Annotated in this window: 57 protein-coding genes and 4 pseudogenes (1 of these 61 only partly in view); 31 read left to right on the top strand and 30 right to left on the bottom strand. The window is 70.9% G+C overall.

Annotated features, from left to right (window positions below; translation table 11 throughout):
• The 4 genes and pseudogenes from SM577_RS31380 to SM577_RS31365 all read right to left on the bottom strand — a co-directional run.
• A protein-coding gene (locus SM577_RS31380) for a TlrC/CarA/OleB/SrmB family ABC-F type ribosomal protection protein (RefSeq protein WP_474588678.1) crosses the window boundary here: on the bottom strand, positions 1-808 show its 5' end (the start). The gene continues 827 nt to the left of window position 1, outside the view; only the first 808 of its 1635 coding nucleotides appear in the window; the start codon lies at positions 806-808; its stop codon lies beyond the left edge, outside the window.
• Between the two features lie 49 nt (positions 809-857).
• Positions 858-1140 (bottom strand): annotated as a pseudogene (locus tag SM577_RS31375) (ATP-binding cassette domain-containing protein); the annotation flags it as partial.
• Between the two features lie 4 nt (positions 1141-1144).
• Positions 1145-1315: a hypothetical protein gene (locus tag SM577_RS31370; RefSeq protein WP_474588677.1), complete on the bottom strand. Its 171-nt coding sequence runs from the start codon at positions 1313-1315 to the stop codon at positions 1145-1147.
• A 479-nt stretch (positions 1316-1794) separates the two neighbouring features.
• Positions 1795-2595, bottom strand: a complete 801-nt coding sequence (locus SM577_RS31365; RefSeq protein WP_474588676.1) for a GNAT family N-acetyltransferase — start codon at positions 2593-2595, stop codon at positions 1795-1797.
• A 190-nt stretch (positions 2596-2785) separates the two neighbouring features.
• Here SM577_RS31365 and SM577_RS31360 point away from each other — a divergent pair, with 190 nt between their 5' ends.
• The 6 genes and pseudogenes from SM577_RS31360 to SM577_RS31335 all read left to right on the top strand — a co-directional run bounded on the left by SM577_RS31360 (position 2786) and on the right by SM577_RS31335 (position 8032).
• Positions 2786-3673: a LysR family transcriptional regulator gene (locus SM577_RS31360; RefSeq protein ID WP_302917413.1), complete on the top strand. Its 888-nt coding sequence runs from the start codon at positions 2786-2788 to the stop codon at positions 3671-3673.
• A gap of 507 nt (positions 3674-4180) precedes the next feature.
• Positions 4181-4572, top strand: a pseudogene (locus SM577_RS31355) (transposase); the annotation flags it as partial.
• A 296-nt stretch (positions 4573-4868) separates the two neighbouring features.
• Complete coding sequence (locus SM577_RS31350; RefSeq protein WP_474588675.1) at positions 4869-6386, top strand: LPXTG cell wall anchor domain-containing protein; 1518 nt, start codon at positions 4869-4871, stop codon at positions 6384-6386.
• Positions 6387-6826: 440 nt separating this feature from the next.
• Positions 6827-7444 (top strand): PIN domain-containing protein, encoded by a 618-nt coding sequence (locus tag SM577_RS31345; RefSeq protein ID WP_474588674.1) that lies wholly within the window; start codon positions 6827-6829, stop codon positions 7442-7444.
• Between the two features lie 51 nt (positions 7445-7495).
• On the top strand, positions 7496-7621 hold the full coding sequence (locus SM577_RS31340; protein WP_474582950.1) for a hypothetical protein: 126 nt from the start codon (positions 7496-7498) through the stop codon (positions 7619-7621).
• A 12-nt stretch (positions 7622-7633) separates the two neighbouring features.
• Complete coding sequence (locus tag SM577_RS31335; protein WP_474588673.1) at positions 7634-8032, top strand: hypothetical protein; 399 nt, start codon at positions 7634-7636, stop codon at positions 8030-8032.
• Between the two features lie 1002 nt (positions 8033-9034).
• On the opposite strand, the gene SM577_RS31330 is transcribed toward SM577_RS31335, so the two are convergent.
• On the bottom strand, positions 9035-9610 hold the full coding sequence (locus SM577_RS31330; protein WP_302917409.1) for a hypothetical protein: 576 nt from the start codon (positions 9608-9610) through the stop codon (positions 9035-9037).
• 340 nt (positions 9611-9950) lie between these two features.
• On the opposite strand from SM577_RS31330, the gene SM577_RS31325 reads away from it, so the two are divergent.
• Positions 9951-10208, top strand: coding sequence for a hypothetical protein (locus SM577_RS31325; protein ID WP_088995185.1), 258 nt, complete (start codon positions 9951-9953; stop codon positions 10206-10208).
• 847 nt (positions 10209-11055) lie between these two features.
• On the opposite strand, the gene SM577_RS31320 is transcribed toward SM577_RS31325, so the two are convergent.
• Together SM577_RS31320 and SM577_RS31315 are read right to left on the bottom strand one after the other, a co-directional pair.
• Positions 11056-11637: an HD domain-containing protein gene (locus tag SM577_RS31320; RefSeq protein ID WP_302917408.1), complete on the bottom strand. Its 582-nt coding sequence runs from the start codon at positions 11635-11637 to the stop codon at positions 11056-11058.
• Entirely contained in the window at positions 11634-12761 is a 1128-nt protein-coding gene (locus SM577_RS31315) for a helix-turn-helix domain-containing protein (RefSeq protein ID WP_474588672.1), read from the bottom strand. Before SM577_RS31315 ends, SM577_RS31320 begins: the two co-directional genes overlap by 4 nt.
• 581 nt (positions 12762-13342) lie before the next feature.
• Between SM577_RS31315 and SM577_RS31310 the strand changes: the two genes are divergently transcribed.
• Positions 13343-13561: a hypothetical protein gene (locus tag SM577_RS31310; RefSeq protein WP_302917406.1), complete on the top strand. Its 219-nt coding sequence runs from the start codon at positions 13343-13345 to the stop codon at positions 13559-13561.
• Entirely contained in the window at positions 13558-13731 is a 174-nt protein-coding gene (locus SM577_RS31305; RefSeq protein ID WP_302917405.1) for a hypothetical protein, read from the top strand. Before SM577_RS31310 ends, SM577_RS31305 begins: the two co-directional genes overlap by 4 nt.
• Positions 13732-14002: 271 nt before the next feature.
• Here the strand turns inward: SM577_RS31305 and SM577_RS31300 are convergent, their stop codons facing one another.
• Positions 14003-15226 (bottom strand): MFS transporter, encoded by a 1224-nt coding sequence (locus tag SM577_RS31300; RefSeq protein ID WP_474588671.1) that lies wholly within the window; start codon positions 15224-15226, stop codon positions 14003-14005.
• 115 nt (positions 15227-15341) lie between these two features.
• Here SM577_RS31300 and SM577_RS31295 point away from each other — a divergent pair, with 115 nt between their 5' ends.
• On the top strand, positions 15342-16217 hold the full coding sequence (locus tag SM577_RS31295) for a LysR family transcriptional regulator (protein WP_302917403.1): 876 nt from the start codon (positions 15342-15344) through the stop codon (positions 16215-16217).
• A gap of 144 nt (positions 16218-16361) precedes the next feature.
• Here SM577_RS31295 and SM577_RS31290 read toward each other — a convergent pair whose 3' ends face one another.
• Positions 16362-16787: a winged helix-turn-helix transcriptional regulator gene (locus SM577_RS31290; protein WP_474588670.1), complete on the bottom strand. Its 426-nt coding sequence runs from the start codon at positions 16785-16787 to the stop codon at positions 16362-16364.
• A gap of 139 nt (positions 16788-16926) precedes the next feature.
• Between SM577_RS31290 and SM577_RS31285 the strand changes: the two genes are divergently transcribed.
• Both SM577_RS31285 and SM577_RS31280 read left to right on the top strand, forming a co-directional pair.
• Positions 16927-17415, top strand: a complete 489-nt coding sequence (locus tag SM577_RS31285) for an SRPBCC domain-containing protein (protein ID WP_474588669.1) — start codon at positions 16927-16929, stop codon at positions 17413-17415.
• Positions 17416-17502: 87 nt separating this feature from the next.
• Positions 17503-18066 carry an NADPH-dependent FMN reductase gene (locus SM577_RS31280; protein ID WP_474588668.1) on the top strand — a complete coding sequence of 188 codons (564 nt, stop codon included), beginning with the start codon at positions 17503-17505 and terminating at the stop codon, positions 18064-18066.
• Positions 18067-18188: 122 nt separating this feature from the next.
• Here SM577_RS31280 and SM577_RS31275 read toward each other — a convergent pair whose 3' ends face one another.
• On the bottom strand, positions 18189-18371 hold the full coding sequence (locus SM577_RS31275; protein ID WP_474588667.1) for a hypothetical protein: 183 nt from the start codon (positions 18369-18371) through the stop codon (positions 18189-18191).
• A 174-nt stretch (positions 18372-18545) separates the two neighbouring features.
• On the opposite strand from SM577_RS31275, the gene SM577_RS31270 reads away from it, so the two are divergent.
• Together SM577_RS31270 and SM577_RS31265 are read left to right on the top strand one after the other, a co-directional pair.
• A complete protein-coding gene (locus SM577_RS31270; RefSeq protein WP_302917399.1) occupies positions 18546-19352 on the top strand; it encodes an SDR family NAD(P)-dependent oxidoreductase in 807 nt (268 codons plus the stop codon).
• Between the two features lie 228 nt (positions 19353-19580).
• Positions 19581-20395 (top strand): annotated as a pseudogene (locus SM577_RS31265) (FAD-dependent monooxygenase).
• Here SM577_RS31265 and SM577_RS31260 read toward each other — a convergent pair.
• The 3 genes from SM577_RS31260 to SM577_RS31250 all read right to left on the bottom strand — a co-directional run bounded on the left by SM577_RS31260 (position 20364) and on the right by SM577_RS31250 (position 22270).
• Entirely contained in the window at positions 20364-20942 is a 579-nt protein-coding gene (locus tag SM577_RS31260) for a hypothetical protein (RefSeq protein WP_474588666.1), read from the bottom strand. The pseudogene SM577_RS31265 and the gene SM577_RS31260 sit on opposite strands and share 32 nt — an antisense overlap.
• Positions 20943-21026: 84 nt before the next feature.
• Positions 21027-21752: a 2OG-Fe(II) oxygenase gene (locus tag SM577_RS31255; protein ID WP_474588665.1), complete on the bottom strand. Its 726-nt coding sequence runs from the start codon at positions 21750-21752 to the stop codon at positions 21027-21029.
• Between the two features lie 14 nt (positions 21753-21766).
• The gene (locus SM577_RS31250; RefSeq protein WP_302917395.1) at positions 21767-22270 is read right to left on the bottom strand and encodes a methylated-DNA--[protein]-cysteine S-methyltransferase; all 504 of its coding nucleotides are present in this window, start codon (positions 22268-22270) and stop codon (positions 21767-21769) included.
• A 215-nt stretch (positions 22271-22485) separates the two neighbouring features.
• On the opposite strand from SM577_RS31250, the gene SM577_RS31245 reads away from it, so the two are divergent.
• The 3 genes from SM577_RS31245 to SM577_RS31235 all read left to right on the top strand — a co-directional run bounded on the left by SM577_RS31245 (position 22486) and on the right by SM577_RS31235 (position 24538).
• Positions 22486-23067, top strand: coding sequence for an RNA polymerase sigma factor (locus SM577_RS31245; protein WP_302917394.1), 582 nt, complete (start codon positions 22486-22488; stop codon positions 23065-23067).
• A complete protein-coding gene (locus tag SM577_RS31240; protein WP_302917393.1) occupies positions 23064-23885 on the top strand; it encodes an MGMT family protein in 822 nt (273 codons plus the stop codon). The genes SM577_RS31245 and SM577_RS31240 overlap by 4 nt, the downstream gene beginning before the upstream one ends.
• A gap of 95 nt (positions 23886-23980) precedes the next feature.
• Positions 23981-24538 (top strand): hypothetical protein, encoded by a 558-nt coding sequence (locus SM577_RS31235; RefSeq protein ID WP_474588664.1) that lies wholly within the window; start codon positions 23981-23983, stop codon positions 24536-24538.
• A gap of 186 nt (positions 24539-24724) precedes the next feature.
• On the opposite strand, the gene SM577_RS31230 is transcribed toward SM577_RS31235, so the two are convergent.
• The 5 genes and pseudogenes from SM577_RS31230 to SM577_RS31210 all read right to left on the bottom strand — a co-directional run bounded on the left by SM577_RS31230 (position 24725) and on the right by SM577_RS31210 (position 27831).
• On the bottom strand, positions 24725-25033 hold the full coding sequence (locus tag SM577_RS31230; RefSeq protein WP_474588663.1) for a hypothetical protein: 309 nt from the start codon (positions 25031-25033) through the stop codon (positions 24725-24727).
• A gap of 96 nt (positions 25034-25129) precedes the next feature.
• Positions 25130-25687, bottom strand: coding sequence for an ABC transporter permease (locus SM577_RS31225; protein WP_474588662.1), 558 nt, complete (start codon positions 25685-25687; stop codon positions 25130-25132).
• A 59-nt stretch (positions 25688-25746) separates the two neighbouring features.
• On the bottom strand, positions 25747-26196 hold the full coding sequence (locus SM577_RS31220; protein ID WP_474588679.1) for a DinB family protein: 450 nt from the start codon (positions 26194-26196) through the stop codon (positions 25747-25749).
• 138 nt (positions 26197-26334) lie between these two features.
• A pseudogene (locus SM577_RS31215) lies at positions 26335-26730 on the bottom strand (DUF2000 domain-containing protein); the annotation flags it as partial.
• A 36-nt stretch (positions 26731-26766) separates the two neighbouring features.
• The gene (locus SM577_RS31210; RefSeq protein ID WP_474588661.1) at positions 26767-27831 is read right to left on the bottom strand and encodes a Glu/Leu/Phe/Val dehydrogenase dimerization domain-containing protein; all 1065 of its coding nucleotides are present in this window, start codon (positions 27829-27831) and stop codon (positions 26767-26769) included.
• Between the two features lie 109 nt (positions 27832-27940).
• Here SM577_RS31210 and SM577_RS31205 point away from each other — a divergent pair, with 109 nt between their 5' ends.
• Positions 27941-28399 (top strand): Lrp/AsnC family transcriptional regulator, encoded by a 459-nt coding sequence (locus SM577_RS31205; RefSeq protein ID WP_302917382.1) that lies wholly within the window; start codon positions 27941-27943, stop codon positions 28397-28399.
• A gap of 31 nt (positions 28400-28430) precedes the next feature.
• Positions 28431-28589, top strand: a complete 159-nt coding sequence (locus SM577_RS31200; protein ID WP_302917381.1) for a hypothetical protein — start codon at positions 28431-28433, stop codon at positions 28587-28589.
• Positions 28590-28598: 9 nt separating this feature from the next.
• Here the strand turns inward: SM577_RS31200 and SM577_RS31195 are convergent, their stop codons facing one another.
• On the bottom strand, positions 28599-29912 hold the full coding sequence (locus tag SM577_RS31195; protein ID WP_474588660.1) for an MFS transporter: 1314 nt from the start codon (positions 29910-29912) through the stop codon (positions 28599-28601).
• 119 nt (positions 29913-30031) lie between these two features.
• Between SM577_RS31195 and SM577_RS31190 the strand changes: the two genes are divergently transcribed.
• On the top strand, positions 30032-31123 hold the full coding sequence (locus SM577_RS31190) for an ArsR/SmtB family transcription factor (protein ID WP_474582911.1): 1092 nt from the start codon (positions 30032-30034) through the stop codon (positions 31121-31123).
• A gap of 101 nt (positions 31124-31224) precedes the next feature.
• Positions 31225-32073 carry an RCC1 domain-containing protein gene (locus tag SM577_RS31185; RefSeq protein ID WP_474582912.1) on the top strand — a complete coding sequence of 283 codons (849 nt, stop codon included), beginning with the start codon at positions 31225-31227 and terminating at the stop codon, positions 32071-32073.
• Here the strand turns inward: SM577_RS31185 and SM577_RS31180 are convergent.
• The 6 genes from SM577_RS31180 to SM577_RS31155 all read right to left on the bottom strand — a co-directional run bounded on the left by SM577_RS31180 (position 31981) and on the right by SM577_RS31155 (position 37093).
• Positions 31981-32874 carry a hypothetical protein gene (locus tag SM577_RS31180; RefSeq protein ID WP_474588659.1) on the bottom strand — a complete coding sequence of 298 codons (894 nt, stop codon included), beginning with the start codon at positions 32872-32874 and terminating at the stop codon, positions 31981-31983. The two genes, SM577_RS31185 and SM577_RS31180, sit on opposite strands and share 93 nt — an antisense overlap.
• A gap of 76 nt (positions 32875-32950) precedes the next feature.
• Positions 32951-33655 carry a hypothetical protein gene (locus SM577_RS31175; protein WP_474588658.1) on the bottom strand — a complete coding sequence of 235 codons (705 nt, stop codon included), beginning with the start codon at positions 33653-33655 and terminating at the stop codon, positions 32951-32953.
• Between the two features lie 13 nt (positions 33656-33668).
• On the bottom strand, positions 33669-34454 hold the full coding sequence (locus SM577_RS31170; protein WP_302917376.1) for a hypothetical protein: 786 nt from the start codon (positions 34452-34454) through the stop codon (positions 33669-33671).
• On the bottom strand, positions 34451-35203 hold the full coding sequence (locus SM577_RS31165; RefSeq protein ID WP_302917375.1) for an ABC transporter ATP-binding protein: 753 nt from the start codon (positions 35201-35203) through the stop codon (positions 34451-34453). The genes SM577_RS31170 and SM577_RS31165 overlap by 4 nt, the downstream gene beginning before the upstream one ends.
• 41 nt (positions 35204-35244) lie before the next feature.
• Positions 35245-35952: a response regulator transcription factor gene (locus SM577_RS31160; RefSeq protein WP_302917374.1), complete on the bottom strand. Its 708-nt coding sequence runs from the start codon at positions 35950-35952 to the stop codon at positions 35245-35247.
• Positions 35945-37093, bottom strand: coding sequence for a sensor histidine kinase (locus tag SM577_RS31155; protein ID WP_302917373.1), 1149 nt, complete (start codon positions 37091-37093; stop codon positions 35945-35947). The genes SM577_RS31160 and SM577_RS31155 overlap by 8 nt, the downstream gene beginning before the upstream one ends.
• 214 nt (positions 37094-37307) lie before the next feature.
• Here SM577_RS31155 and SM577_RS31150 point away from each other — a divergent pair, with 214 nt between their 5' ends.
• Both SM577_RS31150 and SM577_RS31145 read left to right on the top strand, forming a co-directional pair.
• Positions 37308-37670 (top strand): metalloregulator ArsR/SmtB family transcription factor, encoded by a 363-nt coding sequence (locus SM577_RS31150; RefSeq protein WP_302917372.1) that lies wholly within the window; start codon positions 37308-37310, stop codon positions 37668-37670.
• A complete protein-coding gene (locus SM577_RS31145) occupies positions 37667-38176 on the top strand; it encodes an SRPBCC family protein (protein WP_474588657.1) in 510 nt (169 codons plus the stop codon). The genes SM577_RS31150 and SM577_RS31145 overlap by 4 nt, the downstream gene beginning before the upstream one ends.
• 96 nt (positions 38177-38272) lie before the next feature.
• Here the strand turns inward: SM577_RS31145 and SM577_RS31140 are convergent, their stop codons facing one another.
• Positions 38273-39259: an ArsR/SmtB family transcription factor gene (locus SM577_RS31140; protein ID WP_474582918.1), complete on the bottom strand. Its 987-nt coding sequence runs from the start codon at positions 39257-39259 to the stop codon at positions 38273-38275.
• Between the two features lie 56 nt (positions 39260-39315).
• Between SM577_RS31140 and SM577_RS31135 the strand changes: the two genes are divergently transcribed.
• Genes SM577_RS31135 through SM577_RS31125 form a run of 3 tightly spaced genes read left to right on the top strand, consistent with a single transcriptional unit; the run spans position 39316 to position 42294 of the window.
• Positions 39316-40101, top strand: coding sequence for an SDR family NAD(P)-dependent oxidoreductase (locus SM577_RS31135; RefSeq protein ID WP_302917369.1), 786 nt, complete (start codon positions 39316-39318; stop codon positions 40099-40101).
• 33 nt (positions 40102-40134) lie between these two features.
• On the top strand, positions 40135-41334 hold the full coding sequence (locus tag SM577_RS31130) for an MFS transporter (protein ID WP_302917368.1): 1200 nt from the start codon (positions 40135-40137) through the stop codon (positions 41332-41334).
• 60 nt (positions 41335-41394) lie between these two features.
• Positions 41395-42294 carry an aminoglycoside phosphotransferase family protein gene (locus SM577_RS31125; protein WP_302917367.1) on the top strand — a complete coding sequence of 300 codons (900 nt, stop codon included), beginning with the start codon at positions 41395-41397 and terminating at the stop codon, positions 42292-42294.
• A gap of 109 nt (positions 42295-42403) precedes the next feature.
• On the opposite strand, the gene SM577_RS31120 is transcribed toward SM577_RS31125, so the two are convergent.
• Both SM577_RS31120 and SM577_RS31115 read right to left on the bottom strand, forming a co-directional pair.
• Positions 42404-43447, bottom strand: coding sequence for a DMT family transporter (locus SM577_RS31120; RefSeq protein WP_302917366.1), 1044 nt, complete (start codon positions 43445-43447; stop codon positions 42404-42406).
• Positions 43444-44262: an SDR family NAD(P)-dependent oxidoreductase gene (locus tag SM577_RS31115; RefSeq protein WP_474588656.1), complete on the bottom strand. Its 819-nt coding sequence runs from the start codon at positions 44260-44262 to the stop codon at positions 43444-43446. The genes SM577_RS31120 and SM577_RS31115 overlap by 4 nt, the downstream gene beginning before the upstream one ends.
• A 138-nt stretch (positions 44263-44400) precedes the next feature.
• Between SM577_RS31115 and SM577_RS31110 the strand changes: the two genes are divergently transcribed.
• Positions 44401-44976, top strand: a complete 576-nt coding sequence (locus SM577_RS31110; protein WP_474582921.1) for a TetR/AcrR family transcriptional regulator — start codon at positions 44401-44403, stop codon at positions 44974-44976.
• A gap of 77 nt (positions 44977-45053) precedes the next feature.
• On the opposite strand, the gene SM577_RS31105 is transcribed toward SM577_RS31110, so the two are convergent.
• Entirely contained in the window at positions 45054-45962 is a 909-nt protein-coding gene (locus tag SM577_RS31105) for a LysR family transcriptional regulator (RefSeq protein ID WP_302917363.1), read from the bottom strand.
• 121 nt (positions 45963-46083) lie between these two features.
• Here SM577_RS31105 and SM577_RS31100 point away from each other — a divergent pair, with 121 nt between their 5' ends.
• From SM577_RS31100 to SM577_RS31090, 3 genes are all read left to right on the top strand, one after another.
• Positions 46084-46854: an ABC transporter ATP-binding protein gene (locus SM577_RS31100; RefSeq protein WP_474588655.1), complete on the top strand. Its 771-nt coding sequence runs from the start codon at positions 46084-46086 to the stop codon at positions 46852-46854.
• Entirely contained in the window at positions 46839-48605 is a 1767-nt protein-coding gene (locus SM577_RS31095) for a hypothetical protein (protein WP_474588654.1), read from the top strand. Before SM577_RS31100 ends, SM577_RS31095 begins: the two co-directional genes overlap by 16 nt.
• Positions 48606-48735: 130 nt before the next feature.
• On the top strand, positions 48736-49401 hold the full coding sequence (locus SM577_RS31090; protein ID WP_302917361.1) for a 2-phosphosulfolactate phosphatase: 666 nt from the start codon (positions 48736-48738) through the stop codon (positions 49399-49401).
• Positions 49402-49558: 157 nt separating this feature from the next.
• Here the strand turns inward: SM577_RS31090 and SM577_RS31085 are convergent, their stop codons facing one another.
• The gene (locus tag SM577_RS31085; RefSeq protein ID WP_474588653.1) at positions 49559-52375 is read right to left on the bottom strand and encodes an AfsR/SARP family transcriptional regulator; all 2817 of its coding nucleotides are present in this window, start codon (positions 52373-52375) and stop codon (positions 49559-49561) included.
• 159 nt (positions 52376-52534) lie between these two features.
• Here SM577_RS31085 and SM577_RS31080 point away from each other — a divergent pair, with 159 nt between their 5' ends.
• Positions 52535-55129 (top strand): M4 family metallopeptidase, encoded by a 2595-nt coding sequence (locus tag SM577_RS31080; protein WP_474588652.1) that lies wholly within the window; start codon positions 52535-52537, stop codon positions 55127-55129.
• Positions 55130-55281: the final 152 nt, after the last annotated feature.

Raw genomic sequence — 55281 nt, 5'->3', positions numbered from 1 at the left:
GATGGCGCCAGTCTTCGTACTCCTGTAGCCGACGGCGGCGTTCGGCGGCCGTGGCGGTCAGGTACCCGTCGTAGCCGTCGCCGTGGCGTGTCACCGTGCCCTGACCGACGTCCAGGATTGTGTCGGTGACCCGGCTGAGGAACTCCCGGTCATGGGTGACCGCGAGCAGTGTGCCGCGGTGCTGCCGCAGGCGCGCCTCCAGCCAGCCCACGGCCTGATCATCGAGGTCGTTGGTCGGCTCGTCGAGCAGGAGCAGTTCCGGCTGGGAGGCCAGCGTGGCGGCCAGCGCCAGCCGGGACCGCTCCCCACCGGACAGGGTGCCGAGCGCCCGCGTACGGTCCAGATTCGGCAGGCCGAGCCGGTGCAACGCCTTCTCGACCCGGGTGTCCGCCCCGTACCCGCCCCGTGCTTCGTAACGGGAAACCAGCCCGGCGTAGTGCTCCAGGCCCGCGACGAGTTCAGCCCTCGACAGACCGTTCAGTCCGGCTTCGGTGTGCATGATCAGCGACTCGAGCTCGCGGAGGTCGGCCAGAGAGAGGTCGATCGCGTCCTGGACCGAGGCATGTGGCGGCAGCGGCAGCGATTGGGCCAGGTAGCCGACACCGCCGGGGGCAATCACCGTCAGTTCCCCATTGTCGGGTCGGTCCACCCCGGCGATCAGGCGTAACAGGGTCGACTTCCCGGCGCCGTTGTCGCCGATGATGCCGACCTTCTCGCCCGGTTTGACGCTGAAGGACACGCCGGCCAGCACGGTGCGCTCGTCGTAGCGGCGGATGATGTGATGCAGCGAAAGTTGCGACGTGAGCAAGACGGCCCCCGATCTGACGGATTGACAAGGACATGCCGGTGACGGCCGTTCGGCAGCAGCTCGTCGACGGCCGCGAACTGGCCGGTGACGCCGATGGCCGCGCGGACCGCCTTGGCGTCGGTGGCAAGGTCGTGGCCGGCGACTCGGACCGCGCCGCCGTCGGCCTGCACCAGCGTGGTCAGCACGTTCACCGTCGTCGTCTTGCCCGCGCCGTTGGGGCCGAGCAGACAGAACACCGTGCCGGCGTGGACGTCGAAGTCGACGCCGTCGAGGACGGTCTTGTCCTTGTACGCCTTGCGCAGGCCTGAGACCGAGATCGCCGGGGTCGTCACGTGGTCACCTCCGGGGGGCCTCGGCGGCGTCGAGCGCCGCGATGATCTTTTTGGTCATGTCGGCGACGGTGGGACCGGGTGCGCCCTGCCGGCTAGGGACGGCCGCGTCGAGGGCGACGACGGTGCGGCGGAAGTTGTCGGCCTCGGCCGGAGCCTGCTCGGCGAGCAGGCGCATCGCCTCGGTCAGGGCGGGCAGAACACGGTCGGCGATCTCGGCCGGCGACCTGCCGCCCAGGTCACTACCCGTGGACTTCTCCGCGAGTGCCCGACCAGGCCGGTTGCCGAGGCCAGGGCGATGGACCCTCCGGTGGCGATCTTGTGGGGTGAGCCGCCGGCGGCTCCGGCGGCCGACAGCAGCGTGACCGCACCGTACGCGGCCGTGCGAAGCGTGAGTTTGTCCTGGGTGGAAGGTTGACGGACACGGTGGTGAGCTCCTTGACGTTGACGTTGACGTTGACGTTGACGTTGACGTTGACGTTGACGTTGACGTGGGCAGGTGGCGACCGCCGGGTGGCGGCCCGGGATCACCGGGCGGGTCTCGGCTCTCGCCCGGGGCGGCGCACATCCAGGGGCGGATAGCATCTTTCATGACAAACCTCCCTCCAGCGGGGACGCGTCGGCCCGGTGCTGCTGGACCGGAGTCAGGGCCGCCGGTTACGGCAGGGTGAGTTCGTAGCGGATACGCCGCCCGAGAGGGCGGAAGCCCAGGTGTCGATGCAGGGCGACCAGGTCGGAGTCCTCTTCGGCGGTGCGAGTCTCGATCTCCTCGACGTGTGGGTGGATCTCGCGCAGTCGCGTGAGCAGAGCGGCGTTGACCCACAGCCCCAGCCGCCGTCCGCGATGACCGACGAGCACGGCAGGGCCGTACTGGCGGGCGCGACGCTGCGACGGTGCACCCGTCATCGCCAAGACATAGGCGACCACGCCGCCGTCCGCCTCGGCGGTGCTCACCACCGCATTACCCGGTCGGCTCGGATACCGGAGTAGTTGCTCGACGCTGTTCGCGCCAGTCGGGTCCCCGGTCCAGTGACGCAGTCGGTATCCGGGGTGCTCGACGTCGACCAACTCACCCAGCCAGGCATGGTGAATATCGCGGTAGGCGAGCAGGTCATGGATCCTGGATCCGGTGCGCCGAAATCCGTGCCGCTCGCAGAACGACTGCGCGGCGGAATCCGGGGCGGTCTCCACGATCAGCCGCCGTCCCACGGCGTATGCACCGACGGCGGCCAGCAGCCGCGATCCGATCCCTCGTCGACGCCACTGCGGCCGCACATACAGGTTCAGATGAAAGATGCCCGGCTGCAGGGCGGTCGGCGGTGGCAGTTCGTACTCGAACGGCATGACCGGACGTAGATCGGCGACTCCGGCCACCGAACCGGGCGACGTCATAGCGTGCCAGCGTGGGGTCCCGAGATGATCCGGCGTCGCCACGATGTCGATCACGCTTTCGCTCATGCGTCCACCATCGCCCGGCCGCCCCGGCCGAACAACGCAGAAGATCGCATCGCCGCATTAGCCAGCGGTGATCGATCGACGACGGACCCCGCGACGGCCGGGGGTCCGAGCCACGCTCATGCCGCCCGTTCTCGTCGTGGCCGTAGACTGCCCAATTCCAGGCCGCAATGATCGAAGGTAGGGCCGTCTGGTGGAACTGCGCGACATCGAGATCTTCCTGACGCTGGCCGAAGAGCTTCACTTCGGTCGCACGGCCGAGCGTTTGCACGTGTCCCAATCGCGGGTCAGTCAGTCGATCAAACAGCAGGAACGCCGGATCGGCGGGGGCCTGTTCGAGCGTACGAGCCGCGCCGTTCGACTCACCCCGCTCGGCGAACGGTTACGCGACCGCCTCCGCGCCGGCTACAGCGAGATCATCTCCGGCATCGAGGAGGCCGCCGCCACCGCACGCGGCCAGGCCGGCACGCTGACCGTCGGCACCATGGCCACCCACTACCAGTCGGTCGAGGCCGTCCTCGACCTGTTCCGGCAGCGGCACCCGCAGTGCGAGCTGCGCCTGCGCGAAATCCTGCCGGCCGACCCGCTCGGGCCGCTGCGGGCCGGTTCGGTCGACATCGGCATTCTCTGGCTGCCCATCCGCGAGCCCGACCTCACGGTCGGGCCGGTCCTGCATCGCGAGGAGCTGGTGCTGGCGGTGGCCGCCGGTCATCCGTTGGCCGGCCGGGGCAGCGTCGAGCTGGAGGATCTCGGCGATCATCCGGTGGTCTACCCCGAGGGACCCATTCCCGACTACGTGTGGGAGGCGCACACCCCGTCCACCACCCCGGCCGGCCGGCCCGTCCGGCGCGGACTGGGCACCGTCACCCTCGAGGAGGCCTTCCGAGCGATCGCCGGCGGCAACGTCGTGTCCCCGATCGGATCGGACGTGGCAGCCACCCGGCAACGGCGGGACATCACCTTCCTGCCCATCACCGACGGACCGGTGCTGCACTACGCACCGGTGTGGCGCAAAGGCGGAGAGAAGGCCCTGGTACACGCCTTCGTTCAAATCGTCACGAAGGCGCAGCAAACGACGTAGCCGGGCCTGGCGCCGCCCTTCCCACCGGCAGACCGTGACTGCGGCTCAACAAGCTTCCGACTGCCGCGCGCCAGAGATTGGCCGGTGCGGGAGAACCCGCATGCCCGGGCATACGATCGTTTACCGAGCGGGACGAGCAGCTACGGGAGTTTCACGCAGGCGGCTGGCGGCCGGTGGATCTGCAGCGGGTCACCGGATACAGCCGGGAATCGACCGGCGCGTCTTCGCCGACGCCCTCGGTAAGCCACTCAGCTCGATCCCGACGACTTCGCCCAGTACGGCATCACCGGCCCAGGGCTAGACCCGCAAGGCCAACAACGTTTCACCTGATCTTCGGCAAGCGATCGCAGCGAGCCTGCGAAGCGACCGGCACGCAACGGGGGACGATAAGAAAGCCGCAGGTCATCAGCCTGCGGCCACCGGCGGAGCGTCGTCTTAGAGACCGTTTCAATTTGAGTTCGGCGTGTCACTTGTGGACGGTCGAGGCTGTCGGTAGATCGATAGGCTGTGCGTGAGAGGGAGATCGTTGACGGGTTGTGGGAGCGGCTCGGGCCGTTGATCCCGGCTCGTACCCGCCGGTTCCGCTCCCCGGGACGGTTGGCCCGTGACGACCGGGCTGCCCTGGCAGGGATCTTGTTCGTGCTGCGGACCGGGATCCCGTGGCAGCAGTTGCCGACCTCGGCGTTCGGGGTGTCGGGCTCGACGTGCTGGCGGCGGCTGGCGCGCTGGCAGGAGCAGGGCGTGTGGCAGCGTCTGCACGAGGTGCTCCTGGCCGAGCTGCGTGCCGTCTGAGCGCTCGACCTGGCCTACGCGGTGGTTGACGCCTCCCACCTGCGCGCCCTCAAAGGGGGGACCACGTCGGGCCGAGCCCGGTCGATCGCGGCCGGCCCGGCAGCAAACGCTTCACCACGTTCGCCGAGTTCGAGGTCGACCTGCTGCAGATCCGGGCCCGGAGGGCATGGCCATTGCCCGGGCAAGGGCAAGCTCAAGGGCCGGGCGCCGAACGGGGCCGACGGCGATCAGGCGAGGTCGTCTGCCCCAGCCGATGGGGCAGCACTTCTGGTGGTCGCCAGGTTAGAGTGCGGCGCCCATTGCTACTGCTGGAGAGAAAATGAAGCACATAACGGGGACGCGGTCCCGCCTCGCGGCAGCTACGGCGGTTATGGCGACCGCGGCGCTGATCGGCGTCCCGACCGTGGCCCATGCCGCAGAGCCACTGCCCGACCTGTTCGTCTCGTTCCACCGCGACCCGGTTGCCGAGGTCGACAACAGCGGAACCACCGTCGGCATGTACGTCTACAACTACGGCGAGGCCACCGCCACCGCGGTGACCGTGACCCTGGACCTGAGCAAGGTCGCCGACTCGGTCACCGCGTCCGTGCCGGACTGGACCGAGAACTGCAAGCTCGCCGATGCCAAGGTCACCTGCACCATGGGCGTGCTCCAGGCCGGCCAGGTCGAGACCCTGATGCCGCTGTCGCTGGCCAGCCGCCAGGGCGCCACCCCCGGCGACGCGGGGTCGGTCACCGTCACCATCGACGGCGCGGAAGACGACATGCGGCCGGTCGACGACACTGCCACATTCCCGGTCACCGTGATCCCGTCCGGACCCGACCTGGTCGCCGCCGCCGCGGACCTGAACAGCGAGGACAAGCCGGTCGGCCCCGGCGACGTCGTTCCGCTCTACGCCGGCGTCGCCAACGAAGGCGACACGGCCACCACCAACTTCACCATCAAACTCGTCGTGCCCACCGCCGCCACGTTCGTCGAGCGGTATAACGACTGCACCTACACCGACTACTGGCCGGACGACGCCGGCGCCCCGTACGTCTACGGGCCCGGGCAGGTCACCTGCACCGTGCCGGTGACCCTCGAACCCGGCGACGGTCTGCTGCTGTTCGACGATCAGACCGGCAAGTCGCTGTTCAACGTCACCTTCGGCCGCAATCTGCCCGGCCCGTACCGAAGCCTCGGCATGATCGAGGTCGCGCTCTCCGGGGAGGCACGCGCGCCGAAGAACACCGTCCGGGCCAAGGGCACCGGGCCGTCGTTCGCCGATGCGGTACGTAAGCAGCAGGCGAAGGCTCGGAACACCGGCCTCGACGCGCAGCGCGAGCTCGATGAGTCGGACAACTACGCCGACTTCAGCTTCTGGAGCAAGAAGAACACCCTCGACATCGCGGTCACCGCACCTGCCGTCAAGGGCGCCGTCGGGCAGACCGTCGACCTCACCTACGAGGTCGTCAACAACGGCCCGTCCGACGGTGGTGGCCCGTCCGTCGTCATCACCGCGCCGACCGGTGCCGTGCTCCTGCCCTCCCCCGAGTGGTGCTGGACCGACGGCACTGACTATGAGACGCGACCGGAGTCGAAGAAGCTGCGCTGCAACTTCGAGAGCGAGTTCCCCACCGTTGCCTCCGGCTACGGCAGGATCAAGGCGACCGTCCAGCTGAAGATCAAGTCGACTCCGGGCGAGGACGGCACGATCGAAGCCCGCAGTGTCGTCACCGGATCCGAAGAGGCCAAGCCGGAGAACAACACCGCCCGCATCGTCATCACCTCGGACAGCGGCGGCTCCGGCGGCGGCCTGCCGATTACCGGCGCCCGCGCCGGTGTCCTGGCGGCCGCGGGCGCCGGGGTGCTCGCGCTCGGCGCGGTGCTGCTCGTGCTGTTCCGCCGTCGCCGGGTTGTGCTGCAGGTGCCGCGCGACTGACCCGGCGCAACGGGACAACGGCAGGTGGTGAACCCGGCCCCGGGTTCACCACCTGCCGTTTCACATGATCTCGGATCGGCGAGCGCCGAGGGCAGAGCCGAGGACCAGGACGCCCCGGTCGCGGACGTTGGCGAGCTTGGTGGGTCCAGGGTGTCCACCATGGTCCCAAGGGTGGTGACGACGAGCGGCTTGGCGCGGCGGGTGGTACGGCCGGCGTCGGCGGAGTCGCGCCGGTAGGTGCGGAGGATGTCCCGGGCGGCTTCGGTGGCGAGCCGGCCGGCGCCGGCGGACCGGTGGGCGACGGCGACGGTCGGTCGGGCACGGTCACGCGACGGCCTTCGTCGCGGCGGCCGGGCGCGCTCCAACACCCGGTACACCGTCTGCCGCGACACCTCGAACAGCTCGGCCAGGGTCGACAACGACGGGTGCTCCCCGGCGGCGTGCAGCTTGAGCAGATGCGCCTGCCGGATGGCCGACAGCTGCCCGGCGTCGACCGAAATAACCTGCACGCATCCCTCGCCAGCTTGCTCAACACCGCCACGATCATTCGCGGTGGAACCAGTCGTCCGATGATGCGTCCCGTGTTCTCCTACCTCGATTGGGCCAACGAGGTACGCCGTCAGCTCCGAAATCAGGGCAGCGCTGCCGACCTCGACCGCCTTGCACCGGCGGACCGGTACCAGCTACTCCTGTCCACCGCGGCCTCCCTGCAGGGGGACCGACTGGACGCCGAGAGGGTCCTCGACGGTCTCCTCGCAATGGAGCTGGACGAACGAATGAGTGCCTTCACGGAGGCCATTGCCGGGGTCAAGTCGCAGGTGAAGCAGTTCGAGAGGGCCGGGCGTCCCGTCGTGCTCGACAGCAACGTCCACCTGCACCATCCGCAGAAGCTGGAGGAGCTAGACCTCGCCTCGGCGCTCGGAACGCGCTACGACCCGATCCACATCCTCGTGCCGATGATCGTGGTGGACGAACTCGCTCTGAAGCAGCACAGCAAGGCTCACAACGGTGGCGCATTATGGTGCGCGACGAAAAACCGCATTACCGGCATTCGGTAAGGCGGTTCGCGCGTCTTATGGGTCCGCGGTTTGTGGGTGCGGTGCCGAGATTTGTGGACCCTCGCGGCGGCCCAGCTCGGCGACCTCTCCGAGGCCGACCAGGCCGCGCTGAAGCACCTCCAGTGGTTCTACGAGAACAAGTTCTCCTTCAAGGGGTGGCGCCCGGCTGAAATTTGAGATCATGTCGCGATGGTTGTCATCGTGCAGCTACCGGACCCTAAGACTTGGCTGGGTGCCATCGGCTACAGCAGCCTGCTGTACGCGGCTCTCGACATCGCCACTCCGCTGGTGTTCCTGGTTCTGGAACCATCCGCGCTCTGGTGGTACCCACTGCCATACCTGGTCATCGGCTGGCTAGCCGGTAGCGTGCTGACCTTCATCCTTCGGACAACGGACTCATGGCGCACGACATGGCGGCCTCGCGTCGCGAAACTCGTCCTCGCGGCATGCGCCGCCCTGCTCGGACTGCTCCGGCACACGCTCGGCGGAGCGACCCCGAATGGCGACTTCGATCCGCTGTTCTACTTCCTACCGCTGCCGGCGATGGTGGTCTGCATTGCGCTGACCGGCTGGTACCTCAGTCGGTAACCCGGCCGCATGCAGCCTGTCAATGGGCTGGTCCGCAACAGCCAGCCATGTGCATCGAGCACCGCCGTCTTGCGGGTTGGCGGGTTCCACACGATCCGGTCGGTGTTTCCGCGCGGCCTACCTCAGGGGTGCCGGCGTCAGCCCTCGGTTCCTCGGGCGCCCGCGCGCGGGAGACGACTCCAGAAACCTGGTGGTGTTCGTCGTGTCTCCTGGCACCGCCGGGAGGGCGGGTGACGCCGGAGGGCGGAGTCGTGGTGGTGCCACGTTCCGCCGATGGGCCATGTCCTTCGCGCTCATGGACCTGATGAGTGGGACGGCACGGGTGGGGAGTCTGGAATGCCGGCATCCGGTGGGTTGCCGCAGGCTGCCCCACCGTGGAGGTGGGCGAATCCAGGCCATCGCGGACGGCAGGGAGGGCCGTACTGGGCCGCTCAGCGGATTCAGAGGACCGGCACAGCGGCCGGTGCGATCGACAGCCGGCGGGACGTGGCCCGCATCAGCGGCAGGAAGGCCCGCTCGGCATCTCCGACGTCGAGTCCAGCGATTCGGCAGGAAGGCCGCGCCTAGCGTGCTCGACGAGCGGCAGAGTAGCACCGGGTGCGGACACGTCAACCCGTCGTGACCCCGCAGCCCAGGGCGGACCGGCCGGCTGCCGGTGTGGGAGGACTTTCTGTACATCTATTCAAGGTGGCCCTTGACGGGCCGCACGCGCCGCCGCTTGGGCGCGCGCCCCGCGACCGGGTAAGCCGAGCAGACCACCGCCCGACCCGCCAGCGTCCGTACGGACGTCAAGGCCCGCTTGACGTGGCGGGCCGGGCGGCGGCCAGCTCCCCAGGAGGGCGGGTCGACGGCAGACGGGATAGCGGCGAACTCGCGGGCTCGGTGCGCCTCGCAGTCCTTGCCTTGTCAGGTGGGCGTGGTGAGTCCGGATCCTGACTGGCTAGAGTCCCTATTGCCTTCTCGCTGCCTCAAACAGCTCGTTAACCCGGAACTCGCGGTACGTCATTGGGTCACGGCACGGAAATACACGTTCGCCCCGGGCCGGAACATGGACACCATCGCGGCGCCGACCGCGCCGAGGTGCACGATCCGGCTCGTCGCGAACAGCAGCTCCATCAGGGTGACGTCCGCGAAGGCTGAGCTGAGTTCGTTGCCGTCGAGCAGCCACTGGATCGGGTCGATCAGCAGGGAGAGTGAGCCGAACACGCCCAGCAGCAGAGCAAGCGCCAAGCGAGCCCAGTTCCTTCCCTGAGATAGCCGTACGGCGAGGTAGCCGGCTACGACGAAGACGACGAGCCGCACGCCAACCCCGACAACGATCTCGGCCGGCGAGACCGGCCCCTCAGCGAACAGACCGACGACGGCCAGCACCGTCTCGAAGACGCCGGCCGCAATGGCGATCATCCACAGGACAGACGCGGTCCGTACAGAAGCAGGAGCGTCGGCGGTGGCAGGAGACGGGGCGACGATGGCGGTGGGCGTCGCGGTGGTGGCTGAACCGTGGGTGGGCATGGCCGGTCCCTCTCTGAGCAGAAGATTTGTCGGCTCCATGATCTTGGGCGGGAGTAGCTCGCGCACGCCAGCACGCCCCCAGATTTGCGGTAGGGACGCCCTCACCCCACCACGGGGTCTCTCCTACCCAGCGGCCCGGACGCTCTACGAGCTTCGGCTGGCAGAGTCCCCTTGTCGCTGAGCCACCCGACAGAATCGAAGATCATGGGCCATTGCCCAACTGGGTGACAAGGTGAGTGACTACGGGTGCGAACAGTGGTGGACGGTCCCGGACGTCGAAGGACGGTTTTCGCAGCTCGGCGCCCATATAGTGGCAGGTCGCCAAGGAATGATCGTTCTTTCACACCGAAGAGGTCTGGGCAGGGCCCGACTATCTGGCCAGTCGGTCATTGGGCATGATGAGTTCGTGGACGACGTGACGCTAACAAACTTGCCCAACGTCCTACTGCGTGAGGGCTTCAACCCCGACAGCTATCGGGTGTACGGCGGCCTCGGAGCTAACGAACGCTACGTGCTTGACGTCGGCCCGGCGGGTTGGGAGGTTTACTACTGTGATTTACGCGGGATGAAGGACGGCCTCCGAGTCTTCCAGACAGAGGGCGAGGCTTGCGCCTACTTCCTCGAACTCTTGCGGCGCGACCCCACAACGCGGCGGCAACAGTAGGCCTGCACCTCACGGTTGGCCGTCGCGTGCCCGACACGTGCCCGTTCAGTCGGTCAGCAGGGGGCAACAAGAACTAGGGCCTGGGTGACTAGCGAGTGGCGACCGGCAAGCACACGGGCGGACAACCACGGACGCCGGTCGACGATTTCCTCAGCCCACCGCCCATCTCGACGCTGGCCCCGCTAGCCAGGTAGTTCCTTCGCACCGAAGCGGTCGGCGTGGCTGTCGCTGCCGACCTGGTGCCCAGCCGCTCGAAGGACATAGCCTGGCTCTACGTCAGATACCGCCATGTCAGGCAGTACGAGAGACGTGGTATCGGGACGCGAGTGCAGCTCAACGTAGGCGCGGGTCGTGGCCACCACGGTGCCGTCACACAGAACCTCTACCATGTCGCCTTGGCGCAGCTCGGTCGGGCTACAACACCCGGACACGATCACTGGACGGCCGTGAATGTTGAAGACATGGGAGATCACCATCGGCTAGCGCCGCGAGCACGACCGCGAAGACCAGACCGAACGCTGAGAACACCCGCAGGAAGTTTCGGCTCGGCCGTCGACGATCCATGGCCGGACTCTAGAACAGGTCTACAACGACCTGGCGCGGTCGGACCTAGCGCGCGCGGGGGTAGCGGCGGTGAGGGCCGACGGCAGCGGCGACCTGACATCAGCCGTTGACATCAACGAGGGCGGCCGAGGCCGGACCAGCGCGGACGGATGTCGCCTCCGGGCCAATACCGTTGAACGTCAGCGGACGCCACGGCTCCCGGCGGATGCGCCTTGGAAGCGAGGGGTCAAGGCCGGTAAGGGCCATGAGCCCTTGACGGTAGATCTAGGGATGTTCCATCGGCTTACTCCGGCAGCGGGGGAGGGGTGAGCCAGGCGAGGGGTTGTCCGCTGAGAGCGGCGTCGGCGAGGCGGTGGGCGCTCGCGGTCTTGAGCGCGGCTCGTGAGCTGTCGATCCAGCGCTGGACGTTGTCGATGCCCTGATGGCGGTACTCGACGGCTTGGACGAGGCATTCGAGCTTGTCGGCGTCGCGGGCGACGACGGCTTCGAGCGTCTCGCCGGCTTCGTATTCGGCGACGGCGGCGATGATGACGTCGGCGACTGCGGGTGGACAGGTGGCGACTTGGTCGGCGGTGACGGCGGTGTTGGGTGCGGCGGTGAGGTAGCGCTTGGCGATGTGCGGGATGTCGGTGATCCGGGTTTCCTGGGTGTCGTGCAGGACGCAGAGCATGGACACCCGGGCCGGATCCGCGCCTTCCATGGCGGCGAGCACCATTCCGATGAGCGCGGTCCGGAACGAGTGTTCGGCGATCGACTCGGGGTGCTTGACGCCGGCGAACCACCAGCCGGTGCGGGCGGCGCGTTTGAGGACACCGGCTTCGAATATGAAGCTCATCGCTCCAGCGGCGTCGTGGTCGTCGGTCATCTGCCCGTCCCTGTGCCGGTGAGTCCGTCCGCCCGCAGGCTGTAGACGATAGAGGTTAGTTCCTGCCGGGACTGCGCGGAGATCCGGTCACTGTCCAGGAGCGGGACACTGCGGTCGAGGAGTGCCCGGGTCGCGGCGGGGTTGTCGACGGTGAGACCGCGTCGTGCGGCCAGCAGAGCCCAGGTGTTGTGGATGTTGAGGTCGACGAAGGGGTGCCCAGGTTCCAGGCGTTGGACCAGGTGCCGAAGAAGGATTGAGCCATGCCAGTCAGCGAGCGCTTCGGGCATGAAGGAGTCGTCGCGGTGGCGGTACGGGATCTCGCCCACCCAGTAGGCCGAGTAGTTGAGGGCTGCTCGCTCGCAGGCGTCGTCCGGGTGTGCGCGGGCGATGAAGTCCCGCAGAGGTTCCGGGTCGCCCTGGTTGGCCAGGGACGTGACGACGGAGCGTGCGTCCGGCCACAGCGGTGACCAGGTGCGGAAGGTGGTCACCCGGCGGGCGCGGGCGGTGGTCTGGGCGAGCCATCCTGCCGCTGACCTGGTGGGGTCCATGCCGGAGAGGAAGCAGGCTTGCCGGTGCAGCAGCACGTTTCGATCCTGTCCGGCTGCGGCGCGTTCGGCGAGCACGTGAAGGTGAGCGAAGAACGCGCGTTGCTCGTCGACGGGCAAGGTCGGCCCGGACGCGACCGGACCCCGCCGGGGATGGGCGACGGGTAGCCCTCTGGCGAAGGTCGGTGTTCGCCCGAGGACGGCCCAGAGGATCAGATCGGTCAGGCGGTGGGTGAGTACTGACCAACCCAGCGGCTGTTCGGCGATGTCGCAGCGGTCCACTTTCTCGTCGAGGACTGCGGCGAGGATGAAGTCTGCCTCGGCGGCGTCGTCGAGTGCGGCGAGCAGGACTGCGTTCGCGCCGAGCCGTCTGAGCCGGTGCCGAACGGTGATCGCTTGCCCGAGCGGCACCGCGGTGAATGACCGCCGCCCGGATTCCCAGCTCTGCACGGTCACGCGGTCGACGCCCAGGCCCACGGCGAGCTGCTCCTGCGTCAGCGGGATGGACTCCCGGATCAGCTTGAACAGGTAGCCGGTCACCCCGCCACGCTGTAGTGCCGATCGTCCGCGACCTGCCATCCGTCATCCCTACATTGACCGGTGGTCGACGTTCCCGCCGTGAAACCAATGCTGCGGCAGGACATATGGCCTGCTCACCCGTACTACGGGTGAGTCCAACCGCCGTCGCCGTGATCGTAGCGTCGCAGTTACCGAACGTTCCAGAGCCGGTCCCGTGGTTCGGGGTCGGTCATGGAGCGCTGCCCGGCGGAGGGAGGCAGTGATGCGGCACAGAACACCACCGTGGCGACGAGTGTCCTACGACCAGTACCTGATCGCCGTCGCGATGACCCTGGCGCGGCGACACCGCCCGGCATGGTCGTGGCGCAGGTGGGCGTGGGTCTGTCGCTGTGGGGTCGACCTGCCCTGCCGTAACCGACACCGCATCCCGATCAACCGGAAGCACTGGCCCGCCCAGGGGGAGCAGTGAGCAACGAGGCGGAGCAGCGGATCCTGGTCGTACATCTGCCGGGGACGGACGGCCTGTGTAGCGGTTGTCGGTCGTGGTGGTCGCGGCTCACGCCGTACCCGTGCTGGCAGGTGGACTGGGCGACCAGCCGGCAGGCGCGGTCCCTGACAGCGGCGGTGCTCGGAGGCCGCGCATGACCACCCACGGTCCGGTGCTGCCGATCTGGAGCTGTGGCGGCTGCGACGCGCCGTGGCCCTGCCGTACCCGGCAGCGAGAGCTGCGCGCGGAGTTCGACGGCGCTCCGATTTCCCTGGCTCTCTACCTGGGGGCTCAACTGGTGCGCGCCTCCGAAGACCTGAGCTGGGTGCCGGCGGGGGTGCTGCACCAACGCTTCCTCGGCTGGCTGCGGTGAGCATCCTGCGGCCCGGCGACGAGAAGTTCCACTACAGCGATGGCTCCCACAAGTGGATCCCGCCAAACCCGGACTACGACCAGGAGGTCTGGAACGAGCAGGTCCGCCAGCACAAGCAAGGCCACCTGCGGAACGAGCGCCCCAAGGTCCGCGTCCAGCGGCTGATTTGATGCCAGCAGTACAGCAGCGAGGTACAGCAACGGTGCCAGCCGAACTGGGCCGAGAAGCGCCTCAGCAGTCCCATTGACCTCGCATTAAGCCCGACCCGACCCGCTCGCCGAGAGTTCACACCGAAGAGGTCACTGGTTCGATCCCAGTATCATCCACTGCAAATATCTGCAGGCAATGAGCCCGTCACCGGAACCACCGGTAACGGGCTCTCGCGCTGTTGCCCCTTCAGTTGGGAGCAGGGCGTGCCCGCCTTCGGTCGGCCTGGCTTCCCTATGGCTGCGCCTCAGCGGGAACCGTTGGGCGGTCCAAGCCATGCGCGCGGCGGGACCGGGCCCCGGTGGCCAGTACGGCGAGCCCGATCAGCACCAGTCCACCGCCGACCATCGCTGCGGCGGCCGGGCCGGCCGCATCAACGACCCGACCGCCGAGTAGCGCCCCGCCGGCGATGGCCAGGTTGAACGCGGCCACGAAAAGCGCCGTCACCGGCTCCGCGGCCCCCGGCGCCGCCCGCAGCAGCCAGTTCTGACCGGTGACGGAGACTCCGCCGTACGCGATTCCCCAGGCCAGCATGGCCGTGACGGCGCCGGGCAGCCCTGCGGCCGCGAGCAGCGGCGCCGCGAGCATGGCGGTGCTGAGCGCCGCTACGACGGCCAGCATCGTGCGGTGCGGGGCGCGGCCGGCGAACGCGCCGCTGACGAAGGTGCCGACCACCCCCGCGAGGCCGTACGTGAGCAACAGCGCGCCGACGAGCCCGGCCGGGACGCCGCCGAGCCGCTCGAGCACCGGCCGGACGTACGTGTAGGCAGCGAAGTGCCCGACGATCACAGCCGTGACAGCGACCAGCCCGGTACGCACCAGGCGGTCACCGAGCAGTGCCCGCATCGCCCGCAGGCGCGCCGGTTCCTGTACTGGCATTGGCGGCAGCGCGGTGGCCAGCAGCCAGGTCACCGCCAGCGACAGTCCGCCTGCGGCCAGGAACGCCGCCCGCCAGCCGACGAGATCGCCGAGCAGGGCCCCGGACGGCACGCCGAGCACCGACGCAACGGCGACGCCGCTGAAGATGATCGACGTGGCGGTGCCGACCGAGCGGGCCGGCACCAGGCGGACGGCGAGCCCGCCGGCCACCGACCAGATACCCCCTATGCAGACGCCCACGAGGAGACGGAACGCCACCAGCGGCGCGATGTGGTCGACCGTCGCCGAGGCGATGTTCGCGGCGGCGAGCAGCACGCCGAGCGCGACCAGCAGTCGCCGACGGTCCATCGCCCCGGCCACCAGCGGCACCAGTGGCGCCACGGCCGCCGCGACCAGGCCGGGTACCGTCATGGTCAATCCGACCATGCCGGCGCTGCTGTCCAGGCTGGCACCGATCGTGGTGAGCAGCCCGACCGGCAGCATCTCCGTGGTCACCACGGCGAAGACGGCGCCGGCCACCGCGCCGACCCCCGTCCACCGGGGCCGAGTGGCCGTCGCCACATGGTTGATCTTGGTCATGCTCTTTAGCCTGGTCTGGCCGAGGCGAGGGAACAACGGCGAAGCGTTCGTCGGACGATGAGCGGGGCTTATCGATCGACACAGCGGGTCGGGGCTCTTCGGGAAGGGGTACGGCATGGCCAGCCAACCGGAGCTGCGCGAGCTGGAGTGCTTCCTGGTGCTCGCCGAGGAGTTGCACTTCGGGCGCACCGGCGAGCGATTGCGGGTCTCGCAGAGCCGCGTCAGCCAGCTCCTCGCCACTCTGGAACGGCGGATCGGCGGCCGGCTCATCGACCGCACCAGCCGTCGGGTGGCGCTCACCCCGCTGGGCGAGCAACTGCTGGCCGGGGTGCGGCCCGCGTACGCGGCCGTGCGACAAGCGGTCGAGGAAGCCCGGGACGCCGCCCGCGGCGTCCACGACGTGCTGCGCCTCGGATTCCAGGGGCACGTGGACGCGGGTATCGCCGCCGCCGTCAACGCCTACCAGGCACCCGGCCGGCGGGTGGACCTGACCGAGCTGCCGCTGAGCGACCCATTCGGCGCACTGCACCGCAGCGAGGTCGACGCGGCCATCGTGTTGCTGCCGGTGCGGGAACCGGAACTGACGCTGGCACGGGTCTTCTCCCGGCAGCAGCAAACCGTCGCCGTGTCCGTGCGGCACCCATTCGCCGAGCGTGCCGCAGTGGACGTCGCGCAGTTGGTGGAGCTGCCGCTGATCGGGCCGGCTGCGCCGGCGCCGGAGTACTGGCGGGCGGCGCAGGCGCCCGTCGTCACGCCCGCCGGCCGGCCAATCCCCGCCGGGCCGACGGTCACCACCCTCCAAGAGGGCATCGCGCTCGTCGCAGCGGGCCGGGGCGGGATGCTGGTGTGCCGGCGCACCGCCGGGTTGCAGGTCCGCCCGGACGTCGCATTCGTGCCGGTCACCGGGCTGCCAGAGTCGGCGCTCGGCCTTGTCGTCCGGGTACCGGGCTGCGGCACGCTGGCCTTCGCCGAGGCCCTCCCCGCCACCTGAGCCCGCAGCCTTGACCGGCCCTTGGCCTGTGACCGCTTCGACGGTGTCGACTCGTGGGCCCACTCATCCGGTCTCGGCGCACTGTCATGTGTGGATCTCGGCTGGAGTTCGCGATGCGGCAGCCACGAGGGAACCGTGGCGCGGTTACGCGTGGGGCGGGGTCGCCGTGTTCGCGGTGGGTGCCTGGTCGAACTCGTCACGGTTGCGGACGAGTTCGCTCTGGTGGCCACGGACCCAGTGCACGAGTCCGTCCACGGCCTCGCTCAGCGAACGGCCGAGCGGCGTCAGGGCATATTCAACCCTCGGGGGTACTTCCGGGAATGCGGTCCTGGTCACCAATCCGTCGCGGGTGAGGGCGCGCAGGGTCTGGCTAAGCATCCGCTGGGAGATGCCGGCGACCTGTTCGTGCAGCGCGGTGAAGCGCAGCGGGCCGGAGGCCAGGACCGTGATGGTCAGCAGCGTCCATTTGTCACCCACCCGCGCCAGCACATCGCGGACGAGCTCGATCGCCCGGACGCAGTCCGGCGCGACCCCGCGCTGCGCGAGTTCGGTAGCAAGGGAGCTCGTCATGGCTTTGTTCCTCATGCGTCAGTAGCTGACTTCAAAGTGCGTATGGGAGAGCCGGACTAAATCCGGTGGGCGCACGTTTCTTACTGATCGTAACTGACGTGCGGCCACCACTTCGTGGCCGTGACAGCGGGAGGACGGCATGGTCCGGCACGACACGTTCACGATCTCGCGGCACCTCGACGTGCCACCGGGCGAGGTCTTCACGGCGTTCGCCGACACCGCGATCAGGCGGCGGTGGTTCCGGCTTCCCGGCAGCGAGGTTTCCTACGAGCACGACTTCCGGGTGGGCGGAGGCGAGACGGCGCGCAGCACCTACACCACGCCGGACGCCGCGCCCGAGCGGCTGGAGTTCCGGTCGCGGTACATCGACATCGCGGGCCCCTACCGGATCGTCTACGGCTACGAAGCCGCGGTCGACAGCGAACTGCGGTGGACCTCGCTGGTCACCGTCCGGCTCGACGCCGAGACCGACGGAACCCGCCTGGAATGGACCGAGCAGGTGACATTTCTCCGATACACGGATGACGGCCGTGTGGACCTGGCGCACCTGCGCGGCGCAAGCGTGCTGCGGCTGAACGGCCTCGACGCGGCATTGCAATCCGGACATCGGCGTCAGCGACGGCGGTGAAAGTGCGTGTCGCACGCAGGTTCCGATCCGCCCGGCACAACGTTTCCGGCCATCCGTAACCATCAGATCAGCAGAAATGGAATACGCATGACGAACATCGGGATCATCCTCGGCAGTACCCGCCCCGGGCGGGTCGGTCACCAGGTGGCCGAGTGGGTCGCCAAGCTGGGCAACCAGCATGACGGCATTGACGTCGAGGTGGTGGACGTCGAGGACTACCGTCTGCCGATCTTCGACGAGCCGCAGTCACCGCTGCTCGGGTCCTACGCCCACGACCACACACGGAAGTGGAGCAAAAAGATCGCCGAGTTCGACGGATACGTCTTCGTCACGCCGGAGTACAACCGATCGATCCCCTCGGCGTTGAAGAACGCCATCGACTACCTCTACGGCGAGTGGAACAACAAGGCGGCGGGCTTCGTCTCCTACGGAAGTAACGTCGGCGGCGCCCGCGCGGTTGAACACCTGCGCCTCATCACGGCAGGTCTCCAGCTGGCCGGCGTGCGTACCCAGGTCAGTCTGTCACTCGCCACCGACTTCGCAGCGTTCACCACGTTTACCCCCGGTGATCGCCACAACACCACGCTCCGCCAACTCTTCACCGAGGTGACCGCCTGGGCCGACGCGCTCGCACCACTGCGTCAACCCTGACCACACCCGGACCGCTCGCGGTGACAGTCAGGCCGCCGCCCAGGCGGTGGCCTGCCCCGTCGCGACGGGCCGGGCCGTCCCCCTGCCACCACCACGCCGCTGCGCATCTTCGGGTGCCACGGTCAGCCGACGAGGAGCACGTACACATTGGTCAGCCGGTGCGCCTCGGTCAGGCTCACGGACAGCTCGCGCTGAATGTCCGGCAGGGCGAGGACGACAGTCCCGCATCCCGCGTTGACCAACAGCGGGGCGAGACAGACCAGCGGCAGCAGGAATTTGCGCGGCCGGGTCACGGCGGTGGACATGCGGAGCTGGGAGAAGGCGGGATGCGTTGCCGTTGAGAACCCCCCGCTCCGATGGCCGGTTGCAGCCGAGCGCCCGTGCAACCCGTTCGCAACCGTCGGGGTTCAACCACCGACAGCGCACCCCAAGGCTCCACCCTGTTCCCCGGGGGAGGGCCTCGACCCAGAAGGACAATGATGGATCTCAACCTCTCCGGTCGCGTGGCCGTGGTGACCGGCGCCTCCAAGGGCATCGGCTTGGCCGTGACCCGCTCACTGCTCGAAGAGGGTGCCAAGGTCGTCGCGGTCTCCCGCAAGACCACGCCGGAGCTGGAGCAGCTGGCCGGCCCGAACCTGCTGCACGTGTCGGCAGACCTGATGGACCCCGACGCCCCCGGGCAGGTTGTGGCGCGCGCGGTCGAGCACTTCGGCGGACTGGATGTCCTGGTGAACAACGCGGGTGGCCCGCCGCCGGGCGTCACCATGCCTCGCACCGGCTTCTTCGACAGCAGCGACGAGCAGTGGCGCTCGATCTTCGAGTTCAACCTGCTCTCCGCGGTCCGCGCGATCCGCGCGGCCATCCCTCAGATGATCGAGCGCGGCGGTGGCTCCATCATCAACATCTCCACCGGCATGGCACGTCAGCCGGCACCGGTCAACATCGAGTACGGCGCCGCGAAAGCGGCCCTGTCCAACCTGACCAAGGCCCTGTCGGAGGAGTTCGGCGCCAAGGGAATCCGCGTCAACACCGTCTCCCCAGGCGCCGTGCGCACCGCCTGGTGGACCGAGGAGGGCGGCGCGGCCGACGTCATCGCTGCGATGGCGGGTGCCGACCGCGACAGCGTCATGGACAGCATCGCGCCTCAGATGATGGGCCAGGTCACTGGCCGCCTCATCGACCCGCAGGAGGTCGCCGACGCGGTACTGCTGCTGGCGTCCCCCCGTTCGGCGAGTACCACCGGCTCGGACTACGCGGTCGACGCCGGCTTCCACAAGAGCGTCTGATCGGGGGAGCGCGGGGCCGGGCCCGGCCGTGACCGGGGGTTCCTGCGCGCCCACCAAGACCGATCGCATGGCGGTACCGGACCCCGGCGGCTCACCGCGCCGCCGGGGTCCTTCCGGTCCGCCCGGGCCCCATGCCGATTGTCTGAGGCGTACCGGCCATCGAGGAGAAAAACCGAGCATGCCAGCTCTCAGCCGCCGGCCGGCGGCAGCGTCGACACCGGCGTCGCGGTGGTGGGCGGGGGTCCGGTCGGCACCCTCGTCGCACGCGAGCTCGCCCTGCTGGGCATCGATGTGACCATCCTCGAGAAGCTGCCGAGCCGGACGGGATCTCCAAGGCGAGCACGCTGCACGCGCGCACCGCGCAGGCCCTCGACCGTCGTGGGCTGCTGGAGGCGGCGCAGCCGGGCCGGTACGCCGCGTCCCGCGACACCCGCGGGCCGGTGCGCTTCCATCTCGCCTCGATCTTCGAACTCGACCTGTCCCGGGTCGTCGAGGAGGGCCCGGTGCTCGTCGGCAGCCCGCAGGCCTACGCCCAGGAGGTTTTCGCCGCGGCCGCCGTTCGGCTGGGCGGACGGTTGCGGCGTGGCGCGGAAGTGGTCGGCCTGGTGGAGAACGACGAGCATGTCCGACTACACCTGCGGGCCGTTTCGGGCGTCGAGACGACGCTGACGGCCCGCTGGGTGGTGGGCGCCGACGGTGCGCGCAACGCCGTACGCAAGCTGGCCGGCATCAGGTTCCTGGGGCGACGGACCGACTGCCGCCGCGCTCCTGGGCGAGGTGAGGCTGCTGGAGCCCGCCGCCGCACCCGGCGGGTGGCGACGCACCCCGCGCGGCTGGACCCTGCTGTGGGTCGACCCGTACGGGTTGAGCCGCGTGTGTACCTACGACTACCGCAGGGCCGTATCCGGACCGGCACTCCCGTCCGACGCTGGAGGAGTTGCGGGGTGAGGTGGAGCGCATCGCCGGCCGCCCCGTATGCCAGCGGTGACACGGCCGCCCTGCACGCCGCCCTCACCCGCTGGTTCGAGCCGCGAACGTGGTGACGCCGCGGCCACGGACCTCCCACGTGCCACCGTCCGCGCTCGCGCCGCGCAGGCCGTCCAGGACACCGGGACCGGCGAGCGCCGGCAGGCGCGAGTCGCACAGTGAACCGAAGGCGTAGGTACGGGACGGCGCCCAGAGGGTGCTGGTCAGAAGCCGTCGGGCGAGTGGAACGAAGCCGGTCAGGGCGGCGGCCACGACCCAGGCGTCGGGGGTCTCCGCGGTCATCCGACGAGCGGACCGCAGCCATGACGCTGCGGTCTCGGGCCAGTCGACGACCGCGAGTACCACCCCGCCGCGTGCCTCCCACACCGCGGTGAAGGCCGCCGCGGACGTCGTGGCGGCGGCATCCCGGCTGTGACCGATCACTACGGTCGTGATGCCGGACCGGGGCACCGTCAGCAACCCGGTGAGTGCGGCCAGTTCGGCCGCCGTGTGCGGGACGGGCCACGGCAACCGCCCGAGTGCCCTCGACACGGCCGGATCGACGAGCGGGGAACGGCCGGCCTCGTCCCCGACATCGGTCCGGTGGCGGTCGAGAGGTCGCATGGGTCTGCCTCTCGTGTCTGGATCTCCAAAACGGCCCCTCGCCCAACCGGGACGGCCGACGGGAGATGATCGGGGACGCGGTGGCTATGCGTCGTGGAAGACCAGGCCGAGGGCGTGCCGCCGGCCGGAGTGGACCATGCTGACCCCGTGTCGGACGGCGCCGGCGGACCAGCCGCGCCTGGTGCGTACCGGCCGGTCGCGGGTCGTGAAGACGAGGCCGTGCCCTTGGGGCAGGGCGACGGTGGTGCCGCGTGACTGGGCCCGAGGGCGTTGTTCGACGAGCAGGAACTCGCCCCCGGTGTAGTCGGCGCCGTACGTGTCCAGACCGATCACGACCTGGAGCGGGAAGACCAGGTCGCCGAAGACGTCACGGTGCAGGGCGTTCCAGCCGCCCTCCTGATAGCGCAGCAGGATCTGCGCGGAGCGGTCCTGTCCCGCCTCGTGGCACATCGCCAGCCACTCGCGCAGGTCGTCGGGCCAGGGTGCCGGGCGTCCCAGCCGCTCGGCCCAGTCACGGGCGACGGCCAGCAGACGCGGGTAGAGCGCCTCTCGCAGCTCCGCGATCGCGGGAGGCAGCTCGCGGGTGAAGTAGCGGTACGTTCCGGAGCCGAATCGGTGCCGGGCCATGTCGACGGTGGTGCGGAACAGCTCGGCCCGCTCGTACAGGACGGCGATGGCCCGGCACTGCTCGGTGTCGAGCAGGGGGGACGTCAGCGCGCAGCCGTGTGCGTCCAGTGATTCGGCGAGCGCGGCCCAGTCCGTGTCGTCGACGCGCCGGCGCGCGTTCCACGGCGCGGTGTCGGTGTTCATGCCTCTCCCCCGAGTCAGACGGCGAGCATGGAGCCTTCGAGCGCGAGCAACATCTGCTTGCGCCGCAGACCACCGGCGTAGCCCGTGAGTGCGCCGTTCGCGCCTACCACCCGGTGGCACGGGCGGACGACCAGCAGCGGGTTGGCGCCGATCGCCGCACCGACAGCGCGCGCCGCGCTGGGCGGCTCACCGAGCCGGGCGGCGACCTCGCCGTAGGTGACTGTCGTGCCGTACGGGATGGCGTCCAGCGCTGCCCAGACCCGGCGCTGGAAGCCGGAGCCCGAGGGGATGTATCGGATGTCGAAGCGGTTCAGTGTGCCCACGAAGTAGGCGGCGAGCTGGTCGGCGACCGCGGTGAAGGCCCCGTCGTCCCGGACCCAACCGGGCCGTACGGTCGCACCCCCGCTCTGGTCCGGGAAGGAGAGGCAGGCGAGGGCGATGCCGCCGGGGGCGGTCGCCATCCGCTCGCCGACCACCAGCAGTTCACCCAGCGGACTGTCGAGGGTTGTGTAGATCACCGTGACTCCTCAGGACATCGTCGATGCCCTTGAAACACCGGATGCGTCATTCGGGTTGCAGGATCCGGCGGCGCCGCGGACGTGGCATGCCACGACCGGTACTGCCGCCGACGACCAGGCAACGCCCCCCGGCGAGCTCGTAGGCTGGGGACTCCCACCTGTCGGGCTCCGCCGCATTCGGCAACCCTTTCTCCGAAGGCGGTGTTCTACCAGCGATGGAGGAGCTTGCCGAGCAGTTGACCGACCTGCTGGCGCAGGACCTGGACGCCGGCTTCACAGAGCTGGTCCGGGTCCACGCCAGAGCTGTGCACGCGTTCCTGCTGCGCGTGTCCGGATCGGCCGCGGAGGCGGATGATCTGGGACAGGACGCTTTCCTGCGGGCCTACACGGCGCTGCAGGGCTACCCGCCGGAGCGGCGCCGGGCGTTGCAGCCGCGCGCCTGGCTGATGACGATCGCGGCGAACGTGTGGCGCAATCACGTGCGCAGCAATTCGCGCCGTCCGTTGTCCGTCATGCGGGTGGACGACGCACCGGACATGTGGTCGGACGCGGATCCAGGCCCGGCGGACCGTGCTCTGAACGCGGACGACCGGGGCCGTCTGGTCGCCGCGCTGTCCCGGCTGCCGGAGTATTACCGCGTACCGGTGGTGTTGAGGCATGTGGTGGGGATGAGCTATGCGGAAGTGGCCCAGATCCAGGGTTGCCCCGTGGGGACGGCCAAGGCGCAGGTGTCACGTGGCATGAGCGACCTGCGCCGGCTGCTGACCTGGGAGGAAGAAGGGGAGGTGGCGACATGAGCGGGGGAGACCACAACCAGCTACCCGCGTCGCAGATCGGGTCCGATTCGCCCGGCGAGCTGGGCGAACCGCCGGCGCCGGTGGACTTCGCGCTGAGGATCCTGCAGCGCGTGGGCATCCCGCGCGATCGGTACGACACGTACGTACGCCTGGACACGGCAGCGGGCGGCCTGTTCGTGGCCTTCACACCGGAACTCGTCACCGGGGCCGTACTGGCAACCGGGGGGCTCACCGCCGAGAGGTTCGAGGAGCTGCACCGCTCGCGCACCGGTCGGTCGGCCATCCCCACCGGCACGCCCCTGCCCGGGCTGCTGACAGCCCTGCGCACGGGCCGGGTCAGAAGATTGTCGCTGGACCTCGGCCCGGTCGACGCGCTGGAGGCCCGGGTGCTGCGGGCGGTCCAGACCATCCCTGCTGGGCAGCTGCGTCCTCTCTCCTGGCTCACGCGTGAGGCCGCGCTGCCGCCCGCGCGGGGCGCCGACGCCGTGCTGAACGTCCTGGCACACAATCCGTTCGTCGTGCTGGTCCCCTGCCATCGGGTGACGTACGAGCACGGGGCGCCCTGCGACGCGGCCTACCTGCCAGCTGCCGGAGACGCGCTGCGGTCGGCGGAGGGCGTCGACATGGCCGAGGTGCACCAGTGGTCGCGAAGTGGTGCGGTGTTCCTCGGCAGTGACACCACCCACATCTACTGCCATCCGACGTGCGCCAACGCCCGCCGGATCACGCCGGCGCACCGCGTGCCGTTCACGAATGCCCGAGAGGCGCGTCGCGCGGGTTACCGCGCCTGCAAGAGCTGCCGGCCCGTGGCGGCCTGAGCACCGCCGCCGTTCGGCGTCGCACCCGTCGCCTCGGTCGAGGCGGCATCTACACACGTCGGGGTCGGGGGTAGGGGGCGCGGTAGCGTGCCCCGGTGGATTGGGACTCCTTCGAGACGGCATGGCACGACATCGGATGCCAGACCCTGGCCGGCATCGCCGCAGCGCATCCCGACGAGCAGCTGTACGCCGCAGCCTTTCACCTCTTCTACAGTGATGGCGCCCAGATCCTCCCGCCGGCCCTTGCCGCCAACACCGAGGCGGCGGTGCATGAGAACGACGGGTACTCGACGCGGTTCGCCGCACCGGAATGGCGGTGGGACGTCCTGGAGGCCGCGAGCGACGCGATGCGGCCGTGGTACCACCGCCTCAGCGAGGAGTTCCTCGCGCCCGCCACCGCTGACGCCGCACGGGACGCGGCGTCGGACGCGCTGGATGCGGCCCACGACGGCGCGATGGCCAGGGTCTGCAAGGCGATGACCGAGACTGCCCGTCGAGGTGGCATCCACGACTCGCTTCCGACCAATTTCGTCGTCGTCATCCTCGAGGGTCAACGGGGGGACGAGGAGGCCGACCTGATCCGCCGGAGCGTCGACCCACAGGTCCTCGCGACCGTCCCGGAACTGGCCGATTACCTGCGAGAGTTCCAGTAGGCGGGAGCTCCAGCGGGTTCGACGGCTTCGTCGTCTCGATGCGCTCTTCTGCCGCTGGTCCCGCGCACCGTCTCGTCGAACTTCTGTCGGGGGTGCTCCGGTGCCGTCATCACCGCGCTCAGCGCGGCCATCTCGCTCACCATGCTCCGCAAGCGCCGTGGCGCCGCCCCCTCGGGCGAGATCTTCCTATAGCTCCGAGCGGTAGATCTCGACAGGGGAATCCGACGGGTGCAAGCGAGACAGGTCCAGGGGGCCGCGACCCGACCGGGAGATGACAGCGGCTACGGCGTCGTTGAATCCCTCGGTCATGTTGTTGATCTCCACGAACTCACCTGACACATGCGTGGCGTCCAGCCATACGACGCGCTGATTGTCAGGAGGTAGCAGAGATGCGTACAGGGCGACGCTGGCTACTTCCACCCAGGGAAGTCCCGTGGTCCCGTTGGGGTGAGTGACCCAGATTCCCAGGTCGTCGATAGATACGCGCTCGGCCATGGGAGCGGACTGTAGCGGCTGTGTGGCCGGAGTTGTTGCCGGCAACGGCGACACCGACGAGCCCGGACCGGGCGGAGATCAAGCCTTGGGGGGTGATCACTCGGCCCGTGCCGCCGCCAGGATCGGAACCCTGGTCGCTCGCCGGGCTGGCAGTGCCGAGGTGGTGAGCGTGACCAGTGCCGCGGCACCAGCGACGCAGGCGTACAGCCACCAGGGGGCGTTGAGCCGGATGTAGGAGCCTCCAGTCGCTGCGTGGATGAGTGCCACCGTGCCCACCGCGATTCCGAGACCGAGCAGCGTACCCAGGGTGACCACGGTGGCCACCTCCCAGTGGATGATGGCGCGGAGTTGGCGGGCGGTTGCGCCGACGGCACCGAGCAGACTGAACTCACGGCGGCGTTCACTGACGCTCATCGAAATCGTCGTGGTCATGCCGAAGAGGGCGAGCAGCAACGTCATGCCGACGAAGCCGTACATCACCGTCGAGCCCTCGGTGATCGCCGCCGCGGCCTTCTCGACGTAGGACGTCCGGTCGAGCACTGTCGCGCCGGGCACGCCGGCGACCTTCTCCATGATCGCTGCCGCCGTGCCCCCGCTGACGAGCACAACCTCCACCTGGTCGGCGAGCCCGGAGGGTTCGGCCGTTGCCGTCACGCGACCGGCTCTGTCGCACGCTCGTGCCGAGGAACAGCGCGCCTGGTCATGACGGAAGGTCACATGCCGATCGTTCCGTCGATGCGTTCGCGGAGCAGGTCGGCATGTCCGTTGTGGCGGGCGTACTCCTCAATCATGTGGACGAGGACCCAGCGCAGCGAGACGGTGCCGCGCCAGCTGTCGTGGCCCTCGACGTCGAGACTGTCGGCGGTGGCGATGAAGGTGTCGGCGAATGCGATCTCGTCGTGCCAGGCTCGGCGGGCCGCGGCGACGACGGCAGGATCGGGTACGGCGTCGTCGAAGTCGCCGTCGGGGTTGGTCGGGGACGAGAACAGTGGGGGTGCGTGTTGCCCGGCCAGGACCTGGCGGAACCAGCGGCGTTCCACGTCGGCGAGGTGCCGGATCAAACCCAGCAGCGACAGCGTCGACGGTGGCACCGCTCGGCGAGCCAGCTGATCCTCGACGTTCGAGCACTTCAACTTCAGCGTATTGCGCTGGGCTCGCAGCATGTCGTGCAGCAGCTGCCGTTCACTGCCGGTGGCGGGTGTGCGGAACCGGCGGTCATCGGCGGCGGGGAACAACCCGGCTCTCCTGCGGGTGACGTCCGGCTCTGCGGTGACCGGCGCGTCGGCGCCGTAGAGGGGGAATCGCTTCGTCAGGGCGGTGATTCGGTTGCGTGGGCCGTACGCCGCGACGGCGACGTAGTGGATCTCGTCCGCGGGTGTCGCGGCGAGCGCGGCCACGTAGTCGTCGTACGTGCGGGCCCGTCGGGCGACCTCGTTGAAGGCCACGGTGATCAGATCGCCGTCGGCGCGCACCGTTCGATGCAGGTCGCGAAGCTGGTCGGCGGTGGCGCTCAGGATGGGCACCGGATGGCGGTTCAGACCTGCGTGCGGCTCGCCGGAGCCGTCCGTGGCGTCGGTCTCGGGTGGATGGGGCAGCCGGCCGCCGAGGCTCAACGCGAGCACTGCCGCCGCGTTGGCCGCCCAGGCGGCGTGCAGGTCGGCACGGACGACGATCACGAGCTTGGTTGCCGGGGTCATGTGGCGATGCTCCAGGGGCGATGGTGGTGACAGGGATCAGCGGTGGGCACCACAGACGCGTCGGCGAGCGTGGGAGCGGGCGGCCTCGGCCGGGGTCGAGCCGGCGGCGCGGGCGGTGCGCAGGATGTCGGTGAGGGTGTCGGCGATGCCGTGGACCCGGACGGTGGCCTGCGTCGAGGTCTCCTGATGGAGTTCGACGGCGGTGGCGTGGATGATGCCGCCGGCGCTCACGACGATGTCCGGGGCCCAGAGGATGCCACGCTGGTGCAGCAGGTCAGCGGTGGCCGGGGCGTCGAGTTGGTTGTTGGCCGGTCCGGCGATCGCGGCGCAGCGCAGTTTCGGCACCGTGTGCGGGGTGAGCAGGCCGCCGAGGGCGGCCGGGACGAGCACGTCCACGTCGGCGGTCAGGCAGTCCTGCGGGCTGGCCCAGGCCGCGCCGGCGGCGCCGGCGAGCGCACGTCGGCTGTCGTCGACGTCGCTTGCTACCAGCGTCGCGCGGGCGTCGGCGAGCATCCGCAGCACGTGGCCGCCGACGCGGCCGAGGCCGAGCACGGCGAAGCTGCGCGTGGACAGGTCGGACGATCCGAACCGCTCGGCGCACAGCGCGTGCAGGGCGGCGAGGACCCCGACGGCGGTGTGCTCGGAGGAGTCGCCGCTGCCACCGGCGCCAACCGGTCGGCAGAACGCGTACGGCGTCCGCTCGGCGATCGTGGCCATGTCGTCCGGGCCGGTACCCACGTCCGGGCCGGTCGCGTACGTGCCGGCCAGGCCGGCGATGACGTCGCCCACGTCGTGCAGCACCGCCCGACGGGTGGCGCCGTCGGGCGTCACGCCGGGGGGCAGTGCGACGACGGTCTTACCGCCACCGTTGGGCAGCCCGGCCAACGCGCACTTGTCCGACATCGCGGCCGAGAGCCGCAGCGCGTCGTCCAGGCCGTCGCGCCAGTGTGGGTAGTTCGCCAGCCGGCATCCACCGATGGCCTGGCCGAGCGCGGTGGAGTGCACCGCGACGACGATCGGCAGACCGGATCGTGCGCCCCGCCTGACGACGACGTGTTCGTGCATGGACTCGATGTCGATGTCGATGTCGGTCGCGATCATGATGGCTTCCCCTCGCCTGCTCGTCAGAACGGGACCGACAGTAGGCACATGGCCGGCACCAACTGGCTCCCACCGAACGTCATTCGGAAAAGATGGCAAGATCTCGGTCGTGAACGAACTTGATGCGGCGATCATCCGGCATCTGCAGACACATGCGCGGCAGACCAACCGCGAACTGGCCCGCGCGGTCGGCATCGCGCCCTCGACCTGCCTCGAGCGCGTACGTGCGCTGAGGGAGCGAGGCGTGATCACCGGATACCACGCCGAGATCAGCCTGACCGCCCTCAACCGTGGCGTTCAGGCACTACTGCACGTGCAGGTCCGGCCGCTGAGCCGTACCGTCATCGACGGCTTCAAGAAGTACGCGATGGGGCTGCCCGAGGTGCTGTCGGTGTTCGTCGTGGCAGGCGGCGACGACTTCCTCGTCCACGTCGCCGTGCCCAGCGTGGACAGCCTGCACGCCTTCCTGATGGACAAGTTCAGCGGACGCCGCGAGATCGTCGGCTTCCGCAGCTCGGTGATCTATCAACACGCCCGGAAACAGATCATCGAACCACTCGACCTGTGAGCCCTCCGCGCGGTTGTGGGTCCCCTACGAGATGTTCGAGCCCGACAGGGGATCGGGGCTGATCCAGTGGGGCGGCGACCAGACCGAGGGGGAGTACTACTGGCTGGCGGAGCGCGCTGTGGAGCCCGACCGGTGGCCCGTGGTCGCGCGGTGGGACGCCACCGAGCCGTGGCACCAGCTCGACATGTAAAAAACTGACCTACCTCCTCGGGACCGCCGCCGTTCGGGCACGACAGTCAGCAACCGAGGGAGTCGCCGAGGCGTCTGGACGACCGGTAGGCATCGTCCCGGACTGCCCGGCACGGTGCAGAGGGTGCCGTCGGGTGCCCAGGCGCACCGTCGCCGCGCCCAGCAGGGTCGCGGCGGCCAGCGGCAGCCACAGCGCCGCCGCGCCCAGGCTGAGCAGGCCGGTGATGATGATGGGGTCGACGGCCCGGGCCAGGCCGTAGCTGAGCTGCCAGCGGGCCAGCGCGCGACCCATCAGGTGCGGCGGTGCTGACTCGATCACCAGCGGCACGCTGGCGCCGGTGTAGAGAATTTCACCCAGCGTGAAAGGCACGATGACCACCGCGACGAGCACCATGCCGGGAACGCCGCCGGTCACCCCGCCGAGCCAGAAGGCGAGGTACGAGGCGGCGAGCAACAGGCCGGACCAGAACAGCACGGTGCGGTGTGGCCACTTCGCCAGGCGCACTACCACGACCAGTTGCAGCGCAATCACCATGACGGTGTTGGCGACGAAGATGCCCGAGGGCCACGCCAGGGACGCCTCCAGGCCCTGCACCAGCAGCAGCGGCAGGGCGATCTCGATGATGTCGGCGTAGAACGCGTACGGAATGCCGGCCAGGGCCAGGACGGTGACGGTGCGTAGGCCGGCACCGCGCGCTTCCGTCGTCGCCGCAGCCGGGGCGGGAGCCGGAGCACCGTGATGGGACAGCGGCACCCGGGCGATCACCGCCGCGCCGAACACGCACCCGAGCGCCGTCGCCAGCGCGAGCCAGCGGAGCACCGCCGGCCCGGACGCGACCAGAACCGTGCCGAGCAGGGCGCCGGCGCCCAGGCCGGCGTTGCGCAGCGAGCGGCCCGCGGCCAGCGCCGCCGTACGCTGGGTCGGGCCGGCGAGCGCGGCGACCAGGGCGGAATTGGTCGGTGGAGCGATCTGCGTGCCGACGCCGATGAGCACCGCACCGATCGCGAACCCGGCGACGCCGGGCACCAGGGCGAGCAGCAGCGACCCCACCGCCCGCACCAGTAGGGCGGCGACGGCGGGGGCCCGCCGCGCCCCGCGGTCGACCCACCATCCGGCGAGCGGGACGGCGCCGAGGCCGGCCAGCATGCCGACGGTCAGCGTCATTCCGGCCTGCGGCGCGCTGAGCCCGATCAGCAGGGCGTAGATCACGATGAACGGGCGCAGCATCCCGGAGGTCGCTGCCTCGACTGTGGCGCTGAGCGCGTAGCGGCCGCCGCCCGGGATGCGGACCAGCTCGCGGAGCGTCGTTCGGGTGGTCGTCACGGCTGACGATCGTCCGGCCACACGACTGCGAAGGGATCCAGGTTGGCCAGCGTCGTCAATCCATGGCCCGTCGATTGACAGACGGCGTCAATCGGCCTGCCCGGGCGCGGACCCCTGCCATGATCGGTACCGTGGTCACCTCGATCGACATCGCCGGCGTACCGGCCGATCGGATCCGGATAACGCCGTCGCCGCTCGCGGAGCTCGGCGCGGTGCTGCACGTGCTCGCGGAGCCGCAGCATCATCCGGACACCGCCGCGGCGGTGGCGAGGATGGCGGCCGCCCTTCCCGCAGAGCTGGCTCCGGACCTGGAGGAGTTCGGTCTGCTCTGGCACTCCGGCCGGGCCGACTTCCTGTTCCCGTCCGACCCGCGGCCGAGCCTGCGCGAGGAGCTGGACGACGTCGACCGCCTGGACGACGAGCGCTGGGTCGCGGCGGCGCTCGCCGCCCATCGAGCCGTCTCACCGGCGCCGCGAACGTGGTCGCCGCTGCGTGACCCGGTCGTGCGGCAGCGCGCGCTGGCCGCGGCCCGCGCCCGGGGGCCGCGGCAGGCGGCGTGGGCCGAGCGGGTGCTCGCCGATCCGGCCGCCGAGCGGGAGCGGGTACGACGCTTCCTGCTCGCCTGCGAGTCCGCCTTCTTCGGCACGGTCTGGGAACGCGTCCGCCCAGCGCTGGCCGAGGAGGCCGACCGTCGACGCTTCGACCTGGCCCGCGAGGGCGTCGGCGCCCTCGGCCGGATCTCGCACGCGATCGGGGTCGACACCGTGCGCGGCGTTCTGACGATCGACAAGCTGCAGGACCAGACCGCGGACGGTCGCGGCGGCGGGATGACGCTCATCCCGAGCGCGTACGGCGCACCGCACATGACCGTCGTGTACGCGCCCGGCTGGCTGCCCGTGCTGCAGTACCCGGCGCCGGGCTGGAACCCGCGCCCGGTGTTGCGGGTGGACGAGCTGGATGCCCGGCTGACCGCGCTTGCGCACCCGCTGCGGCTACGTCTCTGCCGCACGCTCGCCCGAGGCCCGCACACGACCGGCGAGCTGGCCGACCTGTGGCGGGTGACGGCGCCGGAGGTGTCCCGGCACCTCGCGGTGCTGAAGGCGGCCGGGCTGCTGATCTCGGCGCGCCGTGGTCGCTACGTGACGTACCGCCTGGACGTGGCGGCCTGCACCGGCCTGGGGCAGCACCTGGTGGACGTCCTCGGGCGCTGAACAACCAGGACGCGCGCGACGACTTCGTGGGCCGTTCAACGGCATGGAGGTGTGCGGAGGGCTGGCCGTGTCCAGGGTCGGGTGATCCGTAGGCTGTGCACGTGGATGGTCCTGTCATCGCCGCTGGACGACGACACTCGCTGGGGCTGCGTGCCGACGGCACCGTGGTTGCGGCCGGCACCGGGACATCTGGGGAGTGTCGAGTCGACGACTGGGCTCACGTGGTCGCCGTGGCGGCGGGCAACGTGCATTCGGCGTCGAACACTGGACGGTCCCACAGTGTCGGCCTCCGCGCGGACGGCACTGTGGTGGCGACCGGCTGGAACCGTGACGGACAGTGTGACGTCGCGTCATGGCGCGAGGTGACTCTTGTCGCCGCGGGCTGGCGCCGCACCCTGGGGCTGCTGGGTGACGGCACCGTGCTGGCCGCGGGACGGGCCAACGAGGGAGCCTGCGACGTGAGCCAATGGCGCGAGGTCGTCGCGTTGGCGTGTGGCGACTGGCATTCGGTGGGACTCAGAGCCGATGGGACCGCGGTTGCCGTGGGGAACGATCGCCGTGGGCAGTGCGCGGTCGACACGTGGCGTGACGTCGCCGCCGTCGCCGCCGGCTACCTCCACACGGTTGGTCTCGGCAGCGACGGACGGGTCTTCGCGGTCGGGGATCAGTCGACGGGCGCCGGTGAGGTCAGTGCCTGGCGGGACGTCGTGGCAGTGGCGGCTGGGAGCTACCACACGGTCGGCGTCACCGCGGCTGGCCGGGTAGTGGCCGTGGGCAGCAACGATTTCGGGCAGTGCGACGTCGCCGGCTGGCGGGGGATCGTCGCGGTGGCGGCCGGATCCACCCACACTCTGGGGCTACGCGCGGACGGAACAGTTGTCGCCGTGGGAAACAACGAGCACGGTCAGTGCGACACCACCGGCTGGAGTGCGATCCGGTCGCCCGACTGAACACCGTACGGAGGTTCGCCCTGCTGTCGGCCGGTGCCGACATCCCCGTCCGCCGCTCAGGACGGCCGACCCCTCACCAACCAGAGGTGTCGCGGTACGGCGAGCAGCGACGATGGCCGAGAACTCGTCGCCGGCGTTGAGTCTTGTCACGAGGTCCAGGACGGCTCGGGGTCCGCCGTTCGCCTCGATCCACCGGTGTACCGCGCAGGCGGCTCTGGCATAGGTCCGCTCGTCGGCGCTGGCGGCGGCGAGCCATTGGTGGAGCGTCCGGGGCAGGGCGCCGCCCGGCTCAGCCCTACACCGGTCGTCGGCCGAGCGTGGGTGGAGATAGCGCAGATCGTCCGAAACGACGACGGCGAGCCCTTCGTCGAACCACTGGGGCACCGTGGTGCCGGAATCGAGCCGGCGGTGCAGCTCGACGTGGGACATCTCGTGTGCGGCGATCACCGGGTCGAGGCCGCGCGGTGACAGGATGACGGCCCGGTTGAGGACGGCCACGCCCCGCTCCCTGCCGCCGCCTATGCGCCGGTAGCAGTCCTCGGTGGTGCAGGCCAGGATGCGCGGCGAGCTTTCGCGCCCGCCGTAGAAGGTGCGGATGCGCTGCTCCGCCGCGGCCACCATGTCGACAACCTGCTGCCGCTGCTCGGTGGAGGCTTCGCGGCCGACGTAGAGGTTCGCTTCCACCCGTCGCATGCCGTAGCAGGCGGGACAGCTCGTGGCCGCGACGGTGGGGTACAGCGCCGCGGCACCGACGACCGCGCCGATCAGGGCCGCACTCAGTCCGAGGACGAGTAACAGCATCCTGCGTCGGGAAGTGCTGCCAAACCTGCCGTGCCCGGCGGGGCGCCACGTCCTTCTCATCAGGTCATCCCTGCTTTCAGGCGTCACGCCGGATGAACATCACTGTCGCCAGGGCGAGGGCGAGCGCGACCCAGAGCGCCATCAGAACTCCCCCTTGTCCCGCCGTCAACGTGGTGTCGTACGAGGATCCGGTCTGGTACATCTGCCTGCCGGCCCGGTCCGGTAGGTATCCGGCCATCGCGGTGACCCGGGTCAGGAGGGGCGAGGCGACGAAGACCAGGCCGAGCATGACCACCAGCGCGGCCAGGACGCCCCGGGTCAACAGGGCGACGGTGTAGGCGAGCATGCTGATCAGCAGCAGGTACGCCACCGCTCCGAGCAGCGGACCGAAGGACGGTCTCCGTTCACCCACACCGGCCAGCGCGCCGACGGCGAGCACGGCCGTCATCGCGGCGGTCACCAGATGCGCGACGGCCTTTCCAGCCGCCAGCAGTGGCCGGTGGGGCACACTCTTCACGGTGGTGTGGATCTGACGCCCGCTGTACTCCGTCGCCGCCGCGAGCACGCCGAGCAGGATCAGCCCGACCTGTCCGTACTCGATGGCCTGGAAGCCCGCGTCGGTGGCGGCGGAAGCGCCCGCCGGCTCGGGGGCGGCGGCCTGGAGGACGAGGGCCAGTCCCGGCACGCCGAGGAGCGTCGCCCCGACGGTGCCGGCGACGGCCGGGAGAGTGCGCAGTTTGATCAGCTCGGCGGCGGTGACGTCGGTGAACCTGCTGTTCATCCCGGTCCTCCGCTCAGGCGTCGCGTCGAGTGAACACGACAGCCGCGACGACCAGCATCACGACGGTCCAGGCAGCCATGACAAGACCCCCGGCGATCGGACCGAGCATGTCCTCGGCCGGATATCTCGTGCTGACCATCTGCGCTCCCGCGACGTCGGGCAGGTACCTGGCCAGCCCTGTGACGCGGGTCAGCAGCAGCGAGACGGAGACGAGGGAGGTGTTGGCGATGAGGAGCGTCAGGGGAATGATTCCGCTTCGGGTGAGGACGGTGGCGGCGCAGGCGAGCAGCGCGGTGAGCACCAGGTAGACGACGGATCCGACGACCCGCCAACCGATCCTGTCGACGAGGTCACCCGGCGGGTGCCCGTGATCGCCGAGCAGGGTTTGGGACACCATGATCGCCCCGGGCACGGTGAAAGCCGCGAGCGCGCCGGTCGTCACCGTCACCACGGTGACCTTCGCGGCGAGCAGGGCCGGACGCCGGGGCGTACTTGTCAAGGTGGTGGATATCTGCCGGCCGCCGCCGGCGTCGTCGCGGTTGGACGTGTACTCGCTGCTGATGATGACGACGCCGAGCACGATCGCACCCACGGCTCCCACCGGGAGCAGATCGAGCCCCGCTTCGGTCGTGGTGTGGTCGGTGAACCTCGCGGTGTCTCCGCGGTCCAGCGCGGCACGCATCGAGATGGCCGTGAGGGCCGCGAAACCGAGCGTGCCGAGCACGCTGATGGCAATGGCGACGAGTGACGCCGGCAGTCCGAGCAGCTTCCGGAACTCGGCGATGACCATGTTGCTCACACTCCGCCCCCGTCCCTCGGGTGGTTGACCGGGCGCCCGCCGGTGGGGTCGGTGAGGGCGAAGAACGCGTCCTCCAGGGAGGCGTACCCGGCGGTGACCGCGGCAAGCGGTCCGTGGCTGACGACCCGTCCGCCGCTGATCACGACGAGGTCGTCGGCGATGCCGGCCATCTCGGCCATGAGGTGACTCGAGAGCAGCACGGTGCGTCCCGTGGCGGCGAAGTCCGTGAGGAACCGGCGGATCCAGCGGATGCCGCCCGGGTCGAGGCCGTTGACCGGTTCGTCGAGGATCAGCAGCTCGGGGTCGCCAAGCAACGCCGTCGCCAGACCCAGGCGCCGGCCCATGCCGAGCGAGTACCGCCCGACGCGTTTGCCGGCGGCGTCACTCAGCCCGACGATCTCCAGCACCTCGTCTACACGGTCCTTGCGGATGCCGTTGCTTCGCGCCACCCAGCGCAGGTGAGCGTGGGCGGTCCGGGACGGGTGCGCGCCAGTACCGTCGAGCAGGGATCCGACGGTACGCAGCGGGTGGCGCAGCGTACGGTAGGGCACACCTGCGATGAGCGCCGAGCCGGCGTCGGCCGAGTCCAAGCCCAGCAGCACGCGCAGGGTCGAGGACTTCCCGGCGCCGTTCGGACCGAGGAACCCGGTTACCCGGCCCCGAACCGCGGTGAAGCTCATGTCGTTGACGGCGATCTTCCTGCCGTGGCGTTTCGTGAGGTTGACTACGTCGATCACGTCGTACAGCATCCGACCGGGCCGTGCCCGGGTCATCGGCCAAAGGTTGACACCTACCGACGACGACGCCCCGGCCGCGCGCTCGGGAAGCCCGGCCGACGGAGTTGTTCGACGAGCCCGCACTCGTAACCGAGGATGACCAACTGCGTGCGGTCCCGCACGCCGAGCTTCAGGAACAGGCGGCTCAGGTACGTCTTCACCGTGGCCCGGCTGAGGAACAGCTCAGCGGCGATCTCCTCGTTGGACATGCCTCGCAGGATCGCGGCCACGACATCGCGCTCCCGCTCCGTGAGCACGTCGAACCGGGCCAGATCGGGTTGTCGGCGGTCGACCCGCGCGGAGACATCGGCGATCAACCGGCGGGTCACCTCCGGTGCGAGCATCGCGTTGCCGGCATGGACCACGTGCACGGCGCGCAGGGTCTCGGCCGGCGGAGCGTTCTTGAGCAGGAACCCGGAGGCGCCGAGGCGGAGGGCCCGGTAGACGTATTCGTCGAGGTCGAACGTCGTCAGGATGAGGACCCGCGTCGCCGGTCGTCGCTCGCAGATCAGCTCCGTCGCGGTCAGTCCGTCCATTCCCGGCATACGGATGTCCATCAACACCACGTCGGGCCGGACCCGGTCGGCTGCGGCGACGGCCTCCTGCCCGTCGCGCGCCTCACCGGTCACCACGATCGACGGATCGCTGTCGAGCAGTTCGCGCAACGACGCCCGTACCAGATCCTGGTCCTCGGCGATCAGCACGCCGATCCGCTCAGTCACCGCTGACCTCGTGCCGCGACAACGGGACGACGGCGCGCAGGGCGAACCCGCCCTCGGCCCGTCGCCCGGCGGTGAAAGTGCCGCCCATCAGTCGAACGCGCTCCCGTACACCGACCAGTCCGAACCCGGTTCCGGTGGCCGCGCCGCGGGGTGGCAACCCGTTCGCCGGACCGCTGTCCACGATCTCGACCCGTACGTCGGTGTCGCCTCCGACGACCGCCACCTGGCAGCTGGCACCGGGCGCGTACCTGGTCACGTTGGTCAGTCCCTCCTGCGTGATCCGGTAGACGGCCAGCCCGGCACCCGGCGGGACCCGGTCGCAGCCGCTCACCGTCAGGGTCACCGCGATCCCGGCATGCGCGACGCGTTCGACAAGTCCCGGCAGGTCGTCGATGCCCGGCTGCGGGCCGCGCGCCGCGCCTTCACCGGGGTCGCGGACTGCCGCCAACGCCGTACGCAGCTCATCCAGCGCCGCGCGGCTCGTCGTCTCGATCTGGGCGAGCTTCTCCCTGAGTCGTCCGGCGTCGTCGCCGCCGACCTGGCGCGCGACACCGGAGACGACCGAGATCGTGCCCAACGAGTGCGACACGATGTCGTGCACCTCCCGAGCGACCCGTAGCCGCTCCGCCGTGACCGCGTGCTCCTGCTCGGCCCGCAACGCGTGCTCGGCTTCACGTCGTTGCCGCCTCATCGCGCTGCCCAACGTCCACGTCCCGGCCAGCACCAGCAGACTCACCATCACATACCGGACGGCCTCCTCGGCGCCGGCCGGTCCGCCGACCGCGACCAGGGCGATCAGCAGCCCCATCGTCACCGAGATGGCCGGGAGCAGCCTGGTACTGCCCCGCGAGACCGCGACAGGAAACAGGGTCCACGCGGCGGCCACGAACGGGTCATGGGTCATGCCCAGCACGGCGCCGGCCAGCGTCACTCCCGCGACGAGGCAGAACGCCACGACGGACCAGCGCGATCGGAGCAGAATCCCCACGATCACCAGGACGATGGCCCACACATGCAGCGAGCGCGACCAGCCGGGACGGTCGACCAGCGGCAGCCAGAAGACCAGAACGCAGAGCAGCGCGGCACCGAGGTCCAGACCGGTCGACTCCAGCGACGACAGGACCTGACGCGGCCGAGCCATGCCTGCACACTACCCGGAGGGCCTCAGCCGACCGGCATCGCCGACGGTGTGGCCAGGCCGACGGGGCCACCGGCGGTTGCGTCGCGGGTGGCGTGGCACCCGGGACTCGCGGAGCCCCCGGTCCGGCGGCGATCGCGCCGTTGGCCATCTCCGGCAGATGTCTCGGGCGGCCCCGGCCTTGCCGAACACGTAACGCACTGGTTACGCTTTTCTGGTGGACGAGGTGGCGGCGGCGATTGCCGACCCGGTGCGGCGAGACATCCTGGTGATGCTGCGCGAGCAGCGGCTGCCCGCGGGGGAGATCGCCGACCGGTTCACCATCAGCCGGCCTGCCGTCAGCCGGCACCTGCGGGTGCTCCGGGAGAGCGGCCTGGTCCGCGCCGCGCTCGTCGGCCGCCAACGCTTCTACGAGTTGGACGCGACGCGGTTCGCCGGCCTGATCGAGTGGCTCGACCAGTTCACCCGGGCCGCCAGCTGGGAGCGTCGCCTGGACGCGCTGGAGACCGAGGTCTATCGCACCCGTCGCGAGCGCCGCCGGCGCGACCCGGCGGATCAACGACAGGAGAAAACGGCATGAGCAATCCGCCCACCGGTCGGCTCTTCCGCATCGCCGACGGCCACGATCTCGTCCTCAGCCGCACGTTCCGGGCGCCCATCGAGGACGTCTGGGCCAGCGTGACCGAACCCGACCGCACCGCCCGGTGGTTCGGCGCGTGGGAAGGCGATGCCGCTCCGGGCCGCATGATCAAAATGCAGATGGCCTACGAGGATCAGGCGCCGTGGCTCGACGCGCGGATCGACGCCTGCGACCCGCCGCGGCGCCTGGCCCTCTCGACGACCGACGAAGCCGGCAACTGGCGCGTCGAGCTACTGCTGTCGCACACCGATGGTCGAACCGAGCTCCGGCTCGTGCACCACCTCGACACCACCGACGAGATCGGCGAGACCGGCCCCGGCTGGGAGTACTACCTGGACATGTTGGTGGCAGCGCGGGAGGGCGGGTCCACGCCGGGTTTCGACGACTACTACCCGGCGATGAAGCCCTACTACGACTCGCTGCCGGCCCGCACCGACCCGGCGTGACCTCGCCGGGCGTCGGCGGGTGGAGCGGGCACCCGCCGGCATCGGTTCCTGGTTCCTCTCATCCGCCGAACAGCGGGCCCCGGCGGAACACGTGGGTCAACGCTCCGCCGAGTGGCCGGCCAGTTGATCGCCGAGAGGGCTGCGACGGTACAGCACGTGGCGTCCGTCGCGGGCGCGAGTGATCAGGCCCGCCGCGTGGAGGACCCGCAGGTGCTGTGACACGGCGCTGGGGGTGACCGCGAGTCGGCGGGCGATCTCCACCGTCGGCAGCGGCTCGGCAAGGAGATCGAGCAGTCGTGCTCGGGGCGCACCGAGGAGCGGGGCGAGAGCTGTCGCGTCGGTGGGTGTCGGCGCCCAGAGCGTCGCTACTCCACGGCAGGGGTACGCCAGCATCGGTGGCTCGTCCGGGCTGACCGGCGGGGCCGGTTTGTGGGAGAAGACGGATGGCATCAGCAGCAGTCCTCGGCCGGCTGCCGTGACCTGGTGTCGCCCGATCATCTTGTCGATGTGCAGGACGCCGTCGTGCCAGCGCAGGTTCGGGTGCATGTCGGCGAAGAGCAGGCGCGCGCCTCCGACAGCCAGTTGTCGGGCGCGGTAGGTCATGTCCGCTTCCAGGACGAGTCGGATCTGGGGCCAGGTCGGCCTGATCGCTGCTTCCCAGTAGCGGTGCAGGTGGTCGCAGATGGCGTCGCGGAGGGTGAGCACCGGCCCGTCGTCGTCTGCGGTGATCTCCTGGAAGACGGCCGGCAGCCGACCACGTGGGTACACGGCCAGCACGTCGCGGCGTACGACGTCGGCAGGTGTCCGGCGTACGGCGGCCAGTTCGTCCTCGAAGGCGGCGGCGAACTCCGTCGGCCGGGGCGTCAGGAAATCCGGGAGGCCACGGTCCGGCCCGACCAGGGACATCAGCACGTCGGTAGCGGGCGCGTCGAGTCTGCCGAGAACTGACCTGCGCCAGGGCAGGTGCAGCGCGTACAGGCCAGGCTCGCGCAACACCCGGAGGCTGAGCACGGTCTCGTGGATCGGTGAGATCGCGAAACGGGTGTCAGCGAGGTCTTCGACGCCGAGCCGGAAGCTGATCATTAAGCTCTACGCTACATCGTTTGGCGCCCGTCGCCAGGTGCTGTGAGGTTTCCGGCATGGCACAGATCAACATGACGGACCAGACCACCCGGCAGCGCACGGCGATCGTCACGGGCGCGGCACGCGGCATCGGCGCCGGAGTGGCCAAGCGTCTGGCGCGCGATGGCCTCGCGGTCGCCGTGGTCGACCTGGTCGAGGAGGACTGCGGCGGCACGGTGGATGCCATCACCCGCGACGGCGGAACGGCGGCGGCGTTCGCCGCCGACGTCAACGACGAGACGGCCGTGGCCGCCGCTGTCGCCCGGATCGCCGCCGAATTGGGAACACCGACGGTGCTGGTCAACAACGCCGGCATCGGCGGGCCCAACGCCGGCGTCGAGGAGACGAGCACCGAGCAGTGGGACGCGGTCACGGGGGTCAGCCTGCGCGGAGCGTTCTTCCTCACCCGGGCCGTCACCCCCTACATGACGGCGGCCGGCTGGGGACGGATCGTCAACATGTCGAGCATCTCCGCGCTCGGCGACTCCGGCCGGGTCGACTACGCCGCCGCGAAGGCCGGTCTGATCGGCTTCACCAAGTCGCTCGCGCTGCGGCTCGGGCAGCACGGCGTGACGGCGAACGCCATCGGACCGGGCTTCGTGGTCAGCGACATGACCAGGGTCGCGGCCGAGCGGCGGGGCCGCAGCTTCGAGGAGCACCAGCGGATCGTGGCGCAGACCATCCCGGTACGCCGGGTCGGCCGGCCCGAGGACATCGCGCACACCGCGTCGTACCTGGTGAGTCCCGAGGCCGGGTTCGTCTCCGGCCAGGTCATCTACGTCGCCGGCGGACCGGTGGACTGACGTGATCGACGCTCCCGGACAGGCGGCTCCGCGATGAGCCGCCGGCTGCTGCTCCTGCTGACGCTCACCTGCGGGGTCGCCGTCGGCAACATCTACTTCCCCCAGACGATCAGCCCGCTGGTCGCCGCCGGACTGCACCTCGACGCCGATTCGGCCGCCCTGGTGGTGACCGCTGTGCAGTTCGGCTACGCCGCCGGGATCTTCCTGCTCGTGCCGCTCGGCGACCGGCTCCCGCATCGACCGCTGATCGTCACCCTGCTCGGCCTCACCGGGTTGGGTCTGCTCGCCGCGAGCGTCGCACCCACGCTGCCGCCGCTCGCCGGGGCGAGCGTCCTCGTCGGGATCACGACCGTCGTCGCGCCGATCATCGGCCCCATGGCAGCCGGCCTCGTTGCCGACGACCGGCGCGGCGTGGTCAGCGGCACCCTGCTGAGCGGCTCGATCGGCGGCATGCTGCTGTCCCGCACGGCTGCCGGCACTCTCGGCGACTGGTTCGGATGGCGGGCGCCCTACCTGGCGGCCGCGGCCTGCGTGCTGCTCATCGCGGTGGTCATGGCCCGGGTGCTGCCGACGACACGGCCACCGTCCGGGCAGCGGTATCCGGCGCTGCTGGCCGAGTCGCTGCGTCTGCTGCGCACCGAACCCGACCTGCGCCGATCCTGCGTCTACCAGGCGACGATCTTCGCCGGCTTCTCCGCGGTCTGGACCACCGTCGCGCTGCTGCTGACCGGCCCGACGTACGGCCTGGGCGCGCCGGCGGTCGGGATGCTCGCGCTGGTCAACGCGGCGACCATGCTGTGCACACCCGCCGCCGGGCGGCAGGTGGACCGCCGGGGGAGCGACCTGGTCAACCTGGTCTGCACAGGTGGGGTTCTCGCCTCGGCCGCGGTCCTCGCGTTCGCCGGCCTCGGCGGGACGGTGGGCCTCGCGGCACTGGTGCTCGGCACGTTGCTGCTCGACGTCGGAATGCAGTCCGGCATGGTCGCCAACCAGGTACGGAACTACGCCCTGCGGCCCGAAGCGCGCAGCAGAACCAATACCGCCTACATGACCTGTGCCTACCTCGGCGGCAGCCTCGGCTCCTGGCTCGGAGCCCGCGCGTACGCCCACTACGAATGGCTGGGCGTGTGCGCGGTCCTGGCGCTCCTCGCCGCGATCGCTCTCGCCCGCCACCTGGCGTCCAGCCCTGCCACCGGCCACCGTCGAGCCACAGTCGCCGCCCAGAACACGTGAGCAAGGATGATCCTCGTGCCAGCCCCTACAGATCGCGCACCCCTGTCGCCGGATGTGCCGATGCACGACGACCAGCTCACGGTCTCCCTCGACACCGTGCGTGAGCTGGTGGACGCGCAGTTCCCCGAGTGGCGGAGCCTGCCGATCAGGCGCGTCGTCTCCGAGGGAACGGTCAATGCCATCTTCCGGATCGGGGAACGGTTCACGGCCCGGTTCCCCCTCCAGCCTCGCGCGGTCGACGCGGCGCGGGGCTGGCTGGAACGGGAAGCGGAAGCGGCCCGAGAACTGATGGGTCGTACGCGATTTCCCACCCCCGAGCCGGTCGCCATCGGTGAACCCGGCGCCAGCTACCCGCTTCCATGGTCGGTGCAGACGTGGGTACCCGGTGTCGTAGCCACCGACGAGGACCCGGGTGACTCGGTCGCGTTCGCGCACGATCTGGCCGAGTTCATCACTGGCGTGCGAGGCATCCCCACCCGGGGACGCACCTTCGACGGCCCGGGTCGCGGTGGCGGACTACCAGCGCACGACGGGTGGATGGAAACCTGCTTCCAGCGCAGCGAGACGCTGCTGGACGTCCCGCTGCTCCGCCGGATCTGGGCGGTGTTGAGGGAACTGCCGCGGGGCGCGGCGCCGGACAGGATGAACCACGGTGATCTCATTCCGGGGAACGTCCTCGTCTCCGACGGCCGGCTGGCCGGGGTTCTCGACGTGGGCGGACTGGGGCCCGCCGACCCTGCCCTTGACCTCGTAGGTGCCTGGCACCTGCTGGAACGCGAGCCCCGTCGGGCGCTTCGGCGGCAACTCGGCTGCGACGATCTCGAATGGGAACGCGGCAGAGCGTGGGCCTTCCAGCAGGCGATGGGGCTGGTTTGGTACTACCGGCGGACCAACCCCACCATGAGTCGGATGGGCCGACGCACCCTGGCGCGCATCGTTGCCGACCCGCCACCAGCCTGAGCCGGCACGTCGCGGTCGGCGGATACCGCCACCCGTCGCGCCGGGTAGCCGCTGGACCAGACGACGAAGGGCGGCCCCGGCTGGGGCCGCCCGCGCCGATCCTGCGGACTCAGTGCCCGGCCGAGGCCAGCGCCTGCCGGACCGCTGTGTGCTCCGCCGGGCGTGCCGGCACGACCGGTGCGGCCCCTGCTGACGGGTATCCGCGTCGCGTGTCACGCATGTGGTGGTCGCCGCCGTGACCCACCGACGGTCGGCTCACCCGTTGTCCCTCGGAGATGGTGTGCTCCTCGCTGGCGCGCTTCGGCCGGCGCACGCCGACGACGACTCCTGCCGCGACGAGCAGGGCCCCGGTGACGTCGGCGGGGCCGGCCTCGCCGAGGCCGAGTGCGACGGCGGTGAGCAGCGCGCCCACCGGAACGAGACCGGCGAACAGGCCCGCGCGGTCGGCGCCGAGGCGGCGCAGTGCGTCGTACCAGAGGAAGAAGGCGGCCGCGGTGACGATCGCGCCGAGGTAGCCGAAGGCGGCCGCCTGGCCGGGTGTGGGCAACCGCAGGGAATCCGTACCGTCCAGGACGAGGCCCGCGGCCAGCAGCATGGGTACGGACAGAGCGGCGGGATAGGCGGCTACCCGCAGCGGGCCGAGCTTCGGCAGCAGCGGGACGGCGAGCAGGGAGAAGGCCACCTCGCCGGCGAGTGCGCCCAAGGACAGCAGGAGGCCGGTCAGGCTACCCGAGCCGAGGCCGGCGGCGACGGCCGCGCCGAGTGCGACCACGAGCGCGGCCCCGACGGTACGGGGGGCAGGGCGTCGGCGTTGCATCAACGGCCCGATGAGGGCGAGCACGAGGGGGACGGCTCCGACCACGCTGCCGATCATGGCGGGTCCGGCATGCCGGGTGGCTTCGACGAGGAAGATGTTGAACCCGGCCAGGCCCGTGGCGGCCAGCGCGATCAGGAGCAGGACGTCACGTGAGGTCAGCCGGACGCGGGGCAGGCGCTGGTGGCGTACGACGGCGAGCAGGATCGCCGCGGCGAGCGCATAGCGCAGCGCCTGCCCGGTGAAGACGGGGTAGCCGGCGATGGTGGCGGAGACCGCTGTCGAGGTGCCGACGAGCAGCATCGCCGAGGCCGCGCCGACGCTGGCCGAGAGTCTCATGCGGCGTGCTCCGGCACCGTCGAGGTGGCGGCCGAGGAGGCCAGGACCTTGCGGGTGACCCGTTCGGCGATGGCGGCGACCAGGGTGCGCGGGCGGCGGGGTGTCAGGTGTGCGGTCAGCGCGTTGCCGAATCCGGGGGCGACGTAGCCGCGATCGCGTTCCAGCGCGCGCAGCGCGGCGCGGACCACGGGCTCCGGGGTGGTCATGGAGCCGGTGACGGCCGCCCGCCGGGTGCCGATGGCGTCGAAGAAGGCGGTTTCGACCGGGCCGGGGCACAGGGTGAGCACGCGGATGCCGCGCCGGCGGTACTCCTGACGCAGGGCGAGGCCGAAGTTCAGCACGAAGGCCTTGGCCGCGCCGTAGACGGCGAAGTACGGGGAAGGCTGGAAGGCGGCGTTGGACGCGACGTTGACGACCGCGCCGCCGCCGCGCGCCAGCATGCCGGGCACCAGCTCGTGGGTGAGGTCGACGAGCGCGACGACATTGACCATCAGCTGGTCGTGGTCGCGGGCTCCGGATATCTCCTCGAAGCGGCCGCAGGTACCGAAGCCGGCGTTGTTGACCAGCAGGTCGACGCTCAGACCGCGGGTGGCCAGCTGGTCGGCGACGCGGCGGGCGGCGTCCGGCTCGGCGAGGTCCTGGACCAGCACGTGGGCGCGGACGCCGTGCTCGGCGACCAGGCGCTCGGCGAGGGTGGCAAGCCGGTCGCCGGAGCGCGCCACCAGGATCACGTCGTGCCCGAGGGCGGCGAGTTGCGCGGCGAACTCCGCGCCGAGCCCGGACGAGGCTCCGGTGACAAGGGCAGTGCGGTTCATGAGTTCCTCCTCAGCTGCGACAAGTGCGAGAGGAGCGTAGCAGAAATCCGATGAACTGCAACAGTCATGTTGCAGGTAATGACGACACCGCATCAGGGTTGTATTGTGTTCCTAGCCAAGTGGCATACGGGAGGCGTGATGGGTGGAACGACGGCACGATCGTTGCGGGCGGACGCGGAGCGCAGCGTGCGCGCGATCCTGGAGGCGGCCGAGCAGGTGCTCGCCGAAGAGCCCGGCGCCTCGATGGAGCAGATCGCCGCGGCCGCGGGAGTGGCCCGGACGACGATTCACCGGCGCTTCGCCAACCGGCAGGCGCTGATCGACGCGCTCGCCTCCTCCGCGGCCCGCCAGCTCGCCCAGGCGGTGGAGGACGGCAGGCCGGACACCGCACCGCCGCTGGTGGCGATGCACCGGATCACCGCCAACGTGCTCCAGGTCAAGAGCGCCTGGGCGTTCGCCCTGGGGCTGCCGGCCGCCCCGGACAGCGAGGCCGCTCTCCTCCACCAGGACATCGCCCGCCGCTGCACCGCCGTGCTGAGGCGAGCCCAGGCCGACAAGCTCATCGACGAGGCAGCCGACCTCGACTGGGTGCGCCGGGTCTACTACGCGCTGCTCGGAGAATCCCTGCACGGCAACCCGGACGGGGCCGACCCGGACGCCCTCGCCGCCCGCATCATCGACACTCTGCTGCACGGCGCCGGCCCGCGCGCCTGAGCGCCTGCTTCTCTCGCGGGCCGTCGTCGAGCAGCTCGCCGCGCCCGGGCCGGGCTCCGACGCCGGGGTGCGCCGGACTAGTCCTGGCCGGCCGGCTCGATCGGCTGTGGCCCGCGGTGCTGTCCCAGCTTGGCGAAGGAGTGGACGAGCGGCGTCTGCCGGTCGGTGCGCCAGACGAGGGCCCATTCGGTGGGCGGGGCGTCGTGGATGGGCAGGTATACGACGCCGGGGTAGGTGTAGTACCGGGTGACGTGTGCGTTGAGTGGGCTGACGAGCTGCCCGGCGGCGACGAGGGCGAGGACCTCGTGGAAGGTGCGCGTGCGGGGGCCGCGGGGGATGGGCTGGCCGCTCGGGGTGACGGCGGGCAGCATGGCCTCGACCCAGTAGTCCGGTGCGTCGGTTCCGGGGTCGAGCACCGTGCGCCCGGCCAGGTCCTCCACCGACACCGCCTGGCGTACGGCCAGGTCGGAGGTCTCCGGCACGGCCAGTACGCGCCCCTCGGTGAGGACGACGGGTCCGGTGGTGAGGTCGTCCTCGTGGACGGGCAGCCACATCAGCTGCATGTCGACGTGCTCGGCGCGCAGGGCCGAGAACGGGTCGCTGAAGTGGAACTCGACGGTCTCGACGGTGCAGGCCGGGTGGTCGGCGGTGAACTTCTCGATCAGCGGTCTCAGTTCGTTGCCCAGCGCGCCCATCACGCCGATGCGCAGCGTGCCGTGGACACCCTGGGCTTCGGCGGCGGCGCCGGCCAGGCCGCTCTGGATGAGGTCGTACGCCTGCCGAAGGTCCTCGCGCAGACGTTGGCCGACCGGGGTCAGTCGCACCACGCGGCTGGTGCGCTCGAACAGCGGGGCGCCGACGCGCCGTTCCTGCTTCTTGATCGACTGGCTGACCCGTGCCTGCGTGACATGCAGCTTCTGCGCCGCGCGGCCGAAGTGCAGCTCCTCGGCGAGCGTCAGGAAGATCTCGATGTCACGCAGTTCCATCAGGTCCCTTCGATCAATAAGTGTGAGCTAATGCCATGTTATCCAGGCCGTCGTTGATCTTCGGGCGCGCTGCGCGGAAAGCTGCCGCTGACCAGGCGAGCACCGGAAGAAGGCGGCACACGTGCGCACCACAGACACCGAACCCGCTCTGCGGCTGGACCGGCTGACCAAGACGTTCGGGAGAACGCCCGCGGTGGCGGGCGTGAACCTGACCGTGCCCGCGGGCGCGTTCCTGGGGCTGGTCGGGCAGAACGGCGCCGGCAAGACCACCACGCTGTCGATGGCCGTCGGGCTGCTGCGGCCCGACAGCGGCAGTGCCCACCTGTTCGGCGTGGACGTGTGGGCGAAGCCCGCCCGCGCCAAGGCCCTGGTGGGAGTCCTGCCGGACGGGTTGGCCCTGCCGGAGCGCCTCACCGGCCGGGAGCTGCTCACCTATCTGGGTCTGCTGCGCGGCCTGCCCAAGGACGTCGCCGACGAGCGGGCCGGGCAACTGCTGAGCGTCCTGGAGCTCGACCGAGCCGAGCGGACCCTGGTGATCGAGTATTCCACCGGTATGCGCAAGAAGATCGGCCTGGCCGCGGCACTGCTGCACGCTCCCCGGCTCCTTGTCCTGGACGAGCCGTTCGAAGCGGTGGACCCGGTTTCCGCGGCGACCATCAAGACGATCCTGCGCGGATTCGTCGCCGGCGGCGGCACGATCGTGCTGTCCAGCCACGTCATGGCGCTGGTCGAGCAGCTGTGCGACCACGTGGCCGTCATCGACCGCGGACACGTGGCAGCAGCGGGAACGCTGGCACAGGTCCGTGGCGGGCGCAGCCTCGAGGACGTGTTCGTCGACCTCGTGGGCGCGAACCGAACCACCGGGAAGGAGCTGTCGTGGCTGTCGCGCTGACCCTGGCCCGGATGAAGGCGACGCTCCTGCGGCACTCACTGCGCGGCCGGCAGCAACCGATGACCCTCACCGGCCTGACCCTCGGACTGCTGCTCGCCGGCGGCACGCTCTACCTGGCCGCCACCGGAGATCACGAGCTGCTGGCCGCCGTCTACGCGTTGTGGATGCTGGGCTGGGCACTGGGACCCGTGGCGATGGGCGGCGGCGGCGAAACCCTCACGCCCGAGCACTTCGCGCTGCTCGGCCTGAAACCCCACCGCCAGGCGACAGGTCTGTTGGCGGCGGCGTTCGTCGGTCTGGCGCCGCTGGTGAGCCTGACGGCGCTGCTCGGCCTGCTCGTGTCCGGGATCCGGCAGGACCTGGCCGGTGCGCTGACGGCGGTGCCGGCGATCATCCTGCAGCTCGCCCTGTTCGTCCTGCTGTCGAAGGTCGCCGTGGGACTACTGCGCCTGGCCCTGCGCTCGCGCGTCGGCGCCGTCGCGGCCGGCGTCGTCAACGGGTCCGTCCTGGCTGCGCTGTGCCAGATCTGGGTCTTCCTCGCACTGTTCGACCAGCACGGCGTCCCCCGGTTCGTCGCCCACCTCCCGTCGAGTTGGGGCCTGCGTGCCATCCGCGGTGACAGCCTCGCCCTGGCCGGCCTGGCCCTGGTGGACCTGCTGCTCCTGGCGGTCTGGACCGCCCTGCTGGCCAGGCCGGCCACCGCCGCACCGACCTCGGGCCGGCCCCGCCGACCCATCACCGCGACCACCGCCCGGGGCGCCATCGTGGCCCGGGAACTGCGCACCTGGTCCCGGGACCTGGCCCGCAACTACCAGATCGTCTTCGCGCTCAGCTTCGGTGTCTGTTTCGGCGCGACACCGCTCCTGCTCGGCTGGCCCGGCATGCTGCCCTACGCCGGCCCGATCGTCATCCTGATGGCCGCGGGCATGACCGCGAACCTCTACGGCGCCGACGGCACCGCCCTCTGGCTCACCATCACCAACCCGGAGGGCAGCGACGTCCGCGGCCGGCAGCGAGCCTGGCTGGCAGCCGTCGGACCGGCCGCGGCCGTCGTCACGCTGGCCGGCACCGCCATCGCGGGCGGACCGTGGCCGCTCATGCTCGCCCTGCTGCCCGCGCTGCTCGGCGCCGCGGCCGGCCTGGTGCCCCTGCTGGCGGTGTACGGACTGGTCCCGGGTATCGACCCGCACAAGCGCGGCGCCAACCCGCTGCGACTCAGCGACGACAACGGCGGCCTGACCGGGCTGACCTACGTCACGCTCGCCCTCGTCGCGGCAGCCGCGGCACCGGCCGCACTGCTCGCCCTGCGGTACGGCTGGGCCGCGGTGCCCGCCGGCCTCGTGTCGGGCCTGCTGTGTTACTGGGGCCTGGGGCTTCTGGCAGCACGGCGCCTGGCCGCGCGGGCGCCGGAACTTCTGCACGCCATGCGTACCGGCCGCAAGCCCCGGGCCCACGCAGCGCCGCGACTGCCCGCCCTGCCCGCCCGCGCGCAGAACGCCGAATGGGTCGGCTTCGCCCTGGCGGCGGTCCCGCTGTTCCCCCAGGGTGTCGTCGCCGCGTTCTTCGTCGCCGCCGGTGCCGAGCGCCACACGTGGTTCCTGGCCACCTACCTGAGGCAGGACCTGCGCTGGCCGACCGTGATCGGCATGATCGTGCTCGGGCTCGTCATGTTCGGCGCCGCCTGGTACCGAAAGCGACGGTCCGCTGTCGTGGCCGCATCGCCCGGCGTCGCCAGCGGTCCACCGGCATGATTTCCCCGGTGTCGGCGCGGCCCGGGGCAGTCGCGGCTCTGCCGAGGACAGTGCGCCGGATCTCGCTTGAGAATCTTCTTGCCGGCCGGACTTCTGCACAGAATGATCCGGTGCCGTGTCGATCATAGGTATGGATGCCGAAGTTCCGACCGGCCGGGTCGTCGTCGTGATCGATGTGATTCGGGCCTTCACCACGGCTGCGGTTGCCTTCGAGCGTGGCGTGACAGAGATAGCCTGCGCGCCGTCGGTCGAGGTCGGCCGGGCTCTCCGGCGGCGACTCCCCGACCGCCTTCTGGTCGGGGAGACCAACGGCCTCAAGCCCGTGGATTTCGACTTCGGGAACTCGCCGTTCGAGATGTCGGCGGCGCGGCTCGACGGCCGGCGTCTGATCCAGGCGACATCGAACGGCACACTCGGGCTCGCTCGGTGTCCGGACCCGACGGCGCTGCTCGCGGTGTCAGCGAGGAATGTCGGTGCCACCGCCCGCTGGATCGCGGGCAACCACGCCGATACTCCGTACACACTCATCTGCACCGGAACGACCGCCGAGGACTGGGCCTGTGCGAGGTACCTGAGCGGCCTCCTCGACGGGTCAGCGCCGCGACCGGCAGACCTGGTCGCCGGCATCATGGACGGCGCCGCCGAACATGCTCGTGGCTATGCCCGGCTACCCGCGTCCGAACGTGTCGATCTTTCCGACGACCTCCGCTTCTGCCGCGAGGTCGACCGGGCCGGATTCGCCATGGTCGGCGACGTCCGCGAGGATCACGTCGTCCTCGCGAAGGTGCCGTGCTGACATGGCCGGTCTCGCAGCCCGTCCATCGGTCACGCCGGCCGGACGTGCCGAGGGCCCGGTGGGGATGGCCGATAGCGCTTGAGCAGCAGGTGCCGGGCGCCGGCCGAACTCCTGCCGCCGCCGGAACCTCGCCGGGGGCAACGGGGCGGGGAGCAGGTCAGGCAGCCGCCGGCTCGCCCAGCAACGCGCGGATCTCGTCGGCCTCCGGGTCGCCGAGCTCGTCGAAGACGGCGAGCGCCCGACGCCAGCAGGATCGGGCGCGGTGGACGTCACCCCGCTCGACCAGCGACCGACCCAGCGCCAGCAGGGTCCGCGCCCTGCCGTGTTCGTTGCCGGTGGACCGGTGCAGCCGTACCGCCTCGCGGAAGCGCAGGATCGCCCGGTCGTGGTCGCCCAGTTCGGCGTGCGCCTCACCGAGGTTGGCGATGCAGATCGCCTCGGCGTACCGGTCGCCCGCGTCGCGCATCGCCGTCAGCGCCTCCTCGTGGCGGGCGATCGCCTCCCCGGGCTGGCCCAGCAGGACGTGGCACTGGGCCATGTTCTGCAGCGCCACGCCCTCACCCCGCCGGTTGCCCCGCAGCTGGTGCTCCACCCGGGCGAGGGCGAACGTCGCCAGCGCCTCGTCCGGGCGGCCCGCCTCGGCGTGCGCCACGGCCAGGCTGTTCAGGCTGGTGGCCCGCCAGTCCCGGTCGCCGCTGGCCTCGTGCAGACGCAGCGACTCCTGGTACAGGTCGATGGCCTCGGCGTAGCGTCGGCTCTCGCACAGCGCGGTCGCCAGGCTGGCCAGCAGCGCTCCCTCGGCCCGCCGGTCACCGGCGGCACGGGTGGCGGCCACCCCGATGCGGGTCGCCGCCCGCCAGTCCTCCCGGCGCTTGGCGATGTACCAGTACGCCGAGGCGGCCAGCGCGATCCGCCAGGCGTGCCCGGACGCCCTGCCGGACGCCGCCGCGCGGACCACCGGCAGCAGGTTGGTCCGTTCGCTCTCGCACCAGCTCAACGCCGCCTGGTAGGTGTCGACGCGGACCGGCTCGACCAGGGCCGGCGCGGGCGGCGCGAAGTGCGGCCGGTGCGGCTGCAGCACCCGGCCCGCCGCGTCGACGGTGTGCAGGTACCAGTCCATCAGCCGGTCGAACGCCAGCCGCCGGTCCGCCGCGTGGTCCGGCGACTCGGCCAGTTCCCTGGCGTACGCGCCCACCAGGTCGTGGAACTGGTAGCGGTCCGGGGCCGGCAGCTGCAGGAGGCTGGCCCGGTGCAGCTCGGCGGCCAACTCCCGGACCCGGGGCGGGTCGAGACCGGTGAGCGCCGCCGCGGCGTGGACGCCGACGCTCTCGCCGGGGTGCAGGGCCAGCCGCCAGAACAGCGCCGCGGCCGGCGGTGACAGGCAGCGGTACGACCAGGAGAAGACGGTACGGAGGTTGACGTCCGGACCGTCCGACCCGGCGAAGGCGTCGAGCCGGCGTCCCTGCCGCAGCTCCCGCAGCAGGTCGCCGAGGGGTCGGTCCGGCAGCTCCAGCGCGCGGGCGGCGACGATCCGGATCGCCAGTGGCACGTGCCCGCAGTAGTCGGCCAGGGCCTCCCGCTCGTCGGGTCGGGACCGGTGCAGGCACCCGGCGACCAGGTCCACCGACTCGGCCGGCCGCAGCGGCGCCAGGCTGAGCGGCACCGCCTGCTCGCGCACCACGAGCCCGGTCAGCCGGCGACGGCTGGTCACCACGACCAGACCGGCCAGGTTCCCCGGCAGCAGCGGTCGGACCTGGCTGGCGTCGTAGGCGTTGTCCAGCACGAGCAGCAGCCGCCGGCCGTCGGTCAGGCTGCGCATCCGCCCGCTCTGGGCGTCCACCGTGGGCGGGATGTCCGCCGCCGGCACGCCGAGCGAGAGCAGCAGCCGGGGCAGCGCCTCCGCCGGCCGCATCGGGGTGTCACCGGGGCTGAACCCGCGCAGGTCCAGGTAGACCTGGCCGTCCGGGAAGTGGCGCCGGCGCAGGTGGCCCCAGTGCAGAGCGAGGGCCGTCTTGCCGATCCCACCCATGCCGTCGATGACGACGACGCCGGCTCCGTCGCCGCGCCGCACGGCGTCCAGCCGGCCGTCGAGCGTGGCGAGTTCGGCGTGCCGGCCGACGAACACGCCGTGGGCGGGCGGCAGCTCGGCCGGCCGTACGGGTGGATCGGTGCGGCTGCCGCGCGGCCGGCTGCCGGCCGGCCCCGGCGCGACCTCCAGCGCCGGGTCGGCCCGCAGGATCGCGGCTTCCAGCTGCCGCAGTTCCGGAGTGGGATCGAGGCCGAACTCGGCGACCAGCCGGGCCCGCAGGTCGCGGTAGGTCCGCAGGGCCTCGTCGGTGCGCCCCTCCCGGTGCAGGACCAGCATGAGCTGACCGAGCAGGCGCTGCCGGAAGGGGTGCTCGGCGACCAGCTTGGTCAGCTCGTCCAGCGCCTCCCGGGACCGGCCCAGCCGGATCCGTGCCTCCAGCCGGTCCTCCACCGCCGTCCACATCACCTCGCGCAGGCCGGCGCAGAGGCGGTCGCGCACGTCCGTCGGCGCCACGTCGGCCAGCGGGTCGCCCCGCCACAGCTCGAGCGCCAGGTCGAACAACTCGACCGCTGGCGCGTCGTCGGCCTGCCGCGCCCGCGCGACCAGGTCGGTGAAGCGGTGCACGTCGACCGCGCCCGGCTCCACCCGCATCAGGTAGCCACCGCCGGTGTGCAGGATCTCGCAGCCGCCGGGCGGGTCGGCGGCCCCCGCGTCCCGGGCACGGCGCAGGCAGGCGCGCAGCCGGGAGACGAGCGCCTGGAGCGTGCCCCGGGCGGAAGCTGGCGGGTCGGACCCCCAGACGAGCTCGACGAGCCGGTCCACCGTGACCGGGCGGCCGGGTTCCAGCAGGAGCAGTCCGAGCACCAGGCGCTGCTGGCGGGAGCCGAGATCGATCGACGTGCCGGCGGCGTACGCCTCGACCGCACCGAGGACCCGGAACTCCACCTGGTCACCTCCGGCCGTCCATTATGGCCGCCGTGCGGCAAGCCGTCTGCAGGCTTTCTGCAACCGGCCGGGATGATCCTTCGCGCGCCCGGATCTCACGAGGATCGATCCGTTCGGGACCTACGTCACCCGCCCATCGCGCCCACTGGGAGGTTCATCGTGCCTGTACTCGTACGCCGCCTGCGACCGTGGCTGGTCGCCGGCGGCGACGCCCTGCTCGCCGCGGCGCTGACCGTTGCCGTCTGCTGGCTGGTGCTGCGGTCGCTGGCCGGCGGCGCGGCCGGGCCGGTGGGCGCCTACCTGGCCGGCGACCTGACCGGCCTGGCCGCCGCGGTCGCCGCGAGCACCGGCGCGCCGCTGGACTGGAGCATCGGCGCCACCGGCGGCCGGCTGTATCCGATCTCCCTGCTGTTGAGCGGTTCCCAGCTGGCCCTGCTGGTGGCCGGCCCGCTGGCCGCCGCGGTGCTGCTGGCCTGGCGGGCCCGCCGCCGCCCGCGGTCGCCCGGTGCGGCCGCACTGGCGGCCGGCGGCTACGCGGCCCTGATCGGCGGCCTGTCCGCCGCGGGCGCGGCCACGACGACGGACCCGCTGGTGCAGCTCGCCTCGCCGGCCTGGCTCGCCGGGCTGGCCGCCCTGGCCTGGGCCGGAACCGCCCAGCTGGTCGCGGCCGCGCTGCCCCGGCGCCGGGCGCGGGCGCTGGCCACTCCGGCCCGGGCCGGGGTGCTCGCCCTGGTGCTGGTGGCGGCGGGCCTGGTGGTCGGGCAGCCGGCCGCGGCGCAGCCGGCGCGACCTCCGGCCGAGCGGGTGGTGCCGTTCGTGGGCGACCCGACGCCCGCACCCACCGGCTACCGGCGCGCCGGGGTGGCCGCCGCGCTCGCGCGGGTCACCGCCGAGCAGGGGCAGGCACCGCTCGCCGCGTTCGAGCCGTGGCGCGGGACGCCGTCGATGCTGAGCCTGTCCAGCCGCCTCGGTGGGGACGTGCCGGGCTGGCTGCGGCGCAACTCGGGCCTGTTCGGCGTGGCCGACGCGAGCGCCCAACTGCGGCCGCTGCGGGAGCAGCGCGAGCCGACCGGCGAGCGGCACGTGTGGTTCGAGCAGCACGTGGGCGGGGTGCCGGTCTACGGCTCCCGGGTCGCCGTGCACCTGGACGCGACCGGCCGCACGGTGGAGTTCCTGACCAACTCGCTGGAGCCGGACCTGGTCGTGGACCGGGTCAGCGCAGCGGTCAGCGCGGAGGCCGCGACGGCGAACGCCCGCCGCGCGCTGCCCGACGGTTCGTTGGTGGAGCCGGCGAAGCTGTACCTGCTGCCCGCCGGCGCGGATCCGGGCCGGCGTACGCCGACCGTGCTGGCCTGGCACGTCTGGCTCACCGACGCCGGCCAGGGCGTGTCGACGTCGTACTTCGTCGACGCGGCGACCGGGCGGCTGGTGTACGCGCTGCCGCGCGCCGCGCACGCCAAGAACCGGCGCATCTACGACCTGAACAAGCTCTCCGAGGACAAGGTGCCGGTGTCGCCGAAGCGGGCGGAGGGCGACGGGCCCAGCGGCATCCAGGACGTCGACGAGGCGTACGACCACCTCGGCGACACCTACGACTACTTCCACCAGACCTTCGGCCGGGACAGCTTCGACGACGAGGGCGGGCAGTTGCGGGCGCTGGTGCGGGTACGGCAGAACCCGGACCGACCGATGCGCAACGCGATGTTCATACCGGACGTCATCGACACCATGGTGTTCGGCGAGGAGATGACCAAGCTGGACGTGGTCGCGCACGAACTGACCCACGGGGTCACCTTCGAGACCGCCGACCTGTGGTACATGTACCAGTCCGGAGCGCTCAACGAGAGCTTCTCCGACATCTTCGCCGAGGCGGTGGAGAAGTTCGCCACCGGCAGCAACGACTGGCTGGTCGGCACCGGCATCCCCGGCGGCCCGCTGCGCAGCATGGCCGACCCGCCGTCGTACGGCGATCCCGGCCACTACCGCGACTTCGAGCGCAGCTGCCTGGACATGGGCGGCGTGCACACCAACTCGGGCATCCAGAACAAGGCGTTCTACCTGCTGTCGCAGAAGATCGGCATCGAGAAGGCGGCCCGGATCGCCTACCGCACCCTGACCACGTACCTGGCCCCGCGGGCCCGGTTCACCGACTCCCGGGTCGGCTTCATCGAGTCGGCCAACAAGCTGTACGGCAAGGGCTCGACCGAGGCCAAGGAGGCGGCCGCCGCGTGGACCGCGGTCGGTGTCGACGGCGTGTACGAGCAGGACCGGCAGGACTGCCTGTGCATCGCCGACACCTCGCTGACCGGGGTGGGCCCGGAGGGCCTGGAACCCCAGGGGCCGGGCGTGGACGCGGTGCTCGGCGCGCTGCTGCACGTGCGGGACCTGTTCACCGACGGGCGCACCCCGGCCCTGCGGCACTACGAGGTGATCTACGCCGACGGCAGCGACCGGGCGATCGCGCTGATGACCGCCGACGACGACCTGCGCCGGCGCACCGCCCACGCGATGCAGACACTGCAACCGGTGCTGCAGACCGTCGGCACCCCGGACGGTGACGCCACCGTGGTGACGGCGGCGATGCTCACCGAGGTGGAGACCCTGCTGCGCGACTACGCGGCCGCCGACCGGGCGGCCGGTGGCGGCGAACTGGCGTCGGTCATCGAGACCGAACTCGGCAAGGCGAACTTCCCGGCGTTGTCCGGGCTGACCGCCAACCAGGCGCTGTCGTACCTCGACACGCACGTCGGCTGATTCCTTCTCCGGTGGTGGGGGGGGGCCCCCCCGCCGCCCCCCCCCCCCCCCCCCACCGCCGGGCCGGAGGCCGACCTCTGGTCGCTGGGCGCCACCCTCTACGCGGCCGTGGAGGGCAAGTCGCCGTACGCCCGGCCCTCGGCGATCGCCAC

Source organism: Micromonospora desertarenae, assembly GCF_056150265.1.
The sequence above is the reverse complement of the archived record's forward strand: the minus strand, read 5'-3'. Positions and strand labels throughout refer to the sequence as shown.

Excerpts from the sequence above, each read along its gene's own strand:
- SM577_RS31175 (WP_474588658.1), bottom strand. The coding sequence starts at position 33,655 with ATGAACAGCAGGTTCACCGACGTCACCGCCGCCGAGCTGATCAAACTG.
- SM577_RS31105 (WP_302917363.1), bottom strand. The coding sequence starts at position 45,962 with ATGGAACTGCGTGACATCGAGATCTTCCTGACGCTCGCCGAGGAGCTG.
- SM577_RS31285 (WP_474588669.1), top strand. The coding sequence starts at position 16,927 with ATGGTCCGGCACGACACGTTCACGATCTCGCGGCACCTCGACGTGCCA.
- SM577_RS31335 (WP_474588673.1), top strand. The coding sequence starts at position 7,634 with ATGGTTGTCATCGTGCAGCTACCGGACCCTAAGACTTGGCTGGGTGCC.
- SM577_RS31365 (WP_474588676.1), bottom strand. The coding sequence starts at position 2,595 with ATGAGCGAAAGCGTGATCGACATCGTGGCGACGCCGGATCATCTCGGG.
- SM577_RS31190 (WP_474582911.1), top strand. The coding sequence starts at position 30,032 with ATGATCGGTACCGTGGTCACCTCGATCGACATCGCCGGCGTACCGGCC.
- SM577_RS31115 (WP_474588656.1), bottom strand. The coding sequence starts at position 44,262 with ATGAACCGCACTGCCCTTGTCACCGGAGCCTCGTCCGGGCTCGGCGCG.
- SM577_RS31110 (WP_474582921.1), top strand. The coding sequence starts at position 44,401 with ATGGGTGGAACGACGGCACGATCGTTGCGGGCGGACGCGGAGCGCAGC.
- SM577_RS31370 (WP_474588677.1), bottom strand. The coding sequence starts at position 1,315 with ATGCGCCTGCTCGCCGAGCAGGCTCCGGCCGAGGCCGACAACTTCCGC.
- SM577_RS31120 (WP_302917366.1), bottom strand. The coding sequence starts at position 43,447 with ATGAGACTCTCGGCCAGCGTCGGCGCGGCCTCGGCGATGCTGCTCGTC.
- SM577_RS31140 (WP_474582918.1), bottom strand. The coding sequence starts at position 39,259 with ATGATCAGCTTCCGGCTCGGCGTCGAAGACCTCGCTGACACCCGTTTC.
- SM577_RS31290 (WP_474588670.1), bottom strand. The coding sequence starts at position 16,787 with ATGACGAGCTCCCTTGCTACCGAACTCGCGCAGCGCGGGGTCGCGCCG.
- SM577_RS31270 (WP_302917399.1), top strand. The coding sequence starts at position 18,546 with ATGGATCTCAACCTCTCCGGTCGCGTGGCCGTGGTGACCGGCGCCTCC.
- SM577_RS31240 (WP_302917393.1), top strand. The coding sequence starts at position 23,064 with ATGAGCGGGGGAGACCACAACCAGCTACCCGCGTCGCAGATCGGGTCC.
- SM577_RS31125 (WP_302917367.1), top strand. The coding sequence starts at position 41,395 with ATGCACGACGACCAGCTCACGGTCTCCCTCGACACCGTGCGTGAGCTG.
- SM577_RS31220 (WP_474588679.1), bottom strand. The coding sequence starts at position 26,196 with ATGCTGCGAGCCCAGCGCAATACGCTGAAGTTGAAGTGCTCGAACGTC.
- SM577_RS31315 (WP_474588672.1), bottom strand. The coding sequence starts at position 12,761 with ATGGCAGGTCGCGGACGATCGGCACTACAGCGTGGCGGGGTGACCGGC.
- SM577_RS31165 (WP_302917375.1), bottom strand. The coding sequence starts at position 35,203 with ATGCTGTACGACGTGATCGACGTAGTCAACCTCACGAAACGCCACGGC.
- SM577_RS31155 (WP_302917373.1), bottom strand. The coding sequence starts at position 37,093 with ATGGCTCGGCCGCGTCAGGTCCTGTCGTCGCTGGAGTCGACCGGTCTG.
- SM577_RS31280 (WP_474588668.1), top strand. The coding sequence starts at position 17,503 with ATGACGAACATCGGGATCATCCTCGGCAGTACCCGCCCCGGGCGGGTC.
- SM577_RS31135 (WP_302917369.1), top strand. The coding sequence starts at position 39,316 with ATGGCACAGATCAACATGACGGACCAGACCACCCGGCAGCGCACGGCG.
- SM577_RS31090 (WP_302917361.1), top strand. The coding sequence starts at position 48,736 with ATGGATGCCGAAGTTCCGACCGGCCGGGTCGTCGTCGTGATCGATGTG.
- SM577_RS31310 (WP_302917406.1), top strand. The coding sequence starts at position 13,343 with ATGACCACCCACGGTCCGGTGCTGCCGATCTGGAGCTGTGGCGGCTGC.
- SM577_RS31230 (WP_474588663.1), bottom strand. The coding sequence starts at position 25,033 with ATGGCCGAGCGCGTATCTATCGACGACCTGGGAATCTGGGTCACTCAC.
- SM577_RS31275 (WP_474588667.1), bottom strand. The coding sequence starts at position 18,371 with ATGTCCACCGCCGTGACCCGGCCGCGCAAATTCCTGCTGCCGCTGGTC.
- SM577_RS31295 (WP_302917403.1), top strand. The coding sequence starts at position 15,342 with ATGGCCAGCCAACCGGAGCTGCGCGAGCTGGAGTGCTTCCTGGTGCTC.
- SM577_RS31300 (WP_474588671.1), bottom strand. The coding sequence starts at position 15,226 with ATGACCAAGATCAACCATGTGGCGACGGCCACTCGGCCCCGGTGGACG.
- SM577_RS31245 (WP_302917394.1), top strand. The coding sequence starts at position 22,486 with ATGGAGGAGCTTGCCGAGCAGTTGACCGACCTGCTGGCGCAGGACCTG.
- SM577_RS31255 (WP_474588665.1), bottom strand. The coding sequence starts at position 21,752 with ATGAACACCGACACCGCGCCGTGGAACGCGCGCCGGCGCGTCGACGAC.
- SM577_RS31260 (WP_474588666.1), bottom strand. The coding sequence starts at position 20,942 with ATGCGACCTCTCGACCGCCACCGGACCGATGTCGGGGACGAGGCCGGC.
- SM577_RS31320 (WP_302917408.1), bottom strand. The coding sequence starts at position 11,637 with ATGACCGACGACCACGACGCCGCTGGAGCGATGAGCTTCATATTCGAA.
- SM577_RS31130 (WP_302917368.1), top strand. The coding sequence starts at position 40,135 with ATGAGCCGCCGGCTGCTGCTCCTGCTGACGCTCACCTGCGGGGTCGCC.
- SM577_RS31210 (WP_474588661.1), bottom strand. The coding sequence starts at position 27,831 with ATGATCGCGACCGACATCGACATCGACATCGAGTCCATGCACGAACAC.
- SM577_RS31180 (WP_474588659.1), bottom strand. The coding sequence starts at position 32,874 with ATGCTGTTACTCGTCCTCGGACTGAGTGCGGCCCTGATCGGCGCGGTC.
- SM577_RS31200 (WP_302917381.1), top strand. The coding sequence starts at position 28,431 with ATGTTCGAGCCCGACAGGGGATCGGGGCTGATCCAGTGGGGCGGCGAC.
- SM577_RS31145 (WP_474588657.1), top strand. The coding sequence starts at position 37,667 with ATGAGCAATCCGCCCACCGGTCGGCTCTTCCGCATCGCCGACGGCCAC.